General features: G+C 40.5%; 49 protein-coding genes and 1 riboswitch (1 of these 50 running past the window's edge). Of the genes, 6 read left to right on the top strand and 43 right to left on the bottom strand.

Annotated features, from left to right (window positions below; genetic code table 11):
• Positions 1-287: 287 nt before the first annotated feature.
• From HXT58_RS02560 to uvrA, 19 genes are all read right to left on the bottom strand, one after another.
• A complete protein-coding gene (locus tag HXT58_RS02560; RefSeq protein ID WP_410299649.1) occupies positions 288-893 on the bottom strand; it encodes a MerR family transcriptional regulator in 606 nt (201 codons plus the stop codon).
• Positions 871-1,311, bottom strand: a complete 441-nt coding sequence (locus HXT58_RS02555) for an FHA domain-containing protein (RefSeq protein WP_004106618.1) — start codon at positions 1,309-1,311, stop codon at positions 871-873. The genes HXT58_RS02560 and HXT58_RS02555 overlap by 23 nt, the downstream gene beginning before the upstream one ends.
• 18 nt (positions 1,312-1,329) lie before the next feature.
• A complete protein-coding gene (locus HXT58_RS02550; protein ID WP_004574263.1) occupies positions 1,330-2,166 on the bottom strand; it encodes a DUF881 domain-containing protein in 837 nt (278 codons plus the stop codon).
• Between the two features lie 3 nt (positions 2,167-2,169).
• Positions 2,170-2,502 (bottom strand): small basic family protein, encoded by a 333-nt coding sequence (locus HXT58_RS02545; RefSeq protein ID WP_004106615.1) that lies wholly within the window; start codon positions 2,500-2,502, stop codon positions 2,170-2,172.
• Between the two features lie 2 nt (positions 2,503-2,504).
• Positions 2,505-3,554 (bottom strand): DUF881 domain-containing protein, encoded by a 1,050-nt coding sequence (locus HXT58_RS02540; protein WP_004106613.1) that lies wholly within the window; start codon positions 3,552-3,554, stop codon positions 2,505-2,507.
• A 19-nt stretch (positions 3,555-3,573) separates the two neighbouring features.
• The gene (locus HXT58_RS02535) at positions 3,574-4,179 is read right to left on the bottom strand and encodes a CDP-alcohol phosphatidyltransferase family protein (RefSeq protein WP_064340298.1); all 606 of its coding nucleotides are present in this window, start codon (positions 4,177-4,179) and stop codon (positions 3,574-3,576) included.
• A gap of 123 nt (positions 4,180-4,302) precedes the next feature.
• Positions 4,303-4,968, bottom strand: coding sequence for a ribulose-phosphate 3-epimerase (rpe, locus tag HXT58_RS02530; protein WP_004574269.1), 666 nt, complete (start codon positions 4,966-4,968; stop codon positions 4,303-4,305).
• A gap of 79 nt (positions 4,969-5,047) precedes the next feature.
• Positions 5,048-5,965 carry a prolipoprotein diacylglyceryl transferase gene (gene lgt / locus HXT58_RS02525; RefSeq protein WP_004106607.1) on the bottom strand — a complete coding sequence of 306 codons (918 nt, stop codon included), beginning with the start codon at positions 5,963-5,965 and terminating at the stop codon, positions 5,048-5,050.
• Positions 5,966-6,007: 42 nt separating this feature from the next.
• Positions 6,008-7,039: a phosphatidate cytidylyltransferase gene (locus tag HXT58_RS02520; RefSeq protein ID WP_012914196.1), complete on the bottom strand. Its 1,032-nt coding sequence runs from the start codon at positions 7,037-7,039 to the stop codon at positions 6,008-6,010.
• Between the two features lie 33 nt (positions 7,040-7,072).
• Positions 7,073-7,627, bottom strand: a complete 555-nt coding sequence (gene frr, locus HXT58_RS02515) for a ribosome recycling factor (protein ID WP_004106603.1) — start codon at positions 7,625-7,627, stop codon at positions 7,073-7,075.
• Between the two features lie 19 nt (positions 7,628-7,646).
• Complete coding sequence (gene pyrH / locus HXT58_RS02510) at positions 7,647-8,396, bottom strand: UMP kinase (protein WP_004106602.1); 750 nt, start codon at positions 8,394-8,396, stop codon at positions 7,647-7,649.
• A 175-nt stretch (positions 8,397-8,571) separates the two neighbouring features.
• The gene (tsf, locus tag HXT58_RS02505; RefSeq protein WP_004106601.1) at positions 8,572-9,423 is read right to left on the bottom strand and encodes a translation elongation factor Ts; all 852 of its coding nucleotides are present in this window, start codon (positions 9,421-9,423) and stop codon (positions 8,572-8,574) included.
• A 100-nt stretch (positions 9,424-9,523) separates the two neighbouring features.
• Positions 9,524-10,342, bottom strand: a complete 819-nt coding sequence (gene rpsB, locus HXT58_RS02500; protein WP_004574276.1) for a 30S ribosomal protein S2 — start codon at positions 10,340-10,342, stop codon at positions 9,524-9,526.
• Positions 10,343-10,651: 309 nt separating this feature from the next.
• The gene (locus HXT58_RS02495; protein WP_004106598.1) at positions 10,652-11,140 is read right to left on the bottom strand and encodes a peptide deformylase; all 489 of its coding nucleotides are present in this window, start codon (positions 11,138-11,140) and stop codon (positions 10,652-10,654) included.
• Between the two features lie 64 nt (positions 11,141-11,204).
• Positions 11,205-13,244: an AMP-dependent synthetase/ligase gene (locus HXT58_RS02490; protein WP_004106596.1), complete on the bottom strand. Its 2,040-nt coding sequence runs from the start codon at positions 13,242-13,244 to the stop codon at positions 11,205-11,207.
• A gap of 287 nt (positions 13,245-13,531) precedes the next feature.
• Complete coding sequence (locus tag HXT58_RS02485) at positions 13,532-14,122, bottom strand: hypothetical protein (RefSeq protein WP_004106594.1); 591 nt, start codon at positions 14,120-14,122, stop codon at positions 13,532-13,534.
• 366 nt (positions 14,123-14,488) lie between these two features.
• Positions 14,489-15,619 carry a GuaB3 family IMP dehydrogenase-related protein gene (locus HXT58_RS02480; RefSeq protein ID WP_004106592.1) on the bottom strand — a complete coding sequence of 377 codons (1,131 nt, stop codon included), beginning with the start codon at positions 15,617-15,619 and terminating at the stop codon, positions 14,489-14,491.
• Positions 15,620-15,686: 67 nt separating this feature from the next.
• Positions 15,687-18,029, bottom strand: a complete 2,343-nt coding sequence (gene uvrC, locus HXT58_RS02475; RefSeq protein WP_101886049.1) for an excinuclease ABC subunit UvrC — start codon at positions 18,027-18,029, stop codon at positions 15,687-15,689.
• A gap of 102 nt (positions 18,030-18,131) precedes the next feature.
• Positions 18,132-21,023 (bottom strand): excinuclease ABC subunit UvrA, encoded by a 2,892-nt coding sequence (gene uvrA / locus HXT58_RS02470; RefSeq protein WP_223293644.1) that lies wholly within the window; start codon positions 21,021-21,023, stop codon positions 18,132-18,134.
• A 284-nt stretch (positions 21,024-21,307) separates the two neighbouring features.
• Between uvrA and HXT58_RS02465 the strand changes: the two genes are divergently transcribed.
• Positions 21,308-22,909: an ABC-F family ATP-binding cassette domain-containing protein gene (locus tag HXT58_RS02465; RefSeq protein ID WP_012914200.1), complete on the top strand. Its 1,602-nt coding sequence runs from the start codon at positions 21,308-21,310 to the stop codon at positions 22,907-22,909.
• 46 nt (positions 22,910-22,955) lie between these two features.
• On the top strand, positions 22,956-25,172 hold the full coding sequence (locus HXT58_RS02460; RefSeq protein ID WP_117008762.1) for a beta-carotene 15,15'-monooxygenase: 2,217 nt from the start codon (positions 22,956-22,958) through the stop codon (positions 25,170-25,172).
• Positions 25,173-25,191: 19 nt separating this feature from the next.
• Here the strand turns inward: HXT58_RS02460 and HXT58_RS02455 are convergent, their stop codons facing one another.
• From HXT58_RS02455 to HXT58_RS02445, 3 genes are all read right to left on the bottom strand, one after another.
• Positions 25,192-26,379, bottom strand: a complete 1,188-nt coding sequence (locus tag HXT58_RS02455; protein ID WP_410299650.1) for a pyridoxal phosphate-dependent aminotransferase — start codon at positions 26,377-26,379, stop codon at positions 25,192-25,194.
• A gap of 93 nt (positions 26,380-26,472) precedes the next feature.
• Complete coding sequence (ppgK, locus tag HXT58_RS02450) at positions 26,473-27,246, bottom strand: polyphosphate--glucose phosphotransferase (protein ID WP_004574289.1); 774 nt, start codon at positions 27,244-27,246, stop codon at positions 26,473-26,475.
• Between the two features lie 93 nt (positions 27,247-27,339).
• The gene (locus HXT58_RS02445; protein WP_116442731.1) at positions 27,340-28,374 is read right to left on the bottom strand and encodes a glycosyltransferase family 2 protein; all 1,035 of its coding nucleotides are present in this window, start codon (positions 28,372-28,374) and stop codon (positions 27,340-27,342) included.
• 72 nt (positions 28,375-28,446) lie between these two features.
• Positions 28,447-28,593, top strand: a riboswitch (FMN riboswitch).
• Positions 28,594-28,599: 6 nt separating this feature from the next.
• Between HXT58_RS02445 and HXT58_RS02440 the strand changes: the two genes are divergently transcribed.
• The 3 genes from HXT58_RS02440 to HXT58_RS02430 all read left to right on the top strand — a co-directional run bounded on the left by HXT58_RS02440 (position 28,600) and on the right by HXT58_RS02430 (position 32,009).
• Complete coding sequence (locus tag HXT58_RS02440) at positions 28,600-29,169, top strand: ECF transporter S component (RefSeq protein WP_004574293.1); 570 nt, start codon at positions 28,600-28,602, stop codon at positions 29,167-29,169.
• Between the two features lie 47 nt (positions 29,170-29,216).
• Positions 29,217-31,529, top strand: coding sequence for an energy-coupling factor transporter ATPase (locus tag HXT58_RS02435; protein WP_415696173.1), 2,313 nt, complete (start codon positions 29,217-29,219; stop codon positions 31,527-31,529).
• 174 nt (positions 31,530-31,703) lie between these two features.
• A complete protein-coding gene (locus HXT58_RS02430) occupies positions 31,704-32,009 on the top strand; it encodes a YhbY family RNA-binding protein (RefSeq protein WP_012914205.1) in 306 nt (101 codons plus the stop codon).
• A gap of 115 nt (positions 32,010-32,124) precedes the next feature.
• Here HXT58_RS02430 and HXT58_RS02425 read toward each other — a convergent pair whose 3' ends face one another.
• From HXT58_RS02425 to HXT58_RS02400, 6 genes are all read right to left on the bottom strand, one after another.
• Positions 32,125-33,294: a hypothetical protein gene (locus HXT58_RS02425; protein ID WP_421775653.1), complete on the bottom strand. Its 1,170-nt coding sequence runs from the start codon at positions 33,292-33,294 to the stop codon at positions 32,125-32,127.
• A gap of 35 nt (positions 33,295-33,329) precedes the next feature.
• Positions 33,330-35,042 (bottom strand): PASTA domain-containing protein, encoded by a 1,713-nt coding sequence (locus HXT58_RS02420; protein ID WP_415706167.1) that lies wholly within the window; start codon positions 35,040-35,042, stop codon positions 33,330-33,332.
• 135 nt (positions 35,043-35,177) lie between these two features.
• Positions 35,178-36,545, bottom strand: coding sequence for a replication-associated recombination protein A (locus HXT58_RS02415; RefSeq protein WP_064340532.1), 1,368 nt, complete (start codon positions 36,543-36,545; stop codon positions 35,178-35,180).
• Positions 36,546-36,631: 86 nt separating this feature from the next.
• Positions 36,632-39,160, bottom strand: a complete 2,529-nt coding sequence (locus HXT58_RS02410) for a DUF3516 domain-containing protein (protein WP_174163884.1) — start codon at positions 39,158-39,160, stop codon at positions 36,632-36,634.
• Between the two features lie 60 nt (positions 39,161-39,220).
• Positions 39,221-41,425 carry a bifunctional cytidylate kinase/GTPase Der gene (der, locus tag HXT58_RS02405; protein WP_101886053.1) on the bottom strand — a complete coding sequence of 735 codons (2,205 nt, stop codon included), beginning with the start codon at positions 41,423-41,425 and terminating at the stop codon, positions 39,221-39,223.
• On the bottom strand, positions 41,422-42,195 hold the full coding sequence (locus HXT58_RS02400; RefSeq protein ID WP_004106562.1) for a pseudouridine synthase: 774 nt from the start codon (positions 42,193-42,195) through the stop codon (positions 41,422-41,424). Before HXT58_RS02400 ends, der begins: the two co-directional genes overlap by 4 nt.
• Positions 42,196-42,441: 246 nt before the next feature.
• Between HXT58_RS02400 and HXT58_RS02395 the strand changes: the two genes are divergently transcribed.
• On the top strand, positions 42,442-43,413 hold the full coding sequence (locus HXT58_RS02395; RefSeq protein ID WP_004106561.1) for an MIP/aquaporin family protein: 972 nt from the start codon (positions 42,442-42,444) through the stop codon (positions 43,411-43,413).
• A gap of 8 nt (positions 43,414-43,421) precedes the next feature.
• Here HXT58_RS02395 and HXT58_RS02390 read toward each other — a convergent pair whose 3' ends face one another.
• The 15 genes from HXT58_RS02390 to HXT58_RS02320 all read right to left on the bottom strand — a co-directional run.
• Positions 43,422-43,739, bottom strand: a complete 318-nt coding sequence (locus HXT58_RS02390; RefSeq protein WP_410299658.1) for a DUF3017 domain-containing protein — start codon at positions 43,737-43,739, stop codon at positions 43,422-43,424.
• Positions 43,740-43,880: 141 nt separating this feature from the next.
• Positions 43,881-45,551, bottom strand: a complete 1,671-nt coding sequence (gene purH / locus HXT58_RS02385; RefSeq protein WP_410299659.1) for a bifunctional phosphoribosylaminoimidazolecarboxamide formyltransferase/IMP cyclohydrolase — start codon at positions 45,549-45,551, stop codon at positions 43,881-43,883.
• A 33-nt stretch (positions 45,552-45,584) separates the two neighbouring features.
• Positions 45,585-46,958 carry a DUF6350 family protein gene (locus HXT58_RS02380; protein ID WP_410297057.1) on the bottom strand — a complete coding sequence of 458 codons (1,374 nt, stop codon included), beginning with the start codon at positions 46,956-46,958 and terminating at the stop codon, positions 45,585-45,587.
• An 89-nt stretch (positions 46,959-47,047) separates the two neighbouring features.
• Positions 47,048-47,629 (bottom strand): adenine phosphoribosyltransferase, encoded by a 582-nt coding sequence (locus tag HXT58_RS02375; protein WP_004574311.1) that lies wholly within the window; start codon positions 47,627-47,629, stop codon positions 47,048-47,050.
• A gap of 140 nt (positions 47,630-47,769) precedes the next feature.
• Entirely contained in the window at positions 47,770-48,168 is a 399-nt protein-coding gene (gene yajC / locus HXT58_RS02370; RefSeq protein WP_004574313.1) for a preprotein translocase subunit YajC, read from the bottom strand.
• A gap of 59 nt (positions 48,169-48,227) precedes the next feature.
• Positions 48,228-49,232, bottom strand: coding sequence for a Holliday junction branch migration DNA helicase RuvB (ruvB, locus tag HXT58_RS02365; protein ID WP_217428681.1), 1,005 nt, complete (start codon positions 49,230-49,232; stop codon positions 48,228-48,230).
• A gap of 94 nt (positions 49,233-49,326) precedes the next feature.
• Positions 49,327-49,956 carry a Holliday junction branch migration protein RuvA gene (ruvA, locus tag HXT58_RS02360; protein ID WP_064340661.1) on the bottom strand — a complete coding sequence of 210 codons (630 nt, stop codon included), beginning with the start codon at positions 49,954-49,956 and terminating at the stop codon, positions 49,327-49,329.
• A gap of 87 nt (positions 49,957-50,043) precedes the next feature.
• Positions 50,044-50,625: a crossover junction endodeoxyribonuclease RuvC gene (ruvC, locus tag HXT58_RS02355; RefSeq protein WP_004106546.1), complete on the bottom strand. Its 582-nt coding sequence runs from the start codon at positions 50,623-50,625 to the stop codon at positions 50,044-50,046.
• Positions 50,626-50,631: 6 nt separating this feature from the next.
• Positions 50,632-51,390: a YebC/PmpR family DNA-binding transcriptional regulator gene (locus HXT58_RS02350; RefSeq protein WP_004106544.1), complete on the bottom strand. Its 759-nt coding sequence runs from the start codon at positions 51,388-51,390 to the stop codon at positions 50,632-50,634.
• Positions 51,391-51,452: 62 nt separating this feature from the next.
• A complete protein-coding gene (locus HXT58_RS02345; protein ID WP_004106542.1) occupies positions 51,453-52,109 on the bottom strand; it encodes a CDP-alcohol phosphatidyltransferase family protein in 657 nt (218 codons plus the stop codon).
• Between the two features lie 215 nt (positions 52,110-52,324).
• The gene (gene thrS, locus HXT58_RS02340; protein ID WP_004574318.1) at positions 52,325-54,355 is read right to left on the bottom strand and encodes a threonine--tRNA ligase; all 2,031 of its coding nucleotides are present in this window, start codon (positions 54,353-54,355) and stop codon (positions 52,325-52,327) included.
• Positions 54,356-54,538: 183 nt separating this feature from the next.
• Positions 54,539-55,432: a metal ABC transporter permease gene (locus tag HXT58_RS02335; protein ID WP_004106538.1), complete on the bottom strand. Its 894-nt coding sequence runs from the start codon at positions 55,430-55,432 to the stop codon at positions 54,539-54,541.
• Positions 55,433-56,389: a metal ABC transporter permease gene (locus HXT58_RS02330; RefSeq protein ID WP_004574321.1), complete on the bottom strand. Its 957-nt coding sequence runs from the start codon at positions 56,387-56,389 to the stop codon at positions 55,433-55,435.
• Positions 56,390-56,395: 6 nt separating this feature from the next.
• A complete protein-coding gene (locus HXT58_RS02325; RefSeq protein ID WP_004574322.1) occupies positions 56,396-57,118 on the bottom strand; it encodes a metal ABC transporter ATP-binding protein in 723 nt (240 codons plus the stop codon).
• Between the two features lie 144 nt (positions 57,119-57,262).
• Positions 57,263-57,671, bottom strand: partial view of a metal ABC transporter substrate-binding protein gene (locus tag HXT58_RS02320; protein ID WP_004108796.1) — the 3' portion only. 773 nt of this gene lie beyond the right edge of the window; 409 of the gene's 1,182 nt are visible here — the last part of the coding sequence; the start codon falls outside the window, past its right edge — the gene reads right to left on this strand; it ends in the stop codon at positions 57,263-57,265.

Here is a 57,671-nt window from a genome sequence, read left to right as displayed (position 1 = left end):
TTAATAACCAATAATCATCGCGAACAAATCCAAAATCGCGAACAATATGCAAAAGCATGTACGCAAGCATTGCGCAAGGAAGCCCACAACAATGCGTAATAACAATACTCCAAGGCATTAAACCAATAGAATTTCTCTTATTACTATTGCTAATACTATTTGCCTTCAAATAAGCATTTTTTCGAAATTTTACTAAAAAACGCACGCAAGCAAATAAACTATAGAAAAACAATGATACTGAAGCAAACCAGCAAATAACAGCGATAATAACAACTACAAACATGCCATTATCCCCACGTTTCCTGAACAAGACTCCATGAGTTTGAAGATGTATGAGAAGTAGGTTTTGAATAAGATTTGCGAGTAGACTTACTACTTTTTTCTTCAACTTGCGTAGCATCAACAGAATTTTCAGAAGATAAGTCCTCTTCAACTCTAGAAACAATGCGGCCAACAGCAATAGCAAATACTGCTAAACCAGAAGCAAGCATACGACGCATATTATTTTGATTCTCATCGCACTCTTGAACAGATTGACCATCACAAATAATAGTCATATTTCTCAAACGCTCTTCTGAGTATCGATTAAGAAAAATAATAGCCGTAGTAACATTAACTAAATTAACGCCAGCATCAAGCAGCCTTTTAGCTACAGCCATAATCGCAATATCCTTAAAAGAATACAAACGACGAGAACCAGAACCGCTAGATGCATGAATTGAAGGCTCTATAATGCTTTTACGAGCCCAATAATCGAGTTGCCGGTAAGTAATACCGGCAACCTTCATAGCGACACTACCACGGTATCCTGAAGCGTGATCAGCAGACAGAGAAAAATTAAAAAGCTCCCCCTGTACTGCGTTAATCACATTATCGGACTGTGACTGCGTCATGTGCGAAAAATACCAGTCTGAATTTGCCAATCATAATTTCATCGCCATTATGCAGCACTGATTCATCAACACGTTCACGATTTACATACGTACCATTTAGACTTCCAGAATCTGAAATGCTAAACACGCCATTATGGCGCTTAAACACTGCATGAGCACGCGAAACAGTAGAATCATCTAACAAAATATCAGCATGCGAATCGCGCCCAACTGTTACTAAGTCTTCATCGAGAAGATAGCGAGAACCAGACACTGCTCCCCTAGTTGAAATCAACAACGCAGTACCAGGACGTAGTTTCGCTATAGTATCAAAATCATCCTGCTGCATAGGACGATCTGAAGTTGTATTCATTGGAATATGAATAGCTGGCATACCAATAATAGTGGTTTCGCCAGCTGTAGGAATCGGTTCAGTCATACTTGCTATTCTACCTTGTTACTCGACTGGTTTTGCATATTCGTACTGTTTTGGTTCGCGTGTCGAAGTAATTTCTACCTCATCAGGCACTGAAACCATTACAGAAGAACCAAATTTAATTTTTAAACGCGACCCAACACCGCCTGCAATATTAACAGCATTTTGCAAATTCTGAGGGTCACCAATTGCTTTCACAATATAAGGAGGATCAATCATAATATTGTCACATATAAGACCATGCTTAGTTTGTGAAATATAGCTTGAAGTAACTATTCTCACACCGTTAATAGACATAACTTCTACGCCAGCATTTCGCAATTCCTCTATTAGCTGAAACATCGTAGCGGCATCAATATTCTCTTTTTCACCTGCGGTAATGTGAACTACAATACCTTTACCTACTGCCGGCAGACGTCCAGAAATAAGACCATTTGCTTGAGCATTCTGCTGAGCAATGCGACGAGCTTCATCTTGTTTATCTACTGCTTCACGCAACGAATTAAGCTGACCTGTTAATTCACTTTTTCGGCTTTCCAAACTCTGAATTTGAGAATGAGTTTCTGTAATAAGACGCGTCAACTCCTCTTCACTCATTGTTTCATACAAAAGTGAGTTACTACGATTAACTTGAATCATGTACGCAAAACCTAATAAAGCGCAGAGCAACATCATTAAAAAGCCCGTAAATATACGCGCCCGCGTCACATGACCACTTAGTGAAGATTTTACTTTACGATGAACTGCTGGGAAAGATCCAGTTTGAGTTTCATCACTTTCACGATCATGCGCTTTTTGACGACGCATTTTATGAAGAATATCATCACCTTGTGGAGAATGAGAAAACATTGAAACCATATGCTAACTCCTGAAGATGAAACGACGAATTGCAGAAACGTTAGAGAAAATACGAATTCCTAAAACAACAATAACTGCAGTTTGTAATTGTGCACCTACACCAAGCTGATTTCCAAGTAAAACAAGCAACGTAGCTGCTATAACGTTTGAGAAGAATGAAATAACAAAAACTTTATCCGAAAAGTTTCTTTCAAAATATGCACGTGCAGCACCAAGCAACGCATCTAGTGCTGCAACGACCATAATAGGTAAATAAGGCTGAATGACAATAGGAATATCTGGATGAACAACAACTCCAATTAATACTCCCAAAATTAATCCAAAAATCGCTGCCATGCTTATCTCCTAATTCTCTCGTTGGCAAAACTGATATCGCCTGTGTTTGCTGCGCTGAGTCGTATAACTCTCGAAGGTGAAACCTGTGGATTAATGCCTGCATTAGCTAAAGATGCGTACCATTTCATGCGTTTCATATCATTACACTGTTTAATTAAATCATCAGAATCGCCAATAACTTCAATAACATATGGACTTTGAGTTTGATTAACTCCAATAAGAATAGTTTGGCCAGCAACACGAATAGAAGTTTGTGCTCCAAGTCTATGCCCATTAACAGAAATAGCTTCAGCGCCTGCTTTCCACAATAATGATACAAATTGTTGAATATCGCGATCTGTAACTAATCGCATTCTTGCGCCATTACTCTCGCGAGGCAAAGAACCGCTATTCACATCGCTCGAAGCAGAAATAGGATTAGCAATAGTTACAGTAATCCCAGAACCTTCTACAGCATGAGTGCCATTAACCATATCATCTGATTTACTAACTTCATCCTCTTCAGGCGTAGTAATTTTTTGCGACTCATGATCTACGTTATTTCTCAATAACGTTACTTCTTCTACAAGCTTATCGAAACGAGACGTATAACCTGACAACTCATTAGCTAATGAAGAACGTATTGCTTTTCTAGGATCAGTGTGTAACTTACGAACAAACTGACTCCCAACAGTACCGATAGAAACACACAATAAAAATACTATAGCTCTAGTGAACCACAGATTAAACGGTTTAACAGGTTGTTTACTTAATCTTGCATCCATAAACATTGGATCAACCGGACGATTAGTTAAATCATCAATAAGACGCAAAGCATAATCGTCAATATAACGTCTACGATCATGATTGTGAGCAAAACCACTAGGAGACATTACAACATGATGCGTTGAAATACCAGTAAATGAGTGCGAGAATAATGCTCTACGCCTAGTTAACAACATTCCATCAGGAGCAGCAAAAGACATTGGCATAGTGCTTTTATGAGACGTATGTTTTACATCTAAATCTTTGATACTATCTTTTAAACTAACAAATTCATCTTGCTTAGTCATATGTGCGTACACGCCTTATTTAGTTTTTTCTTGACTTAGCAAGTAACAAATAAGCTTGCATATAGTAAAGCAAGCCAGCATACCAATATAGAGCAATACCCCACACTCCACATGCAAGTGCAGCAGCATAAAGCAGGAACATAGACTCAGTAGCTACAGCATAAACAATCATTAAAGAAACGATCGAAAGCATAAGAAGCGCTGTACCAGCTTTACCTACAAAGTTAACAGGCAAAGGACCATAATCTCTTTGCGCAAGTACTATTACAAGTACAGCCATAATAACATCACGCAATACTACTAATAAAAGTGCCCACCAAGGGATAATCATTGCAACAGCTAAAGCTAACGTACTGCAAAAAATCAATAGACGATCAGCTATAGGATCAAGGATTTGACCCAACTTACTAACTTGATTCAAAGTACGAGCAATATAACCATCAAGACAATCAGAAAACGCAGATATTGCTAAAACAATAAGAGCAAAAGTCATCTGATGCTGTGTAATAAGCCAAGCAATATAAGGAATTGAACATATGCGCAAAAAACTGATTAGATTAGGTATTGTCAAAACTCGATTCATTGCTTCAGGACTATATTCCTGATTAATAACGAACTTAGTCATAATATCTTCCTCATACGAAATCACTCAATTAATCAGCATATATTCGCATCAAAAAAACTCGCTTGTTGTGCAATACTTAATATGTTGGGGACATATTTCATGTCCCCAACATACATCTAATATTTATTCGTGCCAAGCAGCTTTTGCAGTATTACGAATAGCTTCAATCGCCTCTTTAGGACTTTCTGCTCCATAAACTGCAGAACCTGCAACAAGCACATCAGCACCAGCTTCAGCAACTATTGCTGCAGTTGAAGGGCTAACTCCTCCATCGACCTGAATATGAGTCTGCAATCCGCGACGAGTAATTTCGTCACGTAAACGGCGAACCTTATTCATTTGATTAGCTAAGAACTTCTGTCCACCAAAACCAGGCTCAACAGTCATAATAAGAACCATATCGAATTCATCAAGAATATCGAAAATAGGTTCAACTGGTTCTGCAGGACGCACAGCAAAGCAAGCTTTACAACCCATATCGCGAAGCTGACGAGCTAATCTCACTGGAGCATGAGTAGCACCCATATGAAAACTCACAGAAGCAGCTCCAAGCTTAGCGTATTCTGGAGCCCAACGATCTGGATCCTCAATCATCAAATGTACGTCAACTGGAAGTTTAGTAACCTCACAAATTCGCTTAACAATTGGTTCACCTAAAGTCAAGTTAGGTACAAAGTGATGATCCATTACATCGACATGAACAAGATCCGCATTAGATATTGCATCAAGGTCACGCTCAAGATTGCAAAAATCTGCGGAAAGAATGCTAGGTGCTATTTGTATATTCATGTGTACTATTCTAGAAAATGCAAGCGACTAGTTTTATAAAAACAAAATTTTTAAAATTGCTTTTTCAAATACTTGAATCTTATTTACTAGAAGTATTCTGAGACTCACGTTCTCTTTCGTCTGAAGTTATATCTATAAGTCGTTCAACAAGAGAATCACGAGTACTAGCACTCTTTTGCAGCAAAGCAAAAACAATAGTTGCACAAATAAATACGATAATAGAAACCCAAACATTAATGCGAACACCTAAGAAAACATGTGAAAAATCAATTCGCAATGCCTCAATCCATACTCGTCCGATTGTGTACCACATAACATAAAGTGCGAATACGGAACCGGCTTTTAACTTCTTAGCTATAACTTTGCCAAAATAAATAAGCAATGCAGCACCGATGAAATTCCAAATCATCTCGTACAAAAATGTTGGATGAAATAATGTGCCTTCTGGGCACGTTAACCCATCATAACATCTTTCACTATGACCTATTGCTTGTGTGGTATCATAATTTAACTTCAAACCCCATGGCAAGTTAGTAGGAGCTCCGTAAAGTTCTTGATTAAACCAATTCCCCAATCTTCCTATACCTTGAGCAATAAGCACTGCAGGAGCTGCACAATCAGCTAGTAATCCAATAGGATATTTACGATACTTGCATAACACACAAGCAGCCAATGCGCCTAAGAATATGCCGCCCCAAATTCCTAGACCACCATTCCAAATTCTAAATATTTCTAAAAAATCACCATTAGAGCCAAAAAACTTTTCTGGAGTTGTAATAACGTGATACAAACGCGCGCCAATTATTCCAGCAGGAAGACTGACTAAAACAAGATCAAGTATCTGGTTAAAATCTCCTCCAAGACGCTTCCATCGACGCGTAGTAATCCACATTGCAACCAAAATACCGGCAAGAATACTAAGAGCGTAAAACTTTATGTTTACAAAGCCAAGAGAAAATTGCGAAATACTTGGCGACGGGATAAAACAGACTGTCATGGCGTCGATATTAGTCTAAGCCCACGATTGCGACAGATAAATTCAGAAATGAGCAAGTTGCAAAAGCACAAGCAGCACAGGACCGCACAGCAAAATAGAATCTACTCGGTCAAGAACACCACCATGACCTTTTAGCAAATGCCCCATGTCTTTAATACCAATATCTCTTTTAAGCATAGAAGCACACAAGTCACCGAATGTGCCAATGATTCCAGAAGAAATACCCATGACTAATGGCATCCACCAGAAATTGAACCAAGAGGAACCATAAAAACCTGCAATAATTGCATATGCTCCTATAATTGCAAAAAGCATTGAGCCTATTAAGCCTTCTACAGACTTCTTAGGAGAGATTCGCGGAGAAAGCTTATGTTTGCCCAACCATGCACCAGCAAATAATCCGCCAGTGTCACTTAATGCAGGTAAAAATACCAAAAGCATAGCGTGAGCAACTGCGTATTTTGTATTTGTAAGAGCTAATACAATGCAAGAAGCTAAAAGTGGAATGTACAACACCACGAATAGCGAAACAGACGTATTCGTAAATAAAGTATGTTCGTATGATGAGCGGTTAGAACCATCGAGCTTTTTTTCTACAGCTTGCATCGTTCTATCTGAAATAGTACTGCTAAGAGTCGCACAAATTACTGTAAGAAGCAAAGATGCAGTAATTCCACTAGCCATAGCAACAGCATGCCATTTTGCATAGTATGTTGCAAAAATAGTTACAAGCGAACATATTGATAACGTTACGAAAGGAATACGCAAACCGAGAGTTGCAAAATCAACATGTAATTCCCACAATGCCAGAACCATAAAAATGGCCATAAGCACTATAAAGACATCAATGCTAATAATTAAGCAAGAAACAATTGCTACAACTAGTATTGCGGCAGTAGCAATTGCTTGAGGCATATTCCTGCCCGTGCGACGATTAATATCACTTAAAGTTTCATGGGTGCCATGTGTAGCAGTATCTGCTTTGTCAAAAGACAATCCTACTTCTGATGCAGTTTTTTCAGCATTTGCTTTACTGACTTCATTGGCAAAATTATGCTGTTTTATTTGACTCATACGGCACCCATTCAGTTTGAAACTACAAAAATCTCAGACTTCCATAATTTCTTTTTGCTTACCTTCAAGCAAAACGTCTAAAGAATCAGTAACTTGCTTAGTTACTTTATCAAGCTCTTTTTGTAAACGATCGCCTTCATCTTCGCCAAGTTCACCATCTTTAACAGACTTGTCAATAGATTCCTTAGCTTTGCGACGAATATTGCGAACTGCAACTTTGCCTTCTTCTGCTTTATTCTTAGCAAGCTTGACGTATTCCTTGCGACGCTCTTCCGTGAGCTCTGGCATAGTAACACGAATAACATTGCCATCACGATTAGGGCTTACACCTAAATCAGAATCGCGAATAGCCTTTTCAACAGCATTCGCTTGAGAAGCGTCAAAAGGCGTAACTGAAAGAGTTCTAGGCTCTGGAACACCAATAGATGCAACAGCTTTAATTGGAGTTGGAGCACCATAATAATCAACCATAATTCCGTTTAGCAAAGCAGGATTAGCACGACCGGTGCGAATACCCATAAAATTCTCTTTAGTAGCTTCAACAGACTTATTCATCTGTTCACGGGCTTGATCAATTATTGCTGACATGTGTTCTCCTTTATAATATTTAAGCAAATGTTGGCTCTGCATTAGACACTAATGTGCCAATAGATTCTCCAACAAGAGCACTAGTTACGTTACCTTCGCCCTCAAGACCAAACACACGAATTTTTTGATTATTATCGCGAGCCATAGAAAGCGCAGACGCATCCATAACAGCTAAACCATCAACGATAGCGCGATTGTAGTTTAATGTTAGGAACTTACGAGCAGTAGAATCTTTACGAGGATCAGCACTATATACGCCATCCACACCATTCTTGCCCATAAGAACTTCATCGCAATGAATTTCCAATGAACGTTGAATAGAAACAGTATCAGTAGAAAAATATGGCATTCCGGCACCAGCACCAAAAATAACCACACGACCCTTTTCAAGGTGACGAATTGCTTTCAACGGAATATAAGGTTCTGCAACCTGACCCATTGTAATAGCAGTTTGTACGCGAGTTGCTTGCCCTGCTTGCTCAAGAAAATCCTGAAGAGCCAAGCAGTTCATTACAGTGCCCAACATACCCATATAATCGCCACGGCTACGATCAATACCTGCTTGCTGCAGTTCTGCTCCCCTAAAGAAGTTACCGCCGCCGACAACAATAGCAACCTGAACGCCTTGATTCACTGCAGCTACTATTTCGCCAGCAATCCTACGAATAACATTAGTATCAATACCAACAGCGCCACCACCGAATGCTTCTCCAGAAAGCTTTAATAAAACCCTACGGGACTTTCCTTCATCCGTTTGTGCAATAGCCATACAGATTCCTCCAGTCATAACGGCGAATGAGGTATATCTTTGTCAGTTTATCTATCAATAACGACACTCAAAACGCACGTTAAGCTGGAAAATGAATATAAAAAATGGGTTGCGCACAACTTGTGCACGCAACCCTATATACAAGAACAAAAATAAATTCTTATATAATTAGTGCTTATTCAGCAGCACCTTTGCCAACCTCAACGCGAGCAAAGGCAAGAGCGGTGCCGCCAACTTCCTTGAACAAGTCACCAACGCTCTTGGATGGATCCTTAACGTATGCCTGCTCGAGAAGTACAGTTTCCTTGAAGAAAGCGTTCATACGTCCTTCAACAATCTTTGGAACAATCTTCTCTGGCTTGCCTTCAGCCAAGGACTTCTCGGTTGCAACGCGACGCTCAGATTCCAAAACTTCTTCTGGAACATCTTCGCGGCGAAGCCACTGCGCACCCATAGCGGAAATCTGCAAAGCAGCTTCGTGAGCAACCTTTGCACCAGCCTCGTCAGTAGCAATCATGGAAACGATGCTTGGAGGCAATTCCACAGACTTCTTGTGAGCATAAATCTCAACGTGTGGACCGCTTACCTTAGCAACCTGACCAACCTTGACGTGCTCGCCAAACAAAGCTGCTGCTTCTTCAACAGATTCCTTAACAGTTGCGCCATCAGCTGGTGCTGCAAGTACTTCTTCAGCAGTAGAAGCATTAGCTTCAACAGCATGGTCAAGAACAGTGTTTGAGAATTCCACAAACTTTGGTGTCTTTGCCACAAAGTCAGTTTCAGAATTCAACTCAACTGCGTAACCAGTTTCGCCTTCAGCAGACTTAACAACCTTAGAAGCGATGGTACCTTCCTGAGCCTTACGACCTTCACGCTTACCAGCTGCCTGAATACCCTTAGCGCGGATGATTTCCTTAGCGCGGGCAACGTCGCCTTCAGCTTCAGTAAGAGCCTTTTTAACGTCCATCATGCCGGCGCCGGTTTCTTCACGCACCTGCTTAATCAACGCTGCAGTAATTGCTGCCATTTTGTTCTCCTCGTATCAATATGATTCTTAAAAGCTGCAAAAAGCAAAATCAATTGGATTTTGCAGCTTCTAGATAAGAATCTGGTTGCAAATTAGCTTATCAGGCGTTTGCCTCAGTATTTTCTTCCTTGGCAGGCTTAGCTTCAGCTTCGCCTTCCTTGGTGAGCAATTCCTTCTCCCAAGCTGCCATTGGCTGAGCATCATTACCTTCAGACTTAGCGCCCTTACCGGCATGCTCAAGCAAGCCTTCAGCTACAGCATCAGCCATCAAGCTGGTCAATAACTCAATGCCACGAATAGCATCGTCGTTAGCAGGAATTGGATACTCAACAGACTCAGGATCAGTGTTGGTATCAACAATTGCCACAACTGGAATACCAAGCTTATGGGCTTCTTCAACAGCCAAAGCTTCCTTGTTAATATCAACAACGAACATGGCGGATGGAGTGCGGTTCATGTTGCGAATACCACCGAGCTGCTTGGAAAGCTTGTCCTTCTCGCGCTCGAGAAGCAAAAGTTCCTTCTTAGTCAAGCCGGATCCACGAACATCACTGAAGTCCATTTCCTCAAGTTCCTTCAAGCGCTTTACGCGAGTAGAAACAGTCTGGAAATTGGTCAACATACCGCCAAGCCAACGCTCGCAAACATAAGGCATGTTTACGCGAGTTGCCTGATTCTGTACAGCTTCCTGAGCCTGCTTCTTAGTGCCCACGAAGAGAACAGTGCCGTTGTGAGCAACAGTCTGCTTGATGAAGTCATAAGCCTTGTCGATCATGTCGAGAGACTTGAACAAATTGATGATATGAATACCATTGCGCTGGGTAAGAATGAACTGCTTCATCTTTGGGTTCCAGCGACGAGTCTGATGACCGAAGTGCAAACCAGCCTTCAGCATTTCGCTCATGGTAATCTGTGCCATATCTATATACCTTTCTTGTCGGTTATTTCCTGGCCATGTCTGTTCGCATGCAACTTGGCTGACACATGCCTAAATCCAAGCCGACCGACACGAACGGACGCGTACATGGCGCGTATTTGCGAATCCGTGTAGACAATAAAAAGCGAGCAATCATATAACGCGGCAATACTCATGCTCAAAATGGACACGCAGAGAGTGATTATATCAGATACTCAATACCAAAAATCGGCATCCTTGTAGCTATAAAAGCAACAAAAATGCCGATAACTTTTAAAAAATTATTTACACATAACGCATAAAAACTAAAACTTAGCTACGCATATTATTGCGCAACTCACGCAACGCTTGACGGCGCACATCCTTTTCAAGCCTATCTAAATAAATATGACCATCTAAATGATCACACTCATGCTGAATCATTCTAGCCATAAGACCTTCACCTTCAAGCACTACAGTCTTACCATCTAAATCAATTCCACGAGCTCTAGCATAATTTGCACGCCTAGTTTTGTACCATAATCCCGGAACAGAAAGGCAACCCTCGTCGTCGTACTGTTCACCTTTTAGCTCTTCAATTACTGGATTTAGAATATAGCCAATTCGACCATTTATATTGTAAGAAAAAGCTCTAAAACTTACACCAATCTGATTAGCAGACAATCCAGCTCTACCTGGATCATTTACCGTTTCCAATAAATCATCAACTAAATGTTTCACAGCTGGCGTAATTTCACGAATCTCATCACAAGGAGTTCGCAATACGGGATCCGGAACAATACGAATTTTTCTAATAGACACTCGATTACTCTTTCTTTTATGTAAGTAGGAATAACGAAAAAACAACTACAAATATGTAAGCTTTTTACTCGACATGTTCATTATGATCACTATGCGATGTCGAAGAGGAATCTGATGAAGATTCTTCACCAAAACGCTTCAAATGATTCGCAGCTTGATCGATAGCTTGACGTACTCGAGGAGTTACAGCTTCCTGTGCTTGCTTAACAGTCTCCTGTGCTTGCTTAACAGTCTCAGTAGTTTTATCGAGAATCTTTACAGTTGCTGGCAAAGGACGAGTATTAGGCTTTGGAGCATACAATTGCGTTTCGATAATATCAGCATAGCGAGCAAGAATCTTCGGACGAACAATCTTCATACTTGGAGTCAAGGTTCCAGCATCTTGAGTAAATTCATCTTGCAAAATAACAAACTTACGAACAGACTCAGCGCGAGAAACAGTACTATTAGCTTGGTCAATAAATTGCTGAATTACTGAACGCACTGCTTCGTTAGTAGCAATCTCACTCATAGTAAGGTTAACATCCATACCCTTATTCTTTAGCCAAGAACGAACCATATCTGGATCAAGCTCAATTAAAGCAGAAACAAATGGCTTACCATCGCCCACTACTACAGCATGAGAAACTAATGGGCATTGAGCAATAATACCTTCCATAGGAGCAGGACTTATATTCTTGCCACCGGCAGTAATAATAATATCTTTTTTGCGACCAGTAATAGACAAGAATCCTTCATCATCTATTGAGCCAAGATCGCCTGAATGCAACCATCCATCTTCGTCAATAACTTCTGCAGTAAGCTCAGGCTTATTGAAATATCCCATAAATACGTTAGGACCTTTAATAAGCACTTCATCGTCGTCAGCAAGACGGATAGCTATACCAGGACCAGGTCGACCTACAGATCCAACTTGATTTGCATGCTCAAAATTAACTACACAAGGAGCGGCAGTTTCAGTCATTCCATACCCTTGAATAAAAGTAATACCATCAAGACCATTAAAGAAATGAGCCAAATCAGCATCCATTGGAGCTCCACCGCAAGCTAACCATGAAAGATTAGGACCTAAAGCTGAACGAATAGAAGAACCAACTGTTTTCATGTACATCGCATGATTCATGCGTGCAGCAAGAGAATGAGTTTTACCTTCAACATTGTCGCGAGACCATTGAATGAAATGCTTTACAGCTTTAGCAAAGATACGACCCTTTATGCCAGCACCAGCTTTTTGTGACGCAGCATTATAAACTTTTTCAAAAACTCTAGGCACGCCAAGTAAATACGTAGGCTTAAAACTACGCAAATCAGCCAAAAGATGCTTAGCATTAGGCACATATCCAATAACACCGTGAGCACCAATAGCAACATATTGAATGTACCGAGCAAAACAATGCGCCAATGGAAGGAATAAAAGCAAACGATTTGGTTTGCATAACATATCGTTAAGAACATCGTAACCAGCAAAAACAATATGCGTAAAATTACGATTTGAAAGCATTGCGCCTTTAGGTCTACCAGTCGAACCAGAGGTGTAAACAATAGTAGCTAAATCATCTGCCTTAACAACATCAACAGCTTTATTAAGCTCATCCTCAGTAATAGATCTACCAAAATCAACAACTGCTTCCAAGCCACCAGCTTTGAAATTAAATACGGTTTTCAAAGTTATATGTTTATGATCCTGACGAACACGCTCTAAGCATTGAGCATGCGCATCGTCTCCAGCAAAAGCAATAACTGGCTTAACTTCATCGATAATGTCAGCTGCCTGCAATGCTGAATCTGTTTCATAAATAGGAACGCTTACAGCACCAATACATGCACAAGCAAAATCGACAATACCCCACTCATAACATGTAGCAGAGTAAATAACAACTTTGGAGCCATGCTGAACTCCGAGTGCTATTAAGCCTCGAGCTACTGCACGAACTTTCGCGAGCATTTCAGATGAAGTAACATCATGCCAACGACGAGTTTCATCGTCTTGCCATTGAGCAACCAAGTCTTGTGGGCTACGCATAGCACGATTGGCGAGTAAGGAATAAATGGTATCACCGTCTTGAGTTGGGTGAATGGCTTCTACAGCAAATTCTCGGAGCATATTATTTATTGTACTTGATAACAGAATCGACACGACTGCACGAAGTACAAAAAATAATACTTAATATTGTCATTTACAAACAAACACTGGGAAAAAACTTAGATTCTACAAGTCGTGCAAGGTAGAATGTTTAATCTTACAAAAGTGAACCCCTTTATTGCTAAAATTGTTGAAAAATCAGCAAATCAAGCAATAAGGGGCTCATATTTATTTGAATATATGTACATAAGTCTTCAAACGCATTATCATAGATGTCTTATTTCAGCTACCTACTATAAGCGACGATTTTATCCTAGATCTGCATACGTGCAAATCCAACGATTATTTTTCAATTCCAAAGATAACGACGCCCAGTATTTCACAGGTCCTGCACAAATGCGCACAACACCTTCAAAATGATTCGGGCTGACTAACATTCCATTAAACAAACTCGGAACTGCAGGAAAACTACGCACAGCAGAGCGAGTTTCCGAATCGTTATTATCAGTGAAATACTCATCCATCAGTTTCCACATGTTAGTTAATTTAGTAATACAACTTTTTGTTAAAAGCTGCGACATTGCTGGAGAAATAGGCCTACCTCTCGAAATATCTGCAGCTATGCAAGCAATTTGACAAGTTTTTAAAGCTAAATTAACAAAAGCCTGCTCATCTCTACTGTCGAAATAACACATTCCAACATGGTATTTCAAGCATTCACGCGAAAAACCAACACTAACTTCACCCTCATATACAGGCAAGCTAATACGAGGTCTACAGAAAACATGTGGAGGATCCTCGTCATTGTTTTTCTTAGTCTTTGAGGACTTATCTTTCAGCTCATCATCACTGTAATCGTTATCTTCCATGCCATAGGCATCAGCAAAATCTATCTTCATGTTTCTCTCCTGTTTTAACAATTATTTAAAACTGTTGTTATTTAAAACTTGTTAAGCTTATATTTCTACAAACTAAACGAGTTTAGATAAAAGCTTACAACGTAATTTTTCTCTAACTGCGTAATTAATAAAAATGTGGATAAATTACAAAATATTCGTCGTTTTTATTGAAAATAAACGATTTTATGCGTGTTGAATTATACACATTACGGTTTAAAAGAATAGCAAATATAGCTAAAAAATCATATTTATGCATAAATCAATAGAATGTTCATATAGATATAACAATTTTGAAAACAAAAATGGCGGCTCAGAGCAAATTACTGAACCGCCATATTTTATGCAATAAGCATCATACTTATAACACTAACGAATATCCTGATGGAATGGGTTAAATACTACGTTGCAACGCTGGAAGCTCTTAACATCAACATAACCTGTAGAAGCCATTGTTCTGCGCAATGCACCAACAAAGTTTGTAGTACCATCTGCTTCATGACTTGGACCGAAAAGAATATTTTCTAACGGAGCCACAGTGCCAACATTTGAGCGCATGCCACGAGGAAGTGATGAATGGCGAGCCTCAGCACCCCAATGAGTGCCATGACCAGGAGCCTCAGTTGCGCGAGCTAATGGAGTACCAAGCATAACTGCGTCAGCTCCAACTGCAAGAGCCTTAATAAAGCTGCCGGAATTACCCATTCCTCCATCAGCAATAATTTGCACGTAACGACCGCCGGATTCATCCATATAATCCCTACGAGCTTCAGCAACATCCGCAATGGCAGTAGCCATAGGTGCTTGCACACCTAAAGTATTCATTGTTGCGGATACTGCTCCGCCGCCAAATCCGACTAAAATACCTGCAGCTCCAGTTCTCATCAAATGAAGAGCAGAAGTATAATCCGCGCAACCTCCAACAATAACAGGGACATCGAGATCGTAAATAAACTTCTTTAAATCAAGAGGTTCATGATCTTTAGAAACATGTTCCGCAGATACTGCTGTTCCGCGAATCACAAATAAATCAACACCAGCTTCTAGCACAGTGTTATATAATTCTTGCGTGCGTTGTGGAGAAAGAGCTCCTGCTACTGTCACTCCAGCATCTCTGATTGTATGCAAACGCTTTGCAATCAATTCTGGTTTGATTGGCTCAGTATAAATCTCCTGAATGCGGCGGGTTGCAATATTTGACGGCATCTCAGCTATTTCTTTTAACAAAGGTTCTGGATTCTCATATCGAGTCCATAAACCTTCTAGATCAAGAACTCCAAGACCACCCATTTGACCAATTGCAATCGCAGTATCCGGGCTAGTAACAGAATCCATCGGAGCAGCAATAATTGGGATATCAAACGTGTAAGCATCTACTTGCCATGAAGTAGATACAGCTTGAGGATCACGCGAGCGGCGCGAAGGAACAATAGCAATATCGTCAAGCGAATATGCAACTCGGGCTTTTTTGCCCAAACCAATTTCAATTTCCTGAGACATACTTCTTAGGCTAGTGCCTTATGCTGACGAGTTACGACTCATAGTAAGACTCATAGTAATTCAAAAGCTATTTATCATTATTTTTACGCAAAGCACTGTATATAGCTTTTGCTTTATTCTCGCCAATTCCAGGTACTTTTTGCAAATCTTCTAATGAAGCATTTTTCAAAGATTTTATTGAACCAAAAGATGCAAGCAAACGCTTGCGATACACTGCTCCAATTCCAGGAATTGCATCAAAAGTAGAATGCAATGAACCTTTTCTTCGCAATTTACGATGATACGAAATAGCAAAACGATGAGACTCGTCTCTAGCACGCTGCAATAAATACAATCCTTCTGAGCTTCTCTTAAAAATGATTGGATAATCTTCGTCAGGAAGCCACACTTCTTCAAGCTTCTTAGCTAAACCACAAACAGTAATATCACTTACGCCAGCATCTCTCATAGCTCTTTTAGCAGCTTTTGCTTGTTCTTTTCCTCCATCGACAATAATTAATTGAGGTTTATAAGCAAAATGCCGCGCACTAGTCAATGAATTACCCGAAAAATGCTTATTAGAAATACTGTTAGCATCGCAAATATTAATATCAGATGAGTCAGATGTATCTGATGAATCTGATGCATTTAATATATCAAGCCTATCTTCTGCATAAACATCTTTATGCTTAAACCTTCGCAATAATGTTTCATAAACAGCACTTAAATCATCTGTTTTACCATCACCATGTTCACCTCGAACCGCAAAATGACGGTACTCACTAGGACGAGCAACACCATCTTCAAAAACAACCATAGAAGCAACTTGATAACTGCCATCAACTGTATTTGAGATATCATAACATTCAATTCGCAAAGGAGATTTACTCATTCCAAGCGCCTTTGCTATTTCATTCATAGCTTCTGTTCTCATATCTATGCTGTTAATACGGCTAGATTTTATTCGTTTCAATTCCTGACTAGCATTATCGTTTGCACGATCCATAAGAGCACGTTTTTCTCCGCGCTCTGCAACTCTAATACTTACTTGAGAACCACGAATATTGCTAAGCCACAATTCAAGCTCTTGCTTACGTTCATCAGAAATTTTAATTGGAACTATAATCTCACGAGGAACAGGCGAAATAGGAGCAAGTAAATCCTCACGACCTGTTCTCTCTTGACGTTCACGACGAGTTTTAGTAGCTTGCGCTCGCAATATTACATCAGTTGCAGTAGCTTGCTGCGTAGAGCTAACAGCGTCGCGAACTTTCTTAATGCTAATAGTATCTTCATGGTTTTGTGTGTAATTTTGCTCATATTCTGCGTATACGCGAGTTAATAAATCAGCTATAAGATCACTGTCACTGATATGCTCATTTCGTTCTACCGACCAATTTTTCTCTCCACGAATCATTCCAGCTCTGACAAAAAATACATGAATTGACGCTTCAAGCTCATCTCCGCAGAATCCAAAAACATCTGCTTCTACATCATTGTCAAACACAACTGCATTTTGTTGCAAAATAGTGTTCAAAACAGCAATTTCGTCACGCAATTTAGCTGCACGCTCAAATTCTAGCTCTTCACTTGCTTCTTTCATCTCATTCTTAATTTGTGAAATATAAGACTCTCCAACACTGCCTGTAAGTATGCCAACTACATGTTCTACCATCTTGCGATGTTCGCTAGGATCTATGTTTCCTATACAAGGAGCTGAACATTTACCAATCGAAGCAAATAAGCAAGGTCTACCAGTCCTATGAGCTTTGCTAAAAACAGAGGATGAGCATGTGCGAATAGGAAAAGTTTTAAGTAAAGAATCTAAACTATGACGAAGAGACCACACTTTTGCATACGGACCAAAATATCTAGCATGCCGCGCACTACGATTTCTAGTAATCCATACTCTTGGAAAAGTTTCCTCTAGCGAAACTGCAACATAAGGATATGTTTTATCGTCACGAAAAACTACATTAAACCTAGGATTAAAAGCTTTAATCCAAGTATATTCAAGTGTAAGAGCCTCAAATTCAGTGCTTACAACAGTCCATTCCAAACTGCGAGCTGTAAGAACCATAGATTGAGTTCTAGGATGAAGTTGGTAAAGAGGTTGAAAATAATTCGCTAAACGATTGCGTAAATTTTTTGCTTTTCCAACGTAAATAACTCGCCCCTCGCCATCACGCCACTTGTATACTCCAGGTTGCGCTGGAATATCACGAGAAGCTGGACGGAATAAATCACGGGTATCACCAAGCAATGGAGCTCCTAATGCATTTACTCTTTCATCATCAAATGATGAATCTTTCGAAAACTGTTCATCTATTATTGCTTGCGTTTTACGCCATTTTTCACTATCTCTCATCCTATTTTCTTCTTGCAAATCATATGCTTTATAAGAATTTTTATTAAGATCATTATCTTTCATTTTCACCTCCTTTCCTAAACAAGATTTATGCAACTATTCATGAGATTTGTCGAGTAAATTTCTCAGTTCAGCAAATTACAGATCGGTAACTTTTTTGAACGCTTAATGTAACATTTGCTTAAGGAATTTACCTGTCCAACTCTCGCCATTACGCGCTACGCTCTCAGGACTACCTTCTGCAACTAAGGTTCCGCCTTTATCTCCTCCTTCTGGACCTAAATCAATAATCCAATCTGCAGATTTCACAACATCAAGATTATGTTCAATTACAATAACACTGTTGCCTTTATCTACAAGAGATTGCAAAACCGCTAGAAGTTTCCTAACATCTTCAAAATGCAGTCCAGTAGTAGGTTCATCAAGAATATAAACTGTTTTACCAGTAGATCTTCTCTGCAGCTCTGTAGCAAGCTTTACTCGTTGAGACTCACCGCCAGAAAGCGTTGTTGCGCTTTGACCAAGACGAATATAGCCCAAGCCAACTTTTACTAAAGTATCTAAATATCGAGAAATAGAAGGATATGCTTTGAAAAATATTGCAGCTTCACAAATAGGCATATTAAGAACATCTGCAACAGACTTTCCGTTATATGTAACTTCCAAAGTTTCACGGTTATAACGTTTACCATGACAAACTTCACACTCTACGTATACGTCAGGCAAAAAGTTCATTTCTATTTTTAAAGTACCGTCGCCATGGCATGCTTCACATCTGCCTCCTTTAACATTAAACGAGAAGCGACCAGGACCATAGCCACGAACTTTTGCTTCTGGAGTCTGAGCAAACAATGAACGTATTTTATCCCAAACACCAGTGTAAGTTGCTGGATTAGAACGAGGAGTTCTTCCTATAGGATTCTGATCGACATGCACTACTTTGTCACAAAGCTCAATACCATCAATACGTTTGTGCTTTCCTGGAACAATTCGAGCACCATTTAGTTTGTCTGCAAGAACAGGATATAAAATTGAGTTTATAAGTGTTGATTTACCAGATCCAGATACACCCGTTATGCATGTGAATACTCCCAAAGGTATGCTTACATCAATATTTTTTAAATTATGCTCATGGGCATTAATTATATGGAGCATACGATTTTCGTCTACACTACGACGTTGTTTTGGCACATCTATTGAGCGTCTGTGAGCAATATAATCTCCAGTAATTGAACGCTGAGCTTTAATAATTCCATCAGACGGACCTGAATATACTACTTCTCCTCCATGCTCGCCAGCTTCTGGACCAATATCAACAAGCCAATCGGACTGACGAATAGTATCTTCATCATGCTCGACAACAATAAGCGTATTACCAAGATTTCGCAGATGATGCAATGTTGCAATCAAACGCTCATTATCTCTTTGATGCAATCCAATAGACGGCTCATCAAGCACGTACATAACACCAACTAAACCTGATCCAATTTGAGTAGCTAAACGAATACGTTGAGCCTCTCCACCAGACAAAGTTTTTGCAGCTCTTGAAAGAGTGAGATAGCTTAAACCCACATCGTTCAAAAAACCAAGTCGAGCACGAATCTCTTTTAATATTTCTGTTGCAATTACTGCTTGAGAACCATCCAAATGCAAAGCATTTACCCATGCTAGACTTCGCTCTACTGGCATATCGCAAACTTCAGCTATGGAAGTATTAGATACTGTAACTGCAAGAACTTCTGGACGTAAACGCTTTCCATTACATTTTTGGCATGGAACTTCACGCATATACGACTCATAATATTGACGCATTTGATCAGAATCAGTTTCGTCATGTTTGCGCATAAGCGTACGAACTACACCTTCAAAGCCAGTAGAATATTCACGCTGACGCCCCCACCTATTTGTGTAGGAAACTTGAACTGTGAAATCATGACCATACATGATGTCATGTTTAACGTCTTCCGCTAGATCCTTCCACGGAGTATTCATATCAAAATGCAAATCTTTAGCAAGTCCTGAAAGTATGTGCTGATAATACATTCCAGCTGACTTATTCATTGCCCACGGCTCAATAGCTCCCTGCGCAAGAGATTTGTCTGGGTCTGGGATAACAAGTTCAGGATCAATTTCGAGATTGTATCCAATGCCAGAACATTCAGAGCAAGCACCATAAGGAGCATTGAATGAAAATGTTCTAGGCTCAATCTCATCAAGCTCTAATTGATGATTATTTGGGCATGCGCGATGCTCCGAAAATGATTTACGACGCGTTTGTGAGTCTTCTGGTTCGTCAACAAAATCAGCAATTACTACTCCCTTAGATAGTTTTAATGCTGTTTCAATCGAATCAGTTAATCGAACACGAATGCCATCTTTAATAACTAAACGATCTACTACTACTTCAATTGTATGTTTCTTCTGTTTAGTAAGAGTAATATCTTCAGAAAGCTCATGCATTTGTCCGTCAATAATCGCACGAGCATAACCATCTGAGCGCAAAAGCTCAAGCGTGTCTTTAAATTCTCCTTTACGACCACGAACTACTGGAGCAAGAATTTGTAACCTCGTACGTTCTGGCATAGCAAGCAACGAATCAGTCATTTGCTGAGGAGTTTGAGAGCTTACTATTTGACCACATTCAGGACAGTGAGGCACACCAATCCTAGCAAACAATAATCGCAAATAATCATATATTTCTGTAATAGTTCCAACAGTAGAACGAGGATTACGATTCGTAGTTTTTTGATCAATAGAAACAGCAGGACTTAGGCCCTCAATAAAATCAACATCAGGCTTATCCATACGTCCTAAAAATTGGCGAGCATAAGCACTAAGCGACTCAACATAGCGTCGCTGACCTTCTGCAAAAAGCGTATCAAACGCAAGCGAGGACTTACCAGATCCAGAAAGACCAGTAAAAACAACCATACGATTCCTAGGAATCGATAAACTTACATTTTTTAGATTATGCTCTCTAGCACCCTGGATAGTTATTTTCCATTCAGAAGGAATACTAGATAAATCAGCTATAAAAGTACCGTTGTTAGCGCTCATAGGAGCATTATCAAGCAATTCTTGCAACGAGTCATTTTGTTCATTCGCCTGTTTTGACACAATTACCTCCACACTTCCCCATAATCACTTGAATATTCCCAACCAATACCCAATTTTATTACTAACAAGAAAATTATAGAACAAGTGTTCGAAAAAGTAAAGTATTTGACTATCAACCACATGCTGTATTCGTTACCAGTAAGCAGTATAATGGTGAGTTTGGTTATGACTTTTATAAGTAATAAATACTAACAGCCTAAATTTTGGGGAACGGAACAGACATTATGCCTATTGACGCACAAGCTTTAACCATTCAGATTGGTGCGCGAACGCTGTTAAATCCTACCGATTTTCACGTCACAAAGGGAGATAAGATCGGTTTAGTCGGCAGAAACGGCGCAGGCAAAACTACGCTTACTCGCGTTATTACAGGAGACATGCTGCCAGCAGGAGGCTCGGTTAGAGTTAGTGGAGGTTTAGGCTACTTACCTCAAGACACGCACGCAGCAGACCCAGAGCAAAGTGTTATAGATCGCATTATGAGTGCTCGAGATATTGCTTCTATCGTTTCGCGTATTCGCAAAGCGGAAAAAGAAATGACAGATCCAGATCCAGACATAATGACTAAAGCTATGAACCGCTACGACAAAGCAATGCAAGATTTTGAAAAAGCAGGCGGTTATTCAGTGCAATCTGAAGCAATATCGATGGCAACAAGCTTGGGACTTCCACAAGAAGTTATGCAACAAGCTTTAGGAACACTTTCAGGTGGTCAACGTCGCCGCATAGAACTTGCTAGAATTCTGTTTTCTGACGCAGATACATTAATTCTCGATGAGCCTACAAACCACTTAGACGCAGACTCAATAATATGGTTGCGCAATTATCTTAAACGATTTGAAGGCGGATTCCTAGTAATTTCTCACTCCACAGAATTACTAGACGAAGTAGTCAACAAAGTATGGCATTTAGATGCGCAACTTGCAAAAATAGACATGTACTCAATGGGTTGGAAAGCATACTTGCATCAGCGCGTAGTAGACGAAGAAAGACGTCGTCGCGAACGAGAAGTTGCAGAAAAGAAAGCTGAACGCCTTATGAAACAAGGCATTCGCTTGCATGCTAAAGCTACAAAAGCAGTTGCTGCTCAAAACATGATGCGAAGAGCTGAACGCCTATTAAGCGAAACAAGTGAAGCTCAAAAACAAGAAAAAGTTGCAGATATTCGTTTTCCAGAACCAGCTGCATGCGGAAAAACTCCAATTATGGCAAAAGATATTTCCAAAGCGTATGGTTCTAATATTGTTTTCGCTGGAATTAATCTTGCTATAGACAAAGGTTCACGCGTTGTCATTCTAGGCTATAACGGTGCTGGAAAAACAACAACATTACGCATTTTGGCAGGAGAAGAAACAGCAGATACTGGTGAAGTTCAATACGGACACGGATGCAAAATCGGTTATTTTGCACAGGAACACGATACATTAGACTTGGATTCTACAGTTTTGGAAAACCTTCAGCATGTTGCACCAAACCTGGATGACACGCAAGCACGTTCTATGCTTGGCAGCTTCCTGTTTTCCGGCGACGACGCAATGAAGCCTGCAAGAGTGCTTTCAGGTGGCGAAAAAACGCGTCTAGCACTTGCAACACTAGTCACTTCCAAGGCCAATGTGCTACTACTAGACGAACCTACTAACAACTTAGACCCAGCATCTCGAGATGAAATACTTAAAGCTATTGCAAAGTATGAGGGAGCAATTGTTCTTGTTACACACGATGAGGGTGCAGTTCAAGCCTTACAACCTGAGCGAGTGCTACTCATGCCTGATGGCGACGAAGACTTGTGGAATGACGAATATCTCGATTTAGTTGCCGAAGAGTAAAATGTTGAACTGAATTACTTGAATTGTGCAATAGAATGGTTAAGCAGTGATTTCAACGTACGCGTCTAAGACTTTGCCAAATACGGCAAATAGTGACAACAGTCGTATAAGCAATCAAATTGACAAACATTGCATAAAACGTACGCTACATTTTTTGCGAATACCATTCATCGTAATAATTCTTATAACCTTATTTGAATGTTCTATTGGAAATCTGCCATTTTGGAGTAGTGTTACAGGAAGCACAGATAGCATTTCTGCACACAACGATATAGGTTCTGGAATTAGACGCTTAGCTTCCGGCGGCATTCTTATAACGGATCCTTCAGAAGCATATTTAGAAGTAACATCCGATGGAAGTTCGCCTTATATTCGCTTAGAGCCTGCGATTATTAAAAAGAAAAGCAAAAATAATAATCTTATTTCAAACATCAATGTTTTAGTTGAAGCAAACAAATACTTAAGCAAACCTCAAAGCACAAACACTGCTTCTCTAAACCCATCTTTGCTTAAACTTCCAAAACAAGCAGTAGGAAAATCTTGCATTGTTAGAGTGTGGCTGCAACATCCAATAGGATCAATATTGAATATTGAAGACTCAAGAGCAAACGTTCGAGTGCCTTTTAGGTGGTCATGGGGTCGCGTATTAATACTTGCTATTTTTGCATTTCTTGTTACGCTTTGGAATCCTTGGTCCAAGCTTTGGAAAATTAAACTCAACACTCATAGTCTTATTCAACGTTGCTGCTTTGCTGCTTCTCTTCTTCCATTTATTGCTGTTGGGTTAATAACTATTTTTTGGAATTTACGAAACGCAACTCCTATGCATTTTTACACAAACGGTAATTATGCATATGATTTTGATCAATATGCCCACACTGCAGACGCATTGTTAAAAGGTCAAGTGCATTTAAATCTTCCTGTTCCTAATGAGTTAGAACACTTGCAAAATCCTTACGACCCTACGGCTAGAAATAATTTGTTAAACCACTCAGTACAACATATGTATTGGGATTACGCATACTACAAAGGTCACTGGTATTCCTACTTCGGAGTTCTTCCAGCAATATTGCTATTTTTGCCTTATCGCATTATTTCAAGACTATGGACTCCTGAAGGCTCTATGCTTCCAACAACAGTAGCTACGATAATATTCTTAATTGGTTTTCTTATCGCAGGCTCCCTATTGGTTATTCGAATTATTGAGCAGACTTCAAAAAAAGTATCTTTAGGAACGACATCCATTGTTCTTGCTTTATTCTTCATTACTTCAAATACAGTGTATTTGTGGTTTAGAACGTCATTTTATTCCGTACCTATGGCAGCCTCACTTTTCTTCACATCTCTTGGATTGTGGTGCTACCTAGGTTTTAATAGAACACACTCTTTGCTAAATATTGTTTTAGGTTCTTTCTTTATCGCATTAAATTTAGGATGTAGACCTACTTTTTCTATAGCTGTTCTTTTTGCACTTCCTGCAATTTATTCGCATATAGAAAAAGATTTACCAAATATTTTGCGCAACTGGAAACAAGTTTCTTCATGGCATAAGCCTTTTAAATATTTTGCAGCTTGGATACTGCCATGCGTAATTACTGCAATTCCATTTGGCATTTATAATCTTTTGCGCTTTGGCTCACCGTTAAATTTTGGCAATGAGTATCAAATAACTATTACTGACATGACGACTATGCGTTTGCCGTCACAAAATATTTTGCCGTCTATTTTCAGCTATATTGCGCTACCTTTACGTTTTATTCCAACTTTTCCTTGGATTGGTATTCAGCCTATTGCATTTGACCGTTGGCAATATGCAGAGCCTATGATTGGCGGAATGTTTACACTTTCACCATTGGCATTAGTTGGCATAATATGCGTATTTATTATGAAAAAACGCTGCCGCACGCATATTGCTTGGCAAACAAGCGTAATAGCTATAATAGTTGGGCTTGTTCTTATTGTTTTTGACAGCTTAAAAGCTGGTATCGGATGGAGATATATTGCTGATTTTGCGTGGTCTTTTGCTATAGCTGCCGCAATTGGAATTAGCTTGCTTTTAGAATATGCATCCACTTTGCAATCAGAAAATTCTTTACATAAAAAAACTATTGCTTACACAATACGCTTACTTGTAGCAGTATTGCTATTTGCTTCTATTGCTATCGCTGTACTCAGTTGGTTTGTTACAGGACGTGAAGACAGCACGCTTCGTTTTAACCCAAACTTATGGTTCGCGTTTAGAAGTTGGATGACATTGTTTTAAATAATTATTTATATAATTACTATTCTTCTAACAATGCATCTACAGTTCGAAGAAGCGCATGCAATCCGCTAATAAACTGCTGCGGCTCTGGCAATAATGACAATGCTAAATACCCATTAACTGGCATATCGAAATAATATCCAGGTTGAGAAACTAAATTATAATCTTTCATCAATCTCAAAGCTAATACATCATCGTCAATGCAAGATGGTACACGCAATAAAATATTCCATCCGCCCTCCGCACGCAGCGCGCTAACACAGCATTTAGGTGTAGATGCCAACGTTTCTCGAAGCGTATGCAGATTATTAATAATACGATTTCGTACAATAACGTTTTGAGAAGATGCATATTGCAATAATTCTGGTATTCGCTCAGAAACAGTATTACCAATAGGCAAAAAATCATCCGCTATAACGTCAAGCCTTTTTTGTGCTTCATAAACATCATCTTTAGGACCTGAAACTTCAATCCAACCAACTTTTGCGTGAGGAGCAGCAAGCATTTTGGAGAATCCATCAAGCGCAAAAACTAAAGTAGAAGATTCTCCAGCAAGACGAGCATTTCCAGCAAAAGGTTCAAGCGAATATTCATAAAATACTTCGTCTGCAATAATCGCAACACCATTATCACGACATAATTGCAATAGTATTCCACGTTCTTCAGGCTTGACATATGAGCCTGTAGGATTATTTGGATTAATAAGCACAAGAGCTTTAATACGCAAAGACACATCTTCTAAAAGTTCTCTAACACGCGCAATATCAATAGTCCAAGAACCATCATAGTGCAAAGGATACGGTATTGCATTCACGCATTGCAAGCGCGCAATAGACTCTATAAGAGGATATCCAGGAGTTGGTCCCATAACGGCATCCCCTGCATCACATAAAAGCATCATAAGCCATGCGTAAGCTTGAGAAGTTGAAGAAAGCACATAAAGCTGATCTGGATTAAGCTTTGATGGAACAGACTTTTCAGTGCGGTTATCTCGCTTATTGATAAAGTTTGAAAGAATATCGCGAATTTCCTTAGGACCCCTAGGGTCTGCCGTGTAACGTCCACTTAAACATTTAGGCGCTAAGCCGTGAGACGTTGGATTGGAATCGTTTAATTTAGTAAGCTTTACACCATTAACAATAGCTTTTCGCTGAGCTAAAATAATAGGATTTGGCTCACTCACATCTATTCTAGAAGAAAATCGCACGAAACTACCCTAACACTTGGCATAACAAAAGCTGGGCTGCAGCATAAACTGCTCACCCAGCTCAATAGATAACAAATAATATTTAGTTATTTTTTAGTTTTGCTGCATCTTTTGCATTGCATAGTAAGCTGCACCAATAATTCCAGCCTCATTATGCAATGTTGCAACAACAATAGGAGTTTTAATATCGATATGCGGCAAGAACTTTTCGCTTACGCGGCTAACACCGCCACCGACAACAAACAAATCTGGGTTGAAATACTTTTCCATCAGGCCGTAGTACTTAGTCAAACGCTTAGCCCACTTCTTATAGCCCATATCCAACTTTTCACGAACAGAAGAAGCAGCGTACTTTTCAGCATCGCCCTTACCTTTTTCAAGCTGAATATGACCAAGCTCAGTGTTTGGAATAAGCACACCGTTGTAAATCAAAGCCGTGCCGATACCAGTGCCAAGAGTAGTAGCAATAACCAAGCCATCCTTGTCTTTCGCCGCACCAAAACGCTGCTCAGCTAAACCAGCAGCATCGGCATCGTTAACTACTGTTACAGGACGACCACAAGCCTCGCTAAAGACTTCAGTAACATCAACACCAATCCAAGACTGGTCAAGATTTGCCATAAAATCGAGCTTCTTACCAGGCTTAATTGGAGCAGGGAATGCAATTCCAACAGGAACATCTGCAGGTACTTCAAAATGTTCAAGCTGCTGACGAACAATATCTGCAACTGCTTGAGGCGTAGAAACCGTAGGAGTGAGAATTTTGTATCGAGGTTCTGCGAACTCTCCCTTTTCCAAATTTACTGGAGCAGCCTTAATACCGGATCCACCAATATCGACGCCAAATGCTTGTGCAGTGTCAATCATTTCACTAACACTCCCCTCTGAATGTGTGCTGTATGGACAATTACCAGTATTCTATCGTATATTTGATACGACACGCTTACTGTTTACTAACTTCTACTTCAACGAAGGCATAGGTTTCCAGTCTTGATCGTGCAAAATTTTTCGAGAATCAATCCAACCGGTAAACAATTTACCAATACCCGAAATAATATGCTCACGATCGACAGCTATCAAACGAATAAGCTCTTTAGCAGCTGTTAAAGCAGTTCCAAGCGCAAACATAAACGGACGAAAATCGCCATGAACCATAAAGTAGCGAGCCATAAAGCCTCTATTTCGCATAATATGATAACGATTCATGTCCGATGTTGAATTTAGCTGACGCACTCCTGCAATATCCCAATTAGGAATATCACGAGTGCGACGAAGAATAATATCCGGAACAACAATAGGATTCGTAACCTTACTCGCAAGATACCCGTAAGTAGTATCATCCCAGTAAATAAAGTAGCGCGAATCCGGGAAGCCGATTTTTTCAACTATATCTCGACGAATCAAACCGCCCTCAAAACACATCGTATTCATAACTTTGTATCCAGCTCTGCCAAAAGCAGCAGGCGCAATAGGATTTGGAATACCAAGCGGAACCAAAAAATCGTACTGCCAGTAGAATTTACCACCGTCATAATCTAAACGACTTCCTTGAACAACAGCGTGACGCTTAGTCCAAGGAGCAAGACGCTCAATAGATTCAGGCACTGTTTCAACATCGTCATCCATAACCCAGAACCACTTAGCTCCAAGTTCATAAGCTTTTTTAACACCAGCACTAAAACCGCCAGCACCACCAAGATTTTCATCTTGAGGAGCATACACAACATGAAGTTCATTGCCTTCACAATCTTTTTGAGCTTTACCCCAACGATTAGTTAAAGAAGCTTCAAGACGAGCAACCATTTCGCCAGTTTTGTCACTGCACTCATTGTCAACAACGACAATACGCCAAGGGCATTCTTTTAAACATTCAAACGAATGGAATAAATTCTCCAAAAGCTCTTGACGCTTATAAGTGACAACAACAATAGCTAATTTATCAATGCTAGTTGCGTTATTAGTACTAATTTTTTTTGATGCACTCGTATTGCTCATACTTGTATTCTCGCACCTACCCTCGCCACACAATTATCACAACAATGTTCTTAGCATGAGATACAAAAGAATAGTTAGTTTCAGGGAAGGTGAAAATCCTTACTGGCGGTAACAAAATACGTGTTTCATGCGTTTTTGAAGCCCGCGAGCGGCTTACAAGCTGCTGATTCGGTTAAATTCCGAAGCCAACGGTTACAGTCCGGATGAAAGAAACGGAGACCCATCATGGGCATTTCTAATACAAATAATCACCAAACTTATGCAAAGAACTCTAACTGGTCTAGCGAAAAAATAGCAAAATACGCTCTATTCGTGGCACTTTCAATGGCTGTAAGTTTCATAGAATTTCCACTTATTCCAGACTTGTCGTATTTAAAATATGATCCTTCAGGAATAGTATGCCTAGTTGCAGGATTCGCATATGGTCCTGCAGCTGCAGCAATAGTAAGCATACTAGGTTTCGCACCGCACTTATTTACCAATCCACTAGGCACAGTTATGGCAGTGCTAGTATCTTTAGGAGCTAGCGTCACAGCGGCATTAATTTACAAAAAAATGCATACCAGAAAAGGCGCAATAATCGGACTTTTGGCAGGATCAATTATTGCTATTGCTCTTGCAATAGCTGGAAATCTTGTTATTACGCCACTTTATGCTCACATGACTGTTTCACAGGTTGTGGCTCTTATTATTCCAGCACTGCTACCGTTTAATATTATTAAACTTGCACTTCACGTTGTAGTAACTATGCTTATTTACAAACCAATTTCCAACCTGCTACACGAAAATAAATAATAATTCTAAGCGGCATAATTATGCATAATATCAGCACAAGTAGTAGCATGAACGAAGCTAAAAAGCACATGATTGAAAACAATGCGCAAGTAGTGTTGCGAAATATTTGCTTTAGCTACGATGATGGAAAAACTTGGACGCTTAATAATTTAAGTCTTACAATTAATGCTGGCGAGCGCGTGGCAATTGTGGGATTAAACGGTTCTGGTAAGTCAACCTTGGCAAAAATTATTGCAGGTTTAACGGCACCAGATAGCGGTTACGTTACATTATGCGGTGAAAAAGTTTTTGAAAATACTACTGCTTGTGCTGAATCATATAAAAATGCACGAAAATATATTGGCGCACTTTTCCAAAGTCCTGAAGACCAGATTATTACAACAATTACTGAAGAAGATGTTGCTTTCGGACTAGAAAATTTGCAATTCTCTCGAAAAACAATGTATAAGAGTATCAGTGAAGCTTTAAAAACTGTTCACATGGAAGATAAGCGTTACGCTGACCCTAGCACTATGAGCGGCGGACAGCAGCAACGAGTAGCTTTAGCAAGCGCTATTGCTATGAATTCTAAACTGCTTGTTCTTGACGAACCTACTTCTATGCTCGACTCGTTCGCTCGCAAAGACGTTGATGCTTTATTCGATAATTTGCATAAAAATGGCACTACTATTGTTCAAATTACACACAATTTTGAGGAATGCAAACGGGCAAATCGCATACTTCTACTAGAAAATGGCATACTGAAAGAAGTAAGCTTTAATGGTTTAAAAACTTACCTTTCTAATATTGAGTTGGCTAATAATCATTTAACTAAAATTAGCAAGAACAAAAACTTAACAGATAGCAGATTCAAAGAAAATGAGTCAGATATCGCTGTAGAAATTTCCGGACTAACTGTTCAATATGATAAAACTTCTCCAGCTGTTATTGACGATTATTCACTCACTGTTAAAAGTGGCGAAACAGTTGCAATAATGGGCGAAAACGGCTGCGGTAAATCAACTCTTGCTAAAACAATGTGTGGACTGTTAAAAGCCAATTCAGGAAACATAACAGTACATGGCATATCTGTTAGAGGTAAAACATCTAAAATAATACGACAAAAACTACATCAAACAATTGGCTACGTTATGCAACTGCCAGAACAACAGCTTTTTGCTGATACAGTACGGAACGATGTCGCTTATGGACCAAAAAATTTTGGGCTGAAAGGCAATGCTCTTAAAGAACGTGTGGATGAAACCCTACGCTTATTGAGCCTTGAGAATTTGGCTGAAAAATCACCTTTTGCGCTTTCTGGAGGTCAGCAGCGTCTTGTTGCAATAGCTGGCATTTTAGCTTGCAAGCCACGCGTGCTCGTACTGGATGAGCCAACAGCTGGATTAGATTTTGAAGCTGCGTTACGTATTCGAGAAATTCTTGGAACGCTACACAATCAAGGCGTAACCATAATACTTATTACGCATAATCTTCAAGAAGCAGAAGATTTAGGCGCAAGATTAGTAACATTAAAAGCAAATAATAAAGCAAGCAACACAGCAAAAAATACTGAAAATAACAAAAACAAAGAAAGTTCCGCAAAAGCAAAAACAACTTCGCTACTTAAATCTTTTGACCCACGCGCGACGCTGCTATCATGCTTTATTCTTATGCTAAGTGCTTTTAGTATTACTAACTACATACAGTTAGCTATTCTTGCTTTTGTAACATTTACTCTAACTGTTGCTGCAAAAATACCATTTGTTAAGCTTATTGCTTCACTGCACATGATTATTGCGGTATTTGTTTTCTCCGGATTACTTAACATTCTGGCAGTGCGAACCGGCACAGTGCTAGCAAATATTGCAACTATTCCTATTACAACTGATGGAATTAATTACGCAATACTTTTTGCAACACGATTCTCGCTTGTTATTATCATTGGAGCAATTCTAGTACTAACAATGAGTCAGACAACGCTTAACGAATCTTGCACACGATTACTATCACCACTTCGACATATTGGAATACCAACGCAAGAAATAGCACTTATTATGAGCCTAGCGCTACGGTTCTTACCAACACTCAGTGCAGAAGCGCACTCTGTGGCACTAGCGCAAATCGCTCGAGGAAGTAGCATTCGAGATGGTTCTTTTAAGCAACGAGTACACGCTATAACAGCTTTAATAGTGCCAGGTTTTGCAGGAGTAATTCGCCATGCTGACACTCTTGCGCTCGCATTAGATGCACGCTGTTACACGCCTGGAGCTGAAAGAACTCACTTGCACTCATGGAAAATGCGTATAAAAGATGTGCTGCTATCAGTAGTTACTCTTGGTGTTGTAAGCGCGATTATTGTGTGCAAAATGCTACCTTTGTAATAAAATTTTGAAAATATTTCACACTTTTGCAGCGCGCGTAATAAATACACAATGCACAGTAAATAAATTTGTATTATCACATGCAACAATTCGCAATATACTGTATAATCCGTTAAGCACTATGTAATTTATGTAATATTTGCGTTATAAAACTTGCATTTGAAAGGACGCCTTATGGCATTGACAAAAAAGCAGATTAAGCAGCTCCGCGCGCTCGCTAATACGCTTAGCCCACTTTTATACGTTGGCAAGAACGATATTACTGATGCAGCTGTGAAGCAAGCAGACGAAACCATGCAGTACCACGAGCTCATGAAGTGCTCTGTGCAAGATGGTTCCGGATTAAGCGCTAAAGAAGCTGCTGATGCACTTGCTCAAAAGCTCGGCGCCGAAGTCGTGCAAGTAATTGGCAATCGTTTTGTTTTGTTCCGCGTATCTCCATTAGACAGCGTTGACCACATTATGCTTGTGCGTGAATAAAACTCTCTCTTAATATTTTTATATTTTTGCGATAATTCGTAAATAAAAATGCTCCATGATTGCAAAACTGCTGAGGCAATTCAACATTCATGGAGCTTAATTTTATAGTAGCTTGCTATTCGTCAATGATTTGTACGCCACTAACTGTTGACTGACCTGCTGGAAGTTCCAGCCAATTTGATCCATCATCCCCATATTGAGCAGCAATAGTAATTTTTTTGTTATTATATTTTTCAAACCTATTGCTTTCATTTGATTTAGAGATCTTCATCGTAACCAAAATATTATTAAGATCATTGCGCGTTTGCATTACTCCACAATCTGTACCATTACAAAATCCTCCAACAGACATCTTTCTATCGAATACTAATACCGTATAAATATTATCTTTATTTTCTTCCAGAACATTGTCTTTATTACCAGTATTATTTGGTGTAGTTCCAGGAAAATCATATGCTTCATCAACATTTAATATTTTTACAGTTCCAGTAAATACTTGATAACCTTTCTCGCGCCAAAGTTGAACAAGCTTATTATGCTTACGCTGAGCTTGAGTCAAGTTTTTAGCATTAATCATCATATTAATATCAGTAAAATCATCAACTGACACAAAAGTTGGATGTAATAATTTACTTATCTCACCAGTTCCAGGAACTGGATCGTATGTATTATCTTTATCTAATGGGTGATAAACAATAGACCTAGTATTGGTAAAGTTGCCTTCATTCAGCTTATAGATTGTTTTAATCCACGGGAAAACATTAGGCGAATTTTTTTCAATAGCACGCAGAATTACAATTCCTTTATGGTGCGGATCAAAATATATTGTACCTGAATTCTCATTTTCATCATGCGCATTATCTATAATTTCTGGATATTTAACTAACTTGCCATTCTTAAATGAAAATACATGAATACACTTGTTAGAGTTATTATTATATTCATTTGTAGCAATAACAATCATTTCTGGAATATTATCGTTATCAATATCCCACAAATCATAATAATATTCGAAATCCTGCGGGAATTTATTTGAAACATACGATGAAGTTTCAAGCACCTTTTTGTATTCTTTACCAGCTTGAGAAAGAATATCGTCAGTACTGCGAGTATGCGGTTTTGTGATTGTGCTTATTATGCTATTGCTGGTAATACTTTTCAACGAAAAGCCGCTGTTTTGTAAGGTATCTGCAGCAAAAAGAGTATACACAACGCAAGCAGTAAGCCAGCATATAAGCACAACAGTCGATACGCAATAATACAGAAAATCACTATTCTTTTTCATAGACAACATATCTACTTTCGATTTATTTAAAACCTTTAGTCACGTTCAGGAAGCTTACTCCAGTCGAAAGGCTTTTCAACCAAGTAGTATGCAACACTATCGTCTGGAGCAGGCTTAAATGGAACAGCCTTGTGCTTAACTGTTGGCACGAACGGGTTATCTTCTATTGCACCTTTGTAAGGCTCAGCATCAACAGTTGTTTTAGAATACAGTTTCGGATTTCTGCGTAAAATAAACGGTCTTGTAGTATCTGGCTTTTTATTGCCTTTTCCTTCAAAATAGCCAGAAGATTCAATCTTATTAAGATTTGCATGAACTGGAACTACAAGGAAGAAGTCGCGCATTCTAAACGAAGAGTCTTTCCAATAGCCAGGAATTTTATCAGGGCTTCCATATTGTTTAATGTCTTCAGGAGGTTCAAACGCGTCAACCCACTTACCATTAACACACATATTGCCAATATTGTCATTAGCTGTTTCACCACAATATGGCAATCCCATTCCACGATAAAGTTCAAAGGCGCCAGTATCTCCAACAATCAAATGATTCTTCATCTGACTGTCTTTGTTTTTATTATTATCCTTATAAAATACCAATCCGCCAATCTCATGAGCACCATTACCAAAAGTTAAATACTCATAGAAATGAGAATCATCAGGATACTTAGGATCGGTAGGAAGCTGCAAAAACATATAGTCCGGATTATCTTTAGGATAATCATGTTTCTGAAGCTCAATACAGTCGCCATCATTAGTACACCAAGTGCCAATAACAGGAGACGCATTAGTCGCATACATAATAGTTTTGTCATAAGGATCATTTTCTGTCATCACATTTTTGGTTTCAGAAGCGTCAACACCGTAGTACAAGTCAACATGCCCACCTGAAAACTTTGTACCTAAAGCAGGCTTAGAAGAAATGATCTTACCAAGATTCTTTTCTGACGAGAAATGCGGGTGCAATGAAACATCTTTCAATCCTAAATCTCGCAACTTATTTACTGCTTCGTCTTTATCCATGCCGAACAAGTCTGCAGGAATACCTTTGTCTTTAACTCCAACAGCAATACGAATCACACCATCATCACTACTTCCGCTCGAAACTGGGAAGCCTGGCATTGGATCAGTTGCAATAACTTTTCCAGTATTAGTAGAAATAATGTTGTATGTTTCAACAGGAACACCCATAGATTCAGCTATTTTCTTAGCTTTTTCGAGAGGTTGACCTACTACTCCCTTTTTAGGAATTCCAGGACCTTTAGATTCTATAACAGTAACATGCGATGAACTTTGCACACGTTGACCAGGACGAACATTAGTAAAACGAACAAAACCACCACGTTTAACAGAAGAAAACTCTTTAACAATAATAACTTTCACACCCTGCTTACGTAGATCGTCTACAGTTTTTTGCAATGGCGCACTTTTTAATGCACTAGCTTTAGGAATAAGAACAGTATGACTACTTTGTGAAGGTAAATAAAATACCATAAACGCAACCGCAGCAGCAATAACAAGTACTACAGTAACAATTGAAGCAATCAGTAGTTTAAATTGCTTTGATTTAGCAAAAGATTTCTCGCTACTACTTTTTGCAATATACCCAGGCTGAGTATAAGTTTCTTTTACAGGTGGCACATTATAATTTTCATTCGCAACGTCCGAATAATTTGCAACAACATTGCCACATGAATCACAAAACTTACTATTCTGCTCTAGTTTATTTCCACAATTTTCACAAAATGCCATAATTCCCTCTCTTAACTGTGCTCGCACTTACCGAGTTTTTAACACAGCAAATCCCTCTTAAGTGAAATATCTACACACGATTCTAGTTACACTGTCTGATAAACACAAAGATGCAATAACAAACACAGCACTTATTTATTTGTTAGATTCATGAAGAATGGCACGGATTTGAGATAAACGTTGCGAAATCTCGTGCTCGTAGCCGCGATTCGACGGCTGATAGTATTCGCAACCAACTAGCTCATCTGGCATGTACTGTTGGGATGCTACAGCACCCGGATAATCGTGAGCATACTTGTACCCGTCATGGTTTCCCCAACTTTTCATCAAAGCAGTTGGAGCGTTACGCAAATGAAGAGGAACTTGACCAATATTTCCAGCATCAACATCTTGCAAAGCCTGATTAATAGCATTGTAGCTTGCGTTTGATTTAGGAGCGGTTGCTACAGCAATCACAGCTTCCGAAAGAATAATACGCGCTTCTGGCATGCCGATTAAAGCAACTGCTTGAGCTGCTGCAACAGTTACTTGCAAAATTTGCGGAGCTGCCATACCAACTTCTTCGGCAGCAGCAATCATAATTCGCCTTGCAATAAAACGCGGGTCTTCACCAGCTCGAAGCATTCGCGCTAAATAATGCAAAGAAGCGTCAACATCACTTCCGCGCATCGACTTAATAAAAGCAGAAATCACATCATAATGATCGTCGCCGTCTTTGTCGTAACGAACTGTAGTAGTATCCATTACGTTAGAAACAATATCAGCAGTAATTACAGGCTTCTTTTTGCCATGCTGTAACGCAACATCTCCTGTTACTGCTCCTGCAGCCGCCTCTAAAATAGTGAGAGTTTTGCGAGCGTCTCCCCCGCTTAAGCGAATAATAGAATCTATTGCGTCATCGTCGATTTTAAGCTGATTATTAAGACCATTTTCGCTAGTTAGCGCACGTTCTATAAGAGTATGCAAATCTTCAACGCTAAGTGACTCAAGTTTAACAACTACTGATCTACTAAGTAGCGGCTTAATAATTGAAAAGCTTGGGTTTTCGGTAGTAGCTCCAATAAAAGTTACGTCGCGATTTTCAACGCTTGGAAGCAAAGCATCCTGCTGAGATTTAGAAAAACGGTGAACTTCGTCAATAAATAAAACTGTTTCTTGACCATTACTAACTAAACGCTCATGCGCGCGATCAAGTACCGCACGAACGTCTTTAACTCCAGAAGTTACAGCAGAAAGTTCTTCAAACACGCGACCAGACTGACGAGCAACAATATAAGCGAGCGTAGTTTTGCCAACTCCCGGAGGACCAAACAACACAACAGAACTTGGAGCAGTAAGAGAACCTTTAGATTGCGGATTTGCAAGCCTACGCAAAGGAGAACCTTCTTTTAGAGCATGCGACTGCCCTAGCACGTCTTCAATACTGCTCGGGCGCATACGCACTGCCAACGGACGAGTCACATCACTCGGCGCGCTACTTGCTGCAAATAAATCCTGCTCCATAAATACCAGCTTACACTACATATAGAACAAACGTTCGATTGCATTTTGCATTCTGTGTTTTGCATTCCGTTAGCACATTTTAAAAATCACACATGCGAAACTTGGTAATCAAAGAACACAACTTCACCTTCGTCTTGAGTTGTATCTAAATCGACAACGCCAGTAATAGCCCAATTATGATCCCCGTCTGAATCGTCAATAATCTGCCGAACTTTCCACGAATGTTCACTTTTCTCAAGCGAATCATCCAAAATAAACAAGTCGCCACTTCGAGCCTTAGCATCTATTCCAACATACTCGTGCTCATCGTAATAGTCGTCAAGCACATCATTCCACTCGTGAACGCCGTAACCCCAAGCTTTGTCAAGCTCTCCTAAAGTATCCGCATCTTCCAAATCCATAAGCTGCACGCGACGAAACATTGCGTTTCTAATCAACACAATAAGTCCACGACGATCCTCAACTACAGACTCAGAAGTTGAAGGCGCAGCCGTAGTTACAGCGCTAGCTTCAGCATCCGATCCTCCAGCACTCTCCCACTCGTCAACAAGACTTGAATCAATAGAGCGCACAACAAGACGAAGCCACGAAATAATATCACGCAATTCTTCGTTAAGCATATCTTCAGGCACAGTGCGCGCAAGAGAACGGTAAGCGTCCGAAAGGTAACGAAGAAGCGTTCCCTCACTTCTAGCAATGCCATAACGAGAAATGTATCCAGTAAAATCAGATGCTGTTTCAACCATGTCTCGAAGCACAGATTTAGGCTTAATCCAGTAGTCGTTCGCCCACGGCACATCCTTGCGATATTGCGCAAAAGCAGGAGCTAGTAAGTCTTCAAGAGGCTTAGGATAGCTAACTTCAGCTAAGCGTTCCATGCGCTCCTCATAGTCAATGCCATCGTCCTTCATACCAGCCATTGCAGCATCGCGTGCTTTGCGCTCTTGAGCACGAAGAACAGGCTTAGGATCATCCAGAGTTGCTTCAACCATGGAAATTACGTCAAGCGCATAGCTTGGAGATTCTGGGTCTAGAAGTTCCAAAGCTGCGAGTAAGAATGGAGAAAGCGGCTGATCTAGCGCAAAACCGTCTGGCATAGCAACATCAAGATCATAATCGCAAGAACCGTCAACGCGCTCTCTACATTCAATGACTTGAGTATCGAGCAAAGTCTGGAAAATATCATCACAACGCTCAAGCAATTTTTCTTTATCTTGTGGCCTTTGTGCACTATCTTCAATAAGTTTTTCAACGCGCGCTCTAGCATCCCCACCTTGCGTAACTTCGTTCAAAATCATTGAATGCGTTACAACCATGTGAGGATTCAAAGTTTCGGGAGCGCTTTCAATAAGCTTAGTAAATGTCGGCTCGCCCCAAACAACAAAGCCTTCTGGAGCTTTCTTACGCTTAACTTTTTTAAGCTTTTTAGGATCATTTCCAGCTTTTGCAACAGCGCGCGCATTCTCAATCTCGAACTCTGGAGCCTCTGCAACTACTAAGCCCTCAGTATCGAATCCCATTCTGCCTGCACGTCCTGCAATTTGGTGAAACTCGCGAGCGCGAAGCTTTCTACTACGATTCCCATCAAATTTTGTAAGAGCTGTAAGCACAACCGAGTGAATTGGCACATTAATGCCAACGCCGAGAGTGTCTGTGCCGCAAATAACTGGTAGAAGTCCAAGCTGAGCGAGCTGTTCGACAAGCCTACGGTAGCGCGGAAGCATGCCAGCATGATGTACGCCTACACCAGTGCGCAGTAGCCTTTGCAAAATTTTGCCGAAACCTGTAGTGAATTTAGTACCTTTAATGGCTTGAGCAATTTTGTCTCGCTGCTCTTTGCTTGAAACTCCAGTACTTGCGAGCGCTTGCGCTGTTTCAAGAGCTGCGTCTTGCGAAAAATGAACTACGTAAATTGGCGTTAAACCCTTGTTAAATAAGAGTTCTACAGTTGTTGCAAGCGGCTTATCTGTGTACTCGTATTCGAGCGGGATTGGTCTTGGAGCGTCTGCAATAATATCGACGTTTCTTTTTGTTGATTTTTCTAAGCGTTCCGCAATATCCGTTACGTCTCCAAGAGTTGCGCTCATAAGTAAGAATTGCGTATTTGGAAGTGTAAGTAGCGGAACTTGCCAAGCCCATCCGCGCTCTGGATCTCCATAGTAGTGAAATTCGTCCATTGCAACGCAATCGACTTCAGCGTTTGCGCCTTCACGCAGAGCTTGATTTGCTAAGATTTCCGCCGTGCAGCAGATTATTGGAGCATCTGCATTAATATGCGAGTCGCCTGTAATCATACCAACGTTGTCACGTCCAAAAATAGCTACTAAATCGAAGAATTTTTCGGATACAAGAGCTTTAATTGGCGCAGTATAGTAGGAGCGTCTGCCGGTGGCGAGCGCCGCGAAATGCATACCGAGCGCGACAAGCGACTTTCCAGAACCTGTTGGAGTGTTTAAAATAACGTGGTCTCCTGCAAGCAAATCCATAACGGATTCTTCTTGATGCGGCCACAAATCTACATGTTTGTTATCTTTAACCCAATCAACAAATGCTTGAAAAATCTCATCTTCGCTAGCATGATGCAAATCGAAAGCTAACTCGCCCAAACCAGCCATATACGCTCCTACTTTACTTAACCCTAACTTACTTTGATTTAATCACGCTTTATTTGCGCTTTACTTGCGCTTCTTCTTATCTCGTACTTTTACAGAGATTTGAATAGGAGTTCCCTCGAATCCAAACTCTTCTCGAAGAGAACGCTCAATAAAGCGACGGTATCCGTGCTCTAAGAAGCCAGTTGTGAATATTACAAAACGCGGTGGGCGCGTAGAAGCTTGCGTAGCAAACAAGATTCTCGCTTGCTTTCCGCCTCGCAAAGGATGCGGATGAGCAGACTGAATACGACCTAAGAAAGCATTAAGCTTGCCTGTAGGAATGCGCTTATCCCAGCTGTCTAAAGCTGTTCGCATAGCGCGCGCAAGACGATTCGTATGCCATCCTGTTTTTGCGGAAAGATTTACGCGCTCAGCCCAAGTTACGCGCTCAAACTCAGTTTTCCATAAGCGTTCCATGCGCTGTCTGGAAAATTCGTCCATCAAGTCCCATTTGTTAAACACAAGTACGATTGCTCGACCCGCGTCTACAGCCTGGCTCATAACTTTCAAATCCTGCTCTGCAATCGGCTGGGAAGAATCGAAAAGAATCAAAGCAAGTTCCGAGCGTTCAATCGCAGCTTGCGTACGAAGTGAAGAATAGTATTCAGCACCCGTAAGCTTGTGCTGCCTGCGCTTAATACCAGCAGTGTCAATAAACAGCCAATCCTCGCCGTCAACTCGCACAACCTCATCAACAGGGTCACGAGTAGTTCCAGCCAAATCGTTTACAACAGATCGCTCTTCATGAGCTAAATGATTCAAAAGCGAAGACTTACCAACGTTTGGACGACCTACTAAAGCAACTCTGCGAAGTCCTTCTGGAGTTAAGAATCCTGAAGTTTTATTCGCTTTCTTCAAAGAATTGAGCGCTGCATCAAGCAAATCTCCAACGCCTCTGCCGTGCATTGCAGAAATTCCGTAAGGCTCACCCATTCCGAGCTTCCAAAACTCTGCAGTCAAATACTCGCTTCTAGCGTCGTCAACTTTGTTAACTGCCAGAGTAATAGGCTTACCTGCAGCGCGAAGCATTGAAACAATACGCTCGTCTGTAGCTGTTAAACCAACTTGACCATCTACTAGGAAAATCACAGCATCGCTTAAACGCACTGCTACTTGCGCTTGTTGAGCAATAGAAGAATCAATACCTTCAACATCTGCTTCCCAGCCGCCAGTGTCAACAAGCTTGAAGTTGGTCCCAGCCCACTCAGCGTCGTAGCTTACGCGATCTCTCGTAACACCTGGAGTATCTTCTACAACAGCTACACGATGACCCAAAATACGATTTACCAGCGTTGATTTTCCAACGTTTGGTCGACCTATAATGGCGATTACTCCAACAGCTTTAGAGTCTTTTGCATCGTCTTGACTTACTTCGTCGCCTCGAAGAAGCGCACGATCTTCATCGTCAAGATCGTAGCCTTCAAGATTAGCAGCATAACGGTCATACTCATCCTGCTCAATTGCAGCGTCAACCATTTCAACAAGAGCATCGAGAGTCTGCTCAAAAGTCAAATCAGAATTATCGAGCGTTGTAACACCGTCTGCTGCTTGAAGAAAATGCGTAACTTTAGCATCTTTAGCATCACGAGCGCGAATATCGTCTTCTTCAGATTCATTATTTTTAGATTCATTATTTTGCAAATTTTCTTGCGCAATATTCTGCTTGTTTCTGCGAGCTTGACGCACTTCTTCGCGTGCAGTAAGAAGCACTCGAACTTGAGCATTAGGAGCAACAACAGTAGTAATATCGCGTCCTTCTGCAACTATTCCCTCACCTTTAGAGAAAGAATCTTCATCTGACTCTGAAGCAATATACGCACGCTGAGCAGCAATAAGCATACGGCGAACTGCAGGAATCGAAGATACAGTAGACACATGCGAAGAAACTTCGCTGGAACGCAATTCTTCGCTAATATCCTCACCTTCAACAGTCACTACAGGATTCTTAGGATCAACACTAAAGTCAGCGTCACTTTCAGTAAATAAGGCTCCAACAGCTTCAATAATTTGATTAAAACGTTCAGCATCCGCTGGATTTACAGGATTTCCTTCTTCATCCAATTCAAGTTGCGTGCTTAAATCAATACCTTGTTTCAAGCACCACCAAGCAGCAGCTCTATACATTGCACCCGTATCTAAATACGCAAAACCATAGTATTGCGCTAAAGCACGAGAAGTAGAAGACTTACCTACTCCTGCTGGTCCATCAATTGCTACACAAATCACAGGCCAACCTCCTTAGAAAGCGAGCGCACTTCTGTTTGAGAAAGCACGCGATACGATCCAGCTTTTAAGTCACCCAATTTAATAGGGCCAATTTGCGTACGAACAAGACGCTTTACAGGGTATCCTACGGCTCCAAAAATCCTGCGAACAATACGATTTTTGCCAGAATGCAACACAACTTTTACCATGGTTGTGTCGTGATTCTGATCGATTATTGCGCAACGGTCGAGCTTAATCCAACCATCTTCAAGATTTACGCCTTGCGAAACCAAGCGGCGGCAAACCATACCGTTGATTTTGCCTTCAACAGTTGCAATATAAGTTTTCTCAACCTCATACTTTGGGTGCATTACGTGCTGGCTTAGCTCGCCATCGTTGGTCATTAAAATAAGACCTTCAGAATCGTAATCCAAGCGTCCCATGTGGAAAATTCGCTCGTACTTGTCTCCAACAATATCTCTTAAAGTAAAGCGACCTTTTGGATCGTCCATTGCGCTAAGAACTCGCTTAGGCTTATGCAATGCGAGCGTTACTAGCTTTGTGTTGAACTTTACGCGAGATCCATCAACGCGCACTTTTTGACGTTTTGGATCTACTCGAGTACCAAGTGTTGTAACCAATTCGTCGTCTACTTCAACACGCCCGTCAAGAATAATCTCTTCACACTTGCGTCTTGAACCAAATCCCGCTTCAGCAAGCAGCTTCTGCAGTCGAATGGCGTTGTTGTCATCTGAATGCGCCTGATTGGCGCGGGAATATGCGTTTGGCATCGTTCTCCCAACGTGACCTAAAGAATTACATACATACTTGCGCCAGAATTTACTTAAGAATACGCAATATAAGCAATTCATTACTCATTAACTTACTAATTTCTGTGGCAATTTATTAAATTTGCAATAAATCAAAAAACACCACATTTTCCTATGTTACCGTATGGCATAGCCGTGATAGTATAGCCTAGGTTTCATTGTGTTGCAATCATTAACAAAGCGGCACAACTAAAATTAAGGAAAGTTATGATTAAAACTACAGATACACCGTGCAGCACAACTAAAACTGCTGCGCCACTTATTGTTCGTATTGGTACTGAATTTATTGCTACAGCTTTAGCGATGTTCGTTGTTTACACTTTTTATTCTCTTACTACCGTAATGTACGGAATCAACGTTTTAATGATTGCCGCCGGCACTGGTATCGCTTATGCTGCAGCGACATATATTGCATCTAAAGTTTCTGGAGGCCACCTTAACCCTGCAGTAACAGTTGCTTCGATGCTTACTGGACGCACTTCATACACTGCAGGATTATGCTACATTGTTGCCCAAGTTCTTGGTGCTATTGCAGCTGCAGGATTGTTTATTCTTATTATTCCTCAGCAGGATTCAAGCATTGATCCGTCACAAGTTGGTCAAGGCTCAGGTTTTGACAAAAAGTATTGGTTTGTTTCAATAGTAAACGGATTCGAAAAGGCATCTCTTTCTGCACGTCAACTAAAAGAAATAAACTTGTCTTTCGGAATAGTATCTGCGTTATTAGTTGAAGTTATTGCTGTTATTTTGATTGTTGCCACTGCATTGCGCAGCACAGACCATGAAGGTAATACTAAATGCGGTTATGCAACACACATCGGTATTGCATACGCAGCTGGCGCTTTCATTACGTATCAAATTACAGGAGCTGGTTTGAATCCTGCGCGTTCTACCGGCATCGCATTATTCGCAAACTCTCATGATTTGGAAGTTAAACCACTAAGTCAATTGTGGGTATTCTGGATTGCTCCAATTTTTGCTGCAGCGCTTGTTAGCCTAGTTTTGCTATTAACAAAGCTTCTTTCAAACTCAGCACAAAAACTTGCTGTATCAAATGAAACAAATCCTGCACCAATACAAAATTTTGCAGACACAAAAGCAGATGCTCCTGCAGCGCCAGATATGAGCTATGAGTACGTTCAAAACGTATCTGACAATAACGTTGCGAACAATCTTTAAAAATAAAGTTATAGCAAAAATATAATTGAAGCGTATGTTATAAGCAAACCTATGCCGAGCGTAATACTTATGAAAGAATCAAAGCCAACTGAGCGAACTTTCCAAGGGCTACGCTGACGCATAATTAAGCGCATAACTCCTAGAAGTACAGCCGTCACAGAAATAACAACTGTGGCGGCTTTTATATATCCTATAAATGCCAATAATGCGCAAAGTGCAATAATAATTGCTACAATCCATTCAGCATAAGGCTTACCCTCACGTTTTTCCGACACGTACGGATGCTCCGTTTTAGCACTTCTAGTCTGATGCTCACTATCTGTCATACTTGTATCATACCTGCTCCGCGATAAGAAAACATGAGTTGTTTTAGGCACTAACACAAAGATGCAGCGCTTGAAGTACACAAGCGCTGCATCCATAATATTGATTAATTTATTTGTCTATGAATCTTAGCTAAAGCAATTTTAGTGGAAGAAGTGACGAGTACCGGTAGTGTACATCGTTACACCAGCTTTGCGCGCAGCTTCGAACACTTCTTCGTCGCGAATAGAGCCACCAGGCTGCACGATTGCGCGAACGCCCGCTTCAATCAAAATTTGCGGACCGTCAGCAAATGGGAAGAAAGCATCCGAAGCCGCAACAGCTCCGCGAGCACGTTCAGCACCATCAGCCAAAGTATTCGCACGTTCAACAGCCAAATGGCACGAATCCACGCGATTAACCTGCCCCATACCAATGCCAACAGTAGCATTATCATGCGCAAGTAGAATTGCGTTAGACTTTACACAACGAAGCGAACGCCAGGCAAATTGCAAATCACGCAAAGTGTCAGCATCAGCAGGATCTCCAGAAACAAGCGTCCAGTTTTCAGGATTATCACCAAAAGCATCAATCTTATCTGCAGACTGAACTAAAGCACCACCGTCAATAGGATGAACTTGCAAATCTAAGACTGGCGGAGTTGCAACCTTCAAAATGCGAAGATTCTTTTTCTTAGTGCGAAGCAATTCCAAAGCTTCAGGCTCATAGTCTGGAGCCACAATAACCTCTGTGAAAATTGGGCGCACACTTTCTGCCATTTCCAAAGTCACAGTAGTGTTTGCAGCAATCACACCACCGTAAGCACTTACAGGATCGCAAGCGTGAGCTTTTTTGTGCGCTTCTACTGCAGTCGCGCCTATTGCCAAGCCGCAAGGATTATTATGCTTGCAAACAGCAACCGCAATTTGTGGAGCAAAATCCCAAACTGCACGCCAAGCAGCATCCGCATCCACATAATTGTTGTAGCTCATAGGTTTTCCGCCAAGAAGCTCAGCCTGAGCCAAACCACCCTTATGCAAAGGATCTAAATACAATCCTGCTTGCTGATGGGGATTCTCACCATATCGAAGCGTATGCTCTAAACTCCAAGTGCGCGTGTAGTTTGCAGGAAGCTTCACAGCTTCAGCATTTTGATTATCTTCTTCATCATTTGTGTTCAAACTTTCAGGCTTCTGCCATGCTTTACTTGTCCACTCAGATATAGAAGCATCGTAAGCTGCTGTATGAGCAAATGCTTTACCAGCCAAATATTCGCGCTCTTGCAAATTAAAGCCTTCACCTGAAACGATTCTATTAGCTAAAAGCTGGTAATCTGCAGGATCTGTAATAACGGCAACAGACTTATGATTCTTTGCTGCAGCACGAATCATAGAAGGTCCACCAATATCAATTTTCTCAATAATTGCGTCACTATCAGCACCGCTCATTACAGTGTCTACGAATGGATACAAATTAACTACTACAGCATCAAACGGCTTTATGTTTAGCTTTTCAAGTTGCTTTACATGATCAGCATTACTCATATCTGCAAGAATTCCAGCGTGAATATGCGGATCTAAAGTCTTCACTCTTCCATCAAGACTTTCTGGGAAACCAGTAACGTCAGAAACTTCAGTAACATGAACGCCAAGTTCAGCCAATTTAGCAGCAGTAGAGCCGGTTGAAACTACTTCAGTATCAGCCTTTCTAAATGCTTCAGCTAATATTTCAAGTCCCTCTTTATGAAAAACTGAAACAAGAACTCTACGAATTTGCTTTTCACCTGTGGTTATCAGCACATTTGCGTTTGATTCTTTGCTCTGTGTCTGTTGCACGGCGGCCTTCCTTCCCAAAATAGTAGTGAGGAATTATTTTCTTTTAGCCTTCGATGAAACCGTCCTAGGAGCAGCTTTTTTCAAAGGCAAAGGTTGATTCTTTTTATTACTAGTCTTATTTTCGATTAATTCTGCAGATTTTACAGGTTTATTCGACTTACTAGCAGCAATAAGATTAAAGCAATATCGCGCGCCACAAATAAGTAGGATACTAAAAATCGAAATAACCCATGCTACAGCAGAAGCGTATAGAGTAAGATGACCAACAGCCCTAGTACTTTCAATAATGTCAACTCCAATATAAGAAAGTCGACATTCACCCAATGAACCATTTGCTATTGAGAAAACAACAGTCCACATAATTGTAATTAAAGCGGATACACCTACACTATCAGTTGCAGCTTCTACAGCATTCAACATAAAAGACTCACGCTCGGTTTTGTCAATAATATTTTTTAAACGCAAGCCACAGCCGCTTTTATGCAATAAAGTTATAAGCATTACAATAAAGCAGAAAATTGGAACTATGGAGTAAAAAACAGTGCGATGCATAACATCAACAATAGCATCAGGAAATATTCCAAAAACCGGAATAGGAGGCAAAGATTTACGCTGAGAAACTGCTAAAGTAAAGTGTGCAACAGATCCAATATTAAATCCAGATCCACAAATCCAAGATAATGCCCAAATAGCAATATTCGGCAGCCAAACTAAGCAAGCAATAGTTGTAAGAATACGAGAACCATTTTGCATGCCTAATTTATTGAAATATGAATTAACATAGCCAAAATTTGTGCAAGCCCAAACTACAACAGTTATTAACGCAATAAAAGCGTATAAACCAAATAAAATTACTGCTGTACGCTTAGTAATACGAATATTTTTTTGAATATACTCAGGGCACATTTGCTTGTAGCGCTGCTTTAACGACATAAACAATGAGCTGCTTGGAAAAACCGCTATAAGCAAAGAAATTAAATAAATACAAGAAGATTTACAAGCAACAATAAAAGTAGAATCCAGTAAAGTAACATGCGTATTTTGAGAAAGTATCGCATTAATAACAGCCCAGACTACAAGCCCAGTAAAATATGCTATATCTCCACCTCGAATACGGCGAATTAAACATACAAGTGTTGCAATAAGTAGAAAAGTAAGACCTAAAGGAATAATCGTAAGAATGCAATTGCCAAAAGTAATACCTACGCCTTGAGCAAACATAAACACAGCCCAAGTCATAGACATTGCAGATTCAGAAAGATTGCCTGCTCCCTCTTCGATAGAAACCACAAGAAGTGTGAGAGATAGGAAAAGACCTATTGTAAGAGAAAAAATAAAAATAACAATAATAGGAGTTATTACACCTTTAGACATGTTTATTAAGAATGACTTAAGTTTCTCAACCATGCCTTTTCCTTTCAATTCTTTTAGGTGCAAAACCAATATATTGCTTTAAATAGGATATTACTTTAATAATAAGCGATAATAATAAACTTTTAAGCTGGCATAGTAATTAAACTACTGCAAGGATAATCGCATAACTCACTCATTCCACTAATACCTGTAAGTTCAATAACAAAACTAAAACCTGCAACTATTCCTTGAGCGCGCTTGACAATATTTGCAGCAGCTTTTGCAGTGCCTCCAGTTGCAATAAGATCGTCAACAATAAGCACACGTTGACCTGGCTTAATAGCGTCGTTTTCAATTTCAATACTTGCCTGACCATACTCAAGCATGTACGACTCAGTAATAACTGGAGGAGGTAGCTTACCAGCTTTACGAATAGCAAGAAAACCTTTGCCTAACCGAGATGCCAACAATGGTCCAAAAAGAAAACCTCGAGCTTCAAGCCCAGCAATCAAATCAATTGAATCAGCCGGTACAGGCAATGCATCAATCAAAGAATCAATAAGAATTCGCGAAGAGCGAGCATTTGAAAATATAGGAAGAAAATCACGAAATATAATACTAGGATTAGGGAATCCTGGAACGGTACGAATCAAAGAAGCAAGATAAGCGGCGTCATCGTTACTTACTGTTTTCAACGTTTTCACTGTAATATCCGTTGCTGTCATAATTCTAACGTTCTTTTCTTCACAAGACTTGTTATCGGAATATGGAAAGAATGTCACATATTCGCATGATGTGTGAGACATGCGCTGACTCACACATCACGACTTAAGTATTAAATTATAAATTTATGAAATAAAAGTTATTACTTTTCAGATTCTGCAGATTCTGATACTGGCTTGTTATCTTCGTTTACAGACTTATTTGCATCATCCTGCTTAGCTTCTTCTGCTTGTGCAGCTTCTGCCTCTTCATCGCTAATAAACGCTGGACGCACATACAATCTGTTTACAGCGCGGAAAGATACTCGCATCAAGCTACCTTCTGAATCGATGACAATCTCTTCATACTGCGTATCTACGCTTACAATCTTGCCGATAATGCCGCCAATTGTAATAATTTCAGTGCCTGGCTCCAAAGATTCATGGAAGGAACGCATTTCAGCTTGACGCTTCTTAGCATTGCGAGTCTGGAACATCATCATGCAAACCATTGCTACAACGAGAATAATAAGCATGCCATACTGCTGGAAAAATTGAGGCAAAGTAAACTCCTTAAGTATCCAACCCTAAGACGGTCGAAATGCCGTCCAAGTTAATTATTTTAAGCTAGCTCACTGACATTACTAGGCTCTTTAAAGCCCAAATGTTTCCAAGCTTTACTAGTTGCAACACGACCTTTAGGAGTGCGAATTAAGAATCCTTCACGCACTAAATATGGTTCACATACTGTTTCAACAGTTTCAGCTTCTTCACCAACCATTGCAGCTAAATTATTAAGACCAACCGGTCCACCGTTAAACTGACAAACCATAGCCTTCAAAACTGCAATATCAAGTCGATCAAGACCTTGCGTATCAATCTGGTATAAAGCTAACGCTTCAACAACAGCTTCATGATTTACTTCTGACAAATCATGCACAATAGCCCAATCTCTGACACGCCTCAACAAACGATTCGCTATACGAGGAGTGCCACGAGAGCGCAATGATAGCTCTTTAGCAGCTTGATCAACAAGACGAATCCCTAAGACTTTAGCAGATCGTTCAATAAGTTTTTCAAGCTCTTCGTGAGGATAAAAATCAAGATGAGCAGTAAAACCAAAACGAGCACGCAATGGAGAAGGCAACATTCCTTCCCTAGTGGTAGCTCCCACTACAGTAAAACGAGGAAGAGTTAACGGTATTGATGAGGCGCCAGGACCTTTACCCACCATAACGTCAACGCGAAAATCTTCCATAGCAATATAAAGCAACTCTTCTGCAGCACGAGGCAAACGATGAATTTCGTCAATAAACAACACTTCACCTGCATCAAGCGCGCTTAGTATAGAAGCTAAATCTCCAGCATGCTGGATAGCAGGACCTGAAGTAATTCGAATAGGAACTTGCAATTCATTAGCAACAATCATTGCTAATGTAGTTTTTCCCAATCCAGGAGGGCCTGCCAATAACATATGGTCAGGCGCAACATCACGCTTTTTAGCAGCATCTAAAAACAGTTGCAATTGCGCTTTTAAAACTGGTTGGCCAATAAAACCTTCTAATGCGTGAGGACGAAGCTCCTCATCACTGAGTTGCTCATTTCCTAAAGGAGTTGAAGAAACCATGCGTAAGGATTCTTCAGCAACACCAGTATTTAGCGCAGAAGCATACTTTTCACTCACTTCAACTCCCCCAATACTAGATTCTTTACAAACATGATTACCTACCTCTATCAAGTGAAGCTAATGCCATTCGTAAGACATTAGGCAAATCTGCATCAGATATAGGAGTTGAAATATTATTCTCTGCACAGACTTGCTCAACTGCTCTTTGAGCGTCAACTTGTCTCCAACCCAATGAAACAAGACCCTCTATGACGCATTGCACGCTAGAATCAACAATCTGCTTATTAGATTGAGTAGAATCATTAGAACTATCTGCCAGTATTGAAGGATCAAGAGAACCCTTCAATTCCAAAATAATCTTCTGCGCACCCTTTTTCCCTAAACCAGGCGCAGAAGAAAGAGAAGTTACATCTCCCTCAGAAATAGCTTGTAAAAGACGATCAACATTCAAAGTTGAAAGCATAGAAAGAGCAACTTTAGGACCAATTCCACTAACTTTTTGCACTTGCAAAAACATTCGTTTAGCAGCTTGAGTTGTAAAACCATAAAGAGTTAAAGCATCTTGCGAAACTTGAAGCGACGTATAAACGCGAACTTCCTGCCCTTCATGCAAAGAAGACAAATCTTGAGAAGGCATATAAGTCTCGTAGCCAACTCCAGAAACAACAATAAGCGCAGAACGAGCATCAATTGACGCAACTTGCCCAACAAGCATTCCAATCATAAGCTCACTCCTACTTAACAAAAACTCATAACTTAAAGCACATAAAGTCAAATACAATTATAATAGAACATCTGTTCTATTAATATCCTACATGTCTCGAACGACAGAAGAAGATTTACGCGCCTGAGCTTGAGCTAAAGCCCATTGTTTCTGTGCAGCAGTTAGATGCTGCTCGCGCTCGCCACCTTGCAAAGCACCAGAAGGACGAAGAGCATGACAAATAGCTTGAGCTAAAGCGTCGGCAGCATCAGCAGGAGTAGGCAAAACATTAAGACCAAGTAATCGCGCTACCATGCGCTCTACTTGAGGTTTTTGAGCTTTTCCGTTTCCAGCTACAGCAAGTTTAACTTCAGTAGGAGTGTGTAAAGCAACAGGAATATTGCGCTGTGCTGCAGCAAGCATTGCGATACCAGCAACCTGTGCAGTGCCAAGAACAGTATTTCGATTTTCTTGCGCAAAAACACGTTCAATAGACACAGTATCAGGCGAAAAACGCTCAATTTTTTCAACTAATCCGTTATAAATCTTTAAAAGTCGCAAATCTTGCGAAAGATCAGGCTCAGACCTCAACACATCGACGTGAATAAAAGAAAGCCGACGCGAGACGCCGGCTTCAATCACGCCGACCCCGCAGCGAGTAAGCCCGGGGTCAACGCCCAAAATCATCATAGGAGACTATTCATCTTCCTCAAGCTGAGCCATAACCTCATCTGAAGCGGTCCAGTTGCTGTAAATATTCTGAACATCGTCCAAGTCATCGAGATTATCGATTAAGCGAGAAACTTTTTGAGCATCTTCGAAGCTTAATTCAACCTCATTGTTTGGATGCATAATGATATCTGCAGAATCATAGTCGAAACCAGCTTCCTGCAAAGCCTTACGCACAGTTACCAAATCACTGGAATTGGTGTAAACAGAATAAACATCACCATCATCAGCAACATCTTCAGCTCCAGCTTCAGCTGCAACTTCGAAAAGCTTATCGTAGTCAACGCCTTCGGATGGAACCTCAATCAAACCTTTACGTTCGAAGTTGAAGCTCACGGAACCGCTTGTCGCCAAAGAACCGTTGCCCTTAGTAAGAGTTGAACGCACATCAGCAGCAGCACGATTACGGTTATCAGTAAGGCATTCAATAATCAATCCAACACCTGCAGGAGCGTAACCTTCGTAAACGATTTCTTCATAGTTTGCGCCGCCAGCTTCTTCACCAGAACCACGCTTTACAGCGCGCTTGATGTTGTCAGCAGGCATGGAAGCCTTCTTGGCTTTAACGATGGCATCGTACAGCGTAGGGTTACCATCAGGATCGCCACCACCCAAACGTGCAGCAATTTCAATGTTCTTAATAAGCTTGGCAAAAAGCTTGCCACGCTTTGCGTCGATAGCGGCCTTCTTGTGCTTTGTAGTCGCCCACTTGGAATGACCTGACATGATACTCCTAAAACGTACAGTTAACCAAACGAAACGATTTTATTGCGCTTTCGCGACAAATTTTATTTATCTTTTATATCAAGCCCATGCTTTACTTCAAAAATACGCTGGAAAACTGTAATAATACCGCCAATAGCAAGCAGAATCATAGCAAAACTCAACCAAAAAAGTTGATTTGTAAGACCAACAAGCCCCATAGCAACAAGAATCACAGCAACTCTATCTGCACGAGTTATTAAACCTTTTTTAGGATCTACATTTATTGACTGACCGCGAGCGCGAGTGTATGAAGTTACGAAAGCTGCCATAAGAGCAACCAAACAGCTTAATAATCCTACATACTTTATTGCATTGCCATTCAAAGTTGAAATCCAAGTGCACATATCTTTTTCATGAGAGTTATACAAACAAATGCATACCGAGGAAAACAATGACCAGTCTGCAATACGATCGAGAGTTGAGTCAAGAAATGCACCAAATTTTGTGCCGCCTGTTGTCAAAGCAGCAACAGAACCATCTAAACTGTCTGCAAGCACAAAAATAGTTAAAAATATAGTGCCAACAACAAACTGTTTAGTAAAAGCAGTAACAAAAGCAATAATAACTACAGCTATTGTGCCGACAATTGTTACACAGTTAGCACTTATGCCTAATCGGACTAGCAATTTTGCAATTGGAGAAATAGTGCGCTTAAACCCACTGCGTAATGATTCCAACATTGAATGCAACCTTCCTAGCGTAATCAAGCAAATAAAACTTGGGTTCAATAAACAATCCCATATTAGTCAATCGGCTGTAATACACACAAAAGCCCACACAACTTTAAGAAGTGTGGGCTTTTGCTTATTTCGTTTATTTATTGCAATTTAATTTTCAAGCGAAACTGTGCTGCTTAAGTAACGTTATTTAAGTTACATAACTTAAATAGCTTATGCTACTTAGTGTAGCGCTCAAAATCTTCTGCAGTATTGACCTGAACGCGCTGCTTAATGATGGACAAAATCCACTCTTTAGCTTGCGAAACAGGAACGCCATTCAATTGGCTGCCATCGCGGAAGCGGAAGCTCACAGCATTGTTGTTCACATCCTCTTCGCCAGCAATCAAAGTGAAAGGCACTTTAGACTTAGAAGCGTTACGAATCTTCTTGCCGAAGCGATCGTCAGAGTTGTCCATTTCGCAACGAACCATATTCTCTTCCAAATCGCTAATCAACTTTTGCAAGTGTGGAGCGAACTCATCTGCAACAGGAACGCCAGTCACCTGGACTGGAGCCAACCATGCTGGGAATGCGCCTGCATAGTGCTCAAGCAAAATAGCGAAGAAACGCTCAATAGAGCCAAAGAGTGCGCGGTGAATCATCACAGGACGCTGGTGGCTACCGTCAGCCGCAATGTACTCCAACTTAAAGCGCTCAGGCAAGTTGAAGTCGAGCTGAATAGTAGAAACCTGCCAAGTGCGGCCGATTGCATCGCGAGCTTGCACGGAAATCTTCGGGCCGTAGAATGCAGCTCCACCTGGATCGTCCACGAGTTCCAAACCAGACTCTTTAGCAACCTCTGCCAAAGTATTAGTTGCTTCTTCCCAAATCTCGTCGGAACCAACGAACTTGTGCTCATCCTTAGTGGAAAGCTCCAAGTAGAAATCGTTCAAACCGAAGTCTTTAAGAAGACCAAGCACAAAGTTAAGCAAGCTCTTCAACTCATCACGCATTTGCTCGCGAGTGCAGTAAATATGCGAATCATCCTGAGTCAAGCCACGAACACGAGTTAACCCATGCACAACGCCAGACTTTTCGTAGCGATACACAGTACCAAACTCAAACAAGCGCAAAGGAAGCTCGCGATAAGAACGCTGGCGAGACTTGAAGATCAAGTTATGCATTGGGCAGTTCATTGGCTTCAAGTAGTAGTCAGCACCTTGGCGAGTTACGTTACCGTTTTCGTCGCGCTCTTCGTCAAGCTTCATTGGAGGATACATGCCATCCTTGTACCACTGCAAGTGGCCGGAAGTCTCATACAAGCCGCCCTTAGTAATGTGCGGAGTTTGTACGAAGCTGTAGTGATGCTTGCGATGCTGTTCGCGGGAATAATCTTCCATTGCGTTAATAATTGCAGCACCTTTTGGATGGAACACTGCTAAGCCTGGACCAATCTCATCTGGGAATGAGAACAAATCCATTTCTTGGCCAAGCTTACGATGATCGCGCTTAGCAGCTTCTTCCATGCGAGTTGTATAAGCTTTAAGCTCTTCCTTACTAGGCCAAGCAGTTCCGTAAATGCGCTGAAGCATAGGATTATGCTCCGAGCCACGCCAGTAAGCTGCAGCAACACGCTCAAGCTTAAAAGCCTTAATATAGCGAGTGTTTGGCAAATGAGGTCCACGGCACAAATCGCTCCAAACTTTATTGCCTTCGCGATCCAAATTGTCGTACATGCTAAGCTCATGCTTGCTAATTTCGCCAGCAGCAGCCGGATCAAGAGCAGCTTCCTTATCCCCAATCAACTCCAACTTATAAGGTTGATTTGCTTCTTCAGCGCGCGCTTCATCTTCAGTTACAACGCGACGACGGAAGCTTTGAGACTCTTTAATAATGCGCTGCATATGCTTTTCGATTTGCTTCAAATCGTCTGGCGTAAATGGAGTATCAACATCGAAATCATAGTAGAAGCCGTCTTTAATTACAGGACCTACGCCCAACTTTGCGTCTGGTCGAATTTCTTGAACAGCTTGAGCCATCACGTGAGTAGCGGAATGACGCATGATTGCGATGCCATCTTCACTATCAAGTGCTACTGATTCCACGGTATCGCCGTCATGAAGAGGCGTGTACAAATCACGCAACTCGCCATTTAAACGCACGGCAATAATATTCTTATCTTCCGCGAAAAGTTGGGCGCCAGTGAAGCTTGCATCCACCTCCTTGCGTTCCTCGTTTACGGTGATGGAGATGGTATTTTCAGCCATAATTGTCCTTTTCTATCGGGGTCTTGCGTTACTAATGTGCAGACCTGGACTTGTGTGGCGTCGATAAACTTACGCGATTAAAACATAAATAAAACGCGCAAAAAACGACGTCAATCGCACGCATTTTTCACGCGCAATTCGTTGATATTCTAGGACAACAGAACGACTTTTAAGGCACTTTTGCTAAATAGCGTTTTCGGCTACTTTTTCTCGCCTTGCATGCAATCTTGATGAAAAATCATTAATTTTTATAAAAATACTTTCACCAATCTTGACTATTAAGAAGAAAGCTCCAGCTACGATAGCAATAGTGCCGCCGGCAGAAAGTTTCAGTATTACAGCCAAAGCTAGTCCAATTAAAGCAATCGAAACAGCAGTAATTACACATGCAAGCACGAATTTATTTATAGAAGCAATTCTTCCCTTTAATGCTGCAGCAGGAGCAGCAATAAGAGATACTGAAACAACTGTACCAACTGCTGGAATAATAACGGAAACAGTAATAATAATCAAAGCAAGAACCATGCCCTGTATAAAACCTGATCTTCCGCCTGCAGCACGGTAATTAATCGGATCAAACGAGCAATGCACAAGATTAGCAGAATTAAAAACCCATAATCCCAAAACAAGTAAGAAAGCAACAGAGGCTGAAATCACGTCTGCAGGAGTGCAATTAAGCAATGATCCAGTTAAAAATCCCTCAATACGCAATGGCAATGGAGCAAACCACTTATTTAAAAAGTATCCACTAGCAAAGCCGACAGTTAAAGTAATGCCAGCTGCAGCTTGCGAAGAAATGCCTTTAAGATGCGAAAGTGCATACATTACTAAGGAAAGTACAACGCACGCAACAGCAGCACCAACAAAAAGCCCAAGCGACAAAATATTTTGATCTATTGTATAAGCAGAAGTTAAAACTACACCTAATACTGCTCCAGGAAATGCAGCATGAGTAATAGATTCAGTAAAGAATATTCGCTGATTAAGAAGAGCAAGAGAGCCAACAAAACCGCATAGAGCACCTACAACAATTGCTTCAACTATAGGTAGAGCGATAATTTGCCAAATACTTACCATCTATGCCCTACCTTTATAAGATTTTGCTAAAACTTGCATATCGCTATCGCTTGTATGAGTTTTATGCGCAAAAACTATAGATGAAATAACTTGGAACAGCCAGCGCACAACAAGCACAACTACGAACATTGCACACATGCTTAATGCAATTGCTGCTTGAGGAGAAATAGGATGATCAAGCTCCAAATTCATAACGTACATACCAAGAACAACTCCAGCAATACCAACAAAAATACCAACTGCAACCATGCGCCCAACTGTTCTAGACACTAAACGAGCACTAGCTCCTGGAATAATAAGGTATCCGATCACAAGAAGAACGCCAACAGCTGAAGATGCAGAAACAACAACCGCAGCAATACCAACGTTAAGAACAATATCTACAAAAAGAGTATGCACTCCCATTAATGGAGCACTTGCTCGATCGAAAGCAACAATAATCTGCTGTTTCCAAGTTGCCAAAAGCACAATAATTGCAAACAAGCAAATCCACATTGCTTGAGTCATTCGCTCATCAGTGACATCAAGCAGCCTACCAAACATCAACGCTTCGAGCTGACCTGACATATCACCTTTTTTTAGTGAAATTACTACACCAAGAGCAAAGAAAGTAGTTAAAACAGTTGCGATAATCGATTCATTTATGCGAGCTGAACGAGAAGCCCACACTAACGCAGCAACTAAAAATACTGAACAAATTGCAGCACCAGGAATAATTTGATCTATGCCACCGTACAAAGCGCCTACAACAATTCCAGGAAATATGCCATGCACAATAGCTTCCGCATTAAATTCAGCACATCTCAAGTTCACGAATACACCAACGATTCCGCTAGCTATAGACAGAACTATAAGTAAGCAGAACGGGCGAAAAATATAAGGAGCAGAAGCAATAAAATCAAAACCTGGAATTGGTTCCAGAGCTTCTCTTAATGACTCAACTAATTGGGCAAGCATTGAAAATCAGCCTTCCGCAATTTCCGAAAAAGTAAGACCTGCAGAAGCAGCAGGCATGCTTCCACCATATGCGCGAGTAATATTTTCTTTAGTCATTACTTCTTTAAGCGCACCAAAAGCAATCTGCTTGCCAGCTAAAAGTAGCGCTTTTTCACAAATAGCATCTGCAATAACTAAATCATGCGTAGACACAACAAAAGCAATACCTTCTTGCTTTGCTGATTTCATAATATTAAGAAGTTCTCGGCGATTCGGTTCATCAAGACCATTAAAAGGTTCGTCGAGCAAAATAAGCGTTGGTTTTGCAACAATAGCGCGCGCAAGAAGAATGCGTTGGCGCTGACCGCCAGAAAGGTCACCAAATCGCACATCTGCACGATTTAATAAACCAACATGATTAAGAGCATCCTCAACAGCTTTTTTCTGATCTTTTTTAAGCAATCCAAGAAAACCTGTCTGTCTACTTAAGCCCATTGCAACAACTTGCCGTGCAGTAATAGGGAATGTTAAATCCAAATCAACCTGCTGTGGCACATATCCAATAGACAAAGCCTTAGGCATTTTCAGTTCACCGCGACTTACGCGCACGATACCAATAATAGCCTGCAAAAACGTTGTTTTTCCAGAACCATTTGGACCTATTAAAGCCAAAGCTTCCCCGGCTTGCACACTGCCATTAATACCAGTCACTACAGTTTTATAACCGTATGCCAGGTCGCAATTTTTCATTGCAAGGACGCTCTTATTCACTATATTTCCAGTCTTTTCAGTTTATTAATAAGTATTCGTAACAGTAACTTCCTGCTTTCGCTATTAAACTTTCGCTATTAAAGTTACTGTTACGATACTATTATTTTTACTGTTATTTATATGTTACTTCTTCAATGCAGTCTTAACTGAATCTGGAAGTTCAGGAACATTACCATTCCAAGCTTTCACCAATGTTTCAACATTGTGAACAATGGAACCGATGTAAGTTTCTCCGGCAGATCCGACTGGTCCAAGCGAATCTCCATAAAGTGCGTCGTCGCCAATAACAGCCTTTACTCCTGCTGCTGCAGCAACAGCCTTGATAGACTTGGAATTGTTAGAATTCTCAGCAAAAATCGCAACAGCTCCGGACTTCTTGACATCTTCTGCAGCTTTCTGAATATGATCTGCAGTAGCATCCTGCTGGCTGTTGAAATCAGAAAGTGCTGCACCAATGAACTTCACATTGTAGTCACGAGAGAAGTAACCGAATGCATCGTGAGAAGTGAAGAGAACACGATGCTTTTGTGGC

This window comes from Gardnerella sp. KA01000, assembly GCF_049244035.1.
In the GTDB taxonomy this organism is placed as follows: domain Bacteria; phylum Actinomycetota; class Actinomycetes; order Actinomycetales; family Bifidobacteriaceae; genus Bifidobacterium; species Bifidobacterium leopoldii.
This window is presented reverse-complemented; position numbering and strand designations above follow the sequence as displayed.

Coding starts and splice junctions, on each gene's coding strand:
- HXT58_RS02390 (WP_410299658.1), bottom strand. CDS start 43,739: ATGACAGATAGTGAGCATCAGACTAGAAGTGCTAAAACGGAGCATCCG.
- HXT58_RS02545 (WP_004106615.1), bottom strand. CDS start 2,502: ATGGCAGCGATTTTTGGATTAATTTTGGGAGTATTAATTGGAGTTGTT.
- HXT58_RS02335 (WP_004106538.1), bottom strand. CDS start 55,432: ATGGTAAGTATTTGGCAAATTATCGCTCTACCTATAGTTGAAGCAATT.
- HXT58_RS02415 (WP_064340532.1), bottom strand. CDS start 36,545: ATGGAGCAGGATTTATTTGCAGCAAGTAGCGCGCCGAGTGATGTGACT.
- ruvA (WP_064340661.1), bottom strand. CDS start 49,956: ATGATTGGAATGCTTGTTGGGCAAGTTGCGTCAATTGATGCTCGTTCT.
- HXT58_RS02430 (WP_012914205.1), top strand. CDS start 31,704: ATGGCATTGACAAAAAAGCAGATTAAGCAGCTCCGCGCGCTCGCTAAT.
- HXT58_RS02465 (WP_012914200.1), top strand. CDS start 21,308: ATGCCTATTGACGCACAAGCTTTAACCATTCAGATTGGTGCGCGAACG.
- HXT58_RS02420 (WP_415706167.1), bottom strand. CDS start 35,042: ATGGCATTTTGTGAAAATTGTGGAAATAAACTAGAGCAGAATAGTAAG.
- HXT58_RS02425 (WP_421775653.1), bottom strand. CDS start 33,294: ATGAAAAAGAATAGTGATTTTCTGTATTATTGCGTATCGACTGTTGTG.
- HXT58_RS02395 (WP_004106561.1), top strand. CDS start 42,442: ATGATTAAAACTACAGATACACCGTGCAGCACAACTAAAACTGCTGCG.
- HXT58_RS02345 (WP_004106542.1), bottom strand. CDS start 52,109: ATGTTGGAATCATTACGCAGTGGGTTTAAGCGCACTATTTCTCCAATT.
- HXT58_RS02540 (WP_004106613.1), bottom strand. CDS start 3,554: ATGACTAAGCAAGATGAATTTGTTAGTTTAAAAGATAGTATCAAAGAT.
- lgt (WP_004106607.1), bottom strand. CDS start 5,965: ATGACAGTCTGTTTTATCCCGTCGCCAAGTATTTCGCAATTTTCTCTT.
- HXT58_RS02435 (WP_415696173.1), top strand. CDS start 29,217: ATGAACGAAGCTAAAAAGCACATGATTGAAAACAATGCGCAAGTAGTG.
- HXT58_RS02480 (WP_004106592.1), bottom strand. CDS start 15,619: ATGTCTCAGGAAATTGAAATTGGTTTGGGCAAAAAAGCCCGAGTTGCA.
- tsf (WP_004106601.1), bottom strand. CDS start 9,423: ATGGCAGCAATTACTGCAGCGTTGATTAAGCAGGTGCGTGAAGAAACC.
- HXT58_RS02555 (WP_004106618.1), bottom strand. CDS start 1,311: ATGACTGAACCGATTCCTACAGCTGGCGAAACCACTATTATTGGTATG.
- HXT58_RS02350 (WP_004106544.1), bottom strand. CDS start 51,390: ATGTCAGGTCATTCCAAGTGGGCGACTACAAAGCACAAGAAGGCCGCT.
- HXT58_RS02325 (WP_004574322.1), bottom strand. CDS start 57,118: ATGAAAAATTGCGACCTGGCATACGGTTATAAAACTGTAGTGACTGGT.
- HXT58_RS02375 (WP_004574311.1), bottom strand. CDS start 47,629: ATGACAGCAACGGATATTACAGTGAAAACGTTGAAAACAGTAAGTAAC.
- ruvB (WP_217428681.1), bottom strand. CDS start 49,232: ATGGTTTCTTCAACTCCTTTAGGAAATGAGCAACTCAGTGATGAGGAG.
- uvrA (WP_223293644.1), bottom strand. CDS start 21,023: ATGAGCGCTAACAACGGTACTTTTATAGCTGATTTATCTAGTATTCCT.
- thrS (WP_004574318.1), bottom strand. CDS start 54,355: ATGGCTGAAAATACCATCTCCATCACCGTAAACGAGGAACGCAAGGAG.
- HXT58_RS02490 (WP_004106596.1), bottom strand. CDS start 13,244: ATGCTCCGAGAATTTGCTGTAGAAGCCATTCACCCAACTCAAGACGGT.
- HXT58_RS02380 (WP_410297057.1), bottom strand. CDS start 46,958: ATGGTTGAGAAACTTAAGTCATTCTTAATAAACATGTCTAAAGGTGTA.
- rpe (WP_004574269.1), bottom strand. CDS start 4,968: ATGAATATACAAATAGCACCTAGCATTCTTTCCGCAGATTTTTGCAAT.
- HXT58_RS02485 (WP_004106594.1), bottom strand. CDS start 14,122: ATGAAGATAGATTTTGCTGATGCCTATGGCATGGAAGATAACGATTAC.
- HXT58_RS02330 (WP_004574321.1), bottom strand. CDS start 56,389: ATGCTTGCCCAATTAGTTGAGTCATTAAGAGAAGCTCTGGAACCAATT.
- HXT58_RS02550 (WP_004574263.1), bottom strand. CDS start 2,166: ATGGTTTCAATGTTTTCTCATTCTCCACAAGGTGATGATATTCTTCAT.
- HXT58_RS02560 (WP_410299649.1), bottom strand. CDS start 893: ATGACGCAGTCACAGTCCGATAATGTGATTAACGCAGTACAGGGGGAG.
- HXT58_RS02535 (WP_064340298.1), bottom strand. CDS start 4,179: ATGACTAAGTTCGTTATTAATCAGGAATATAGTCCTGAAGCAATGAAT.
- uvrC (WP_101886049.1), bottom strand. CDS start 18,029: ATGAAAGATAATGATCTTAATAAAAATTCTTATAAAGCATATGATTTG.
- pyrH (WP_004106602.1), bottom strand. CDS start 8,396: ATGGCTATTGCACAAACGGATGAAGGAAAGTCCCGTAGGGTTTTATTA.
- rpsB (WP_004574276.1), bottom strand. CDS start 10,342: ATGGCACAGATTACCATGAGCGAAATGCTGAAGGCTGGTTTGCACTTC.
- HXT58_RS02440 (WP_004574293.1), top strand. CDS start 28,600: ATGGGCATTTCTAATACAAATAATCACCAAACTTATGCAAAGAACTCT.
- HXT58_RS02410 (WP_174163884.1), bottom strand. CDS start 39,160: ATGGCTGGTTTGGGCGAGTTAGCTTTCGATTTGCATCATGCTAGCGAA.
- HXT58_RS02400 (WP_004106562.1), bottom strand. CDS start 42,195: ATGCCAAACGCATATTCCCGCGCCAATCAGGCGCATTCAGATGACAAC.
- ppgK (WP_004574289.1), bottom strand. CDS start 27,246: ATGATTGACACTGCACAAGCATTTGGCGTCGATATTGGTGGATCCGGT.
- frr (WP_004106603.1), bottom strand. CDS start 7,627: ATGTCAGCAATAATTGATCAAGCCCGTGAACAGATGAATAAGTCTGTT.
- ruvC (WP_004106546.1), bottom strand. CDS start 50,625: ATGATGATTTTGGGCGTTGACCCCGGGCTTACTCGCTGCGGGGTCGGC.
- HXT58_RS02520 (WP_012914196.1), bottom strand. CDS start 7,039: ATGAGTCAAATAAAACAGCATAATTTTGCCAATGAAGTCAGTAAAGCA.
- HXT58_RS02445 (WP_116442731.1), bottom strand. CDS start 28,374: ATGAGCAATACGAGTGCATCAAAAAAAATTAGTACTAATAACGCAACT.